33 protein-coding genes and 1 pseudogene (2 of these 34 running past the window's edge) are annotated in these 57,671 nt (G+C 56.1%); 17 read left to right on the top strand and 17 right to left on the bottom strand.

Annotated elements, in window-relative coordinates; all coding sequences use genetic code 11:
- Positions 1-1,020, bottom strand: partial view of an amidohydrolase gene (locus AC2FIS_RS14345; protein WP_496774028.1) — the 5' portion only. Its footprint begins 567 nt before the window's first position; 1,020 of the gene's 1,587 nt are visible here — the first part of the coding sequence; it begins with the start codon at positions 1,018-1,020; its stop codon lies off the left edge, out of view.
- Between the two features lie 1,361 nt (positions 1,021-2,381).
- On the opposite strand from AC2FIS_RS14345, the gene AC2FIS_RS14340 reads away from it, so the two are divergent.
- Positions 2,382-15,584, top strand: a complete 13,203-nt coding sequence (locus AC2FIS_RS14340) for a hypothetical protein (RefSeq protein ID WP_496774021.1) — start codon at positions 2,382-2,384, stop codon at positions 15,582-15,584.
- 18 nt (positions 15,585-15,602) lie between these two features.
- Positions 15,603-16,082 carry an invasion associated locus B family protein gene (locus AC2FIS_RS14335; RefSeq protein ID WP_496774020.1) on the top strand — a complete coding sequence of 160 codons (480 nt, stop codon included), beginning with the start codon at positions 15,603-15,605 and terminating at the stop codon, positions 16,080-16,082.
- A 79-nt stretch (positions 16,083-16,161) separates the two neighbouring features.
- Here AC2FIS_RS14335 and AC2FIS_RS14330 read toward each other — a convergent pair whose 3' ends face one another.
- The 8 genes and pseudogenes from AC2FIS_RS14330 to AC2FIS_RS14295 form a co-directional block, all read right to left on the bottom strand.
- Positions 16,162-16,797: an IS6 family transposase gene (locus tag AC2FIS_RS14330; protein ID WP_496774027.1), complete on the bottom strand. Its 636-nt coding sequence runs from the start codon at positions 16,795-16,797 to the stop codon at positions 16,162-16,164.
- Between the two features lie 125 nt (positions 16,798-16,922).
- A complete protein-coding gene (locus AC2FIS_RS14325) occupies positions 16,923-17,129 on the bottom strand; it encodes a hypothetical protein (RefSeq protein ID WP_496774019.1) in 207 nt (68 codons plus the stop codon).
- A gap of 69 nt (positions 17,130-17,198) precedes the next feature.
- Positions 17,199-17,474 (bottom strand): hypothetical protein, encoded by a 276-nt coding sequence (locus tag AC2FIS_RS14320; RefSeq protein ID WP_496774018.1) that lies wholly within the window; start codon positions 17,472-17,474, stop codon positions 17,199-17,201.
- A gap of 10 nt (positions 17,475-17,484) precedes the next feature.
- Positions 17,485-17,688: pseudogene (locus AC2FIS_RS14315) on the bottom strand (transposase); the annotation flags it as partial.
- Positions 17,689-17,774: 86 nt separating this feature from the next.
- Entirely contained in the window at positions 17,775-19,295 is a 1,521-nt protein-coding gene (locus AC2FIS_RS14310) for an adenylate/guanylate cyclase domain-containing protein (RefSeq protein ID WP_496774017.1), read from the bottom strand.
- Between the two features lie 33 nt (positions 19,296-19,328).
- Positions 19,329-19,694: a response regulator gene (locus AC2FIS_RS14305; protein WP_496774016.1), complete on the bottom strand. Its 366-nt coding sequence runs from the start codon at positions 19,692-19,694 to the stop codon at positions 19,329-19,331.
- Between the two features lie 18 nt (positions 19,695-19,712).
- Positions 19,713-22,313 carry a response regulator gene (locus tag AC2FIS_RS14300; protein ID WP_496774015.1) on the bottom strand — a complete coding sequence of 867 codons (2,601 nt, stop codon included), beginning with the start codon at positions 22,311-22,313 and terminating at the stop codon, positions 19,713-19,715.
- A gap of 101 nt (positions 22,314-22,414) precedes the next feature.
- A complete protein-coding gene (locus tag AC2FIS_RS14295) occupies positions 22,415-23,164 on the bottom strand; it encodes a Tll0287-like domain-containing protein (protein WP_496774014.1) in 750 nt (249 codons plus the stop codon).
- 409 nt (positions 23,165-23,573) lie between these two features.
- Here AC2FIS_RS14295 and AC2FIS_RS14290 point away from each other — a divergent pair, with 409 nt between their 5' ends.
- Positions 23,574-24,134 (top strand): CHAP domain-containing protein, encoded by a 561-nt coding sequence (locus tag AC2FIS_RS14290; RefSeq protein ID WP_496774013.1) that lies wholly within the window; start codon positions 23,574-23,576, stop codon positions 24,132-24,134.
- Between the two features lie 795 nt (positions 24,135-24,929).
- Here AC2FIS_RS14290 and AC2FIS_RS14285 read toward each other — a convergent pair.
- The 4 genes from AC2FIS_RS14285 to AC2FIS_RS14270 form a co-directional block, all read right to left on the bottom strand.
- A complete protein-coding gene (locus tag AC2FIS_RS14285) occupies positions 24,930-27,602 on the bottom strand; it encodes a DUF6493 family protein (protein WP_496774012.1) in 2,673 nt (890 codons plus the stop codon).
- Positions 27,599-28,942 (bottom strand): SWIM zinc finger family protein, encoded by a 1,344-nt coding sequence (locus AC2FIS_RS14280; protein ID WP_496774010.1) that lies wholly within the window; start codon positions 28,940-28,942, stop codon positions 27,599-27,601. The genes AC2FIS_RS14285 and AC2FIS_RS14280 overlap by 4 nt, the downstream gene beginning before the upstream one ends.
- A 743-nt stretch (positions 28,943-29,685) precedes the next feature.
- Positions 29,686-37,140 carry a hypothetical protein gene (locus tag AC2FIS_RS14275; RefSeq protein WP_496774009.1) on the bottom strand — a complete coding sequence of 2,485 codons (7,455 nt, stop codon included), beginning with the start codon at positions 37,138-37,140 and terminating at the stop codon, positions 29,686-29,688.
- Positions 37,141-37,202: 62 nt separating this feature from the next.
- Positions 37,203-37,709, bottom strand: coding sequence for a hypothetical protein (locus tag AC2FIS_RS14270; protein WP_496774007.1), 507 nt, complete (start codon positions 37,707-37,709; stop codon positions 37,203-37,205).
- A 328-nt stretch (positions 37,710-38,037) separates the two neighbouring features.
- Here AC2FIS_RS14270 and AC2FIS_RS14265 point away from each other — a divergent pair, with 328 nt between their 5' ends.
- Together AC2FIS_RS14265 and AC2FIS_RS14260 are read left to right on the top strand one after the other, a co-directional pair.
- Positions 38,038-39,006, top strand: a complete 969-nt coding sequence (locus tag AC2FIS_RS14265; protein ID WP_496774006.1) for a winged helix-turn-helix domain-containing protein — start codon at positions 38,038-38,040, stop codon at positions 39,004-39,006.
- A 216-nt stretch (positions 39,007-39,222) separates the two neighbouring features.
- Complete coding sequence (locus AC2FIS_RS14260; protein WP_496774005.1) at positions 39,223-39,507, top strand: 3-keto-5-aminohexanoate cleavage protein; 285 nt, start codon at positions 39,223-39,225, stop codon at positions 39,505-39,507.
- Here the strand turns inward: AC2FIS_RS14260 and AC2FIS_RS14255 are convergent.
- The gene (locus AC2FIS_RS14255; RefSeq protein ID WP_496774025.1) at positions 39,504-39,641 is read right to left on the bottom strand and encodes a hypothetical protein; all 138 of its coding nucleotides are present in this window, start codon (positions 39,639-39,641) and stop codon (positions 39,504-39,506) included. The genes AC2FIS_RS14260 and AC2FIS_RS14255 overlap by 4 nt on opposite strands.
- A 647-nt stretch (positions 39,642-40,288) precedes the next feature.
- On the opposite strand from AC2FIS_RS14255, the gene AC2FIS_RS14250 reads away from it, so the two are divergent.
- The gene (locus AC2FIS_RS14250) at positions 40,289-40,591 is read left to right on the top strand and encodes an SH3 domain-containing protein (protein WP_496774003.1); all 303 of its coding nucleotides are present in this window, start codon (positions 40,289-40,291) and stop codon (positions 40,589-40,591) included.
- Between the two features lie 303 nt (positions 40,592-40,894).
- On the opposite strand, the gene AC2FIS_RS14245 is transcribed toward AC2FIS_RS14250, so the two are convergent.
- Entirely contained in the window at positions 40,895-41,443 is a 549-nt protein-coding gene (locus AC2FIS_RS14245) for a Crp/Fnr family transcriptional regulator (RefSeq protein ID WP_496774001.1), read from the bottom strand.
- Between the two features lie 203 nt (positions 41,444-41,646).
- On the opposite strand from AC2FIS_RS14245, the gene AC2FIS_RS14240 reads away from it, so the two are divergent.
- The 4 genes from AC2FIS_RS14240 to AC2FIS_RS14225 are packed head-to-tail and all read left to right on the top strand — an operon-like array spanning position 41,647 to position 47,131.
- Positions 41,647-42,624, top strand: coding sequence for a SphA family protein (locus tag AC2FIS_RS14240; RefSeq protein ID WP_496774000.1), 978 nt, complete (start codon positions 41,647-41,649; stop codon positions 42,622-42,624).
- A complete protein-coding gene (locus AC2FIS_RS14235) occupies positions 42,624-43,388 on the top strand; it encodes a hypothetical protein (protein WP_496773999.1) in 765 nt (254 codons plus the stop codon). The genes AC2FIS_RS14240 and AC2FIS_RS14235 overlap by 1 nt, the downstream gene beginning before the upstream one ends.
- Positions 43,389-43,421: 33 nt before the next feature.
- Positions 43,422-45,338 carry a DUF3604 domain-containing protein gene (locus AC2FIS_RS14230; protein WP_496773998.1) on the top strand — a complete coding sequence of 639 codons (1,917 nt, stop codon included), beginning with the start codon at positions 43,422-43,424 and terminating at the stop codon, positions 45,336-45,338.
- Between the two features lie 5 nt (positions 45,339-45,343).
- Complete coding sequence (locus AC2FIS_RS14225; protein WP_496773997.1) at positions 45,344-47,131, top strand: DUF3604 domain-containing protein; 1,788 nt, start codon at positions 45,344-45,346, stop codon at positions 47,129-47,131.
- A gap of 222 nt (positions 47,132-47,353) precedes the next feature.
- On the opposite strand, the gene xylB is transcribed toward AC2FIS_RS14225, so the two are convergent.
- Positions 47,354-48,790, bottom strand: coding sequence for a xylulokinase (gene xylB / locus AC2FIS_RS14220; RefSeq protein ID WP_496773996.1), 1,437 nt, complete (start codon positions 48,788-48,790; stop codon positions 47,354-47,356).
- A 120-nt stretch (positions 48,791-48,910) separates the two neighbouring features.
- Here xylB and AC2FIS_RS14215 point away from each other — a divergent pair, with 120 nt between their 5' ends.
- The 7 genes from AC2FIS_RS14215 (at position 48,911) to AC2FIS_RS14185 (ending at position 56,446) form a co-directional block, all read left to right on the top strand.
- Positions 48,911-49,936 (top strand): LacI family DNA-binding transcriptional regulator, encoded by a 1,026-nt coding sequence (locus AC2FIS_RS14215; protein ID WP_496773995.1) that lies wholly within the window; start codon positions 48,911-48,913, stop codon positions 49,934-49,936.
- A 94-nt stretch (positions 49,937-50,030) separates the two neighbouring features.
- On the top strand, positions 50,031-51,332 hold the full coding sequence (locus tag AC2FIS_RS14210) for an ABC transporter substrate-binding protein (RefSeq protein ID WP_058284088.1): 1,302 nt from the start codon (positions 50,031-50,033) through the stop codon (positions 51,330-51,332).
- A 106-nt stretch (positions 51,333-51,438) separates the two neighbouring features.
- A complete protein-coding gene (locus AC2FIS_RS14205; protein WP_108859810.1) occupies positions 51,439-52,305 on the top strand; it encodes a carbohydrate ABC transporter permease in 867 nt (288 codons plus the stop codon).
- A gap of 12 nt (positions 52,306-52,317) precedes the next feature.
- On the top strand, positions 52,318-53,148 hold the full coding sequence (locus tag AC2FIS_RS14200; RefSeq protein ID WP_113791433.1) for a carbohydrate ABC transporter permease: 831 nt from the start codon (positions 52,318-52,320) through the stop codon (positions 53,146-53,148).
- A gap of 12 nt (positions 53,149-53,160) precedes the next feature.
- Positions 53,161-54,165: an ABC transporter ATP-binding protein gene (locus AC2FIS_RS14195; RefSeq protein ID WP_496723060.1), complete on the top strand. Its 1,005-nt coding sequence runs from the start codon at positions 53,161-53,163 to the stop codon at positions 54,163-54,165.
- Positions 54,162-54,935, top strand: a complete 774-nt coding sequence (locus tag AC2FIS_RS14190; protein WP_496773993.1) for an L-iditol 2-dehydrogenase — start codon at positions 54,162-54,164, stop codon at positions 54,933-54,935. The genes AC2FIS_RS14195 and AC2FIS_RS14190 overlap by 4 nt, the downstream gene beginning before the upstream one ends.
- The gene (locus tag AC2FIS_RS14185; protein WP_496773992.1) at positions 54,935-56,446 is read left to right on the top strand and encodes a mannitol dehydrogenase family protein; all 1,512 of its coding nucleotides are present in this window, start codon (positions 54,935-54,937) and stop codon (positions 56,444-56,446) included. Before AC2FIS_RS14190 ends, AC2FIS_RS14185 begins: the two co-directional genes overlap by 1 nt.
- Positions 56,447-56,675: 229 nt before the next feature.
- Here the strand turns inward: AC2FIS_RS14185 and AC2FIS_RS14180 are convergent, their stop codons facing one another.
- On the bottom strand, positions 56,676-57,671 hold the 3' portion of the coding sequence (locus tag AC2FIS_RS14180) for a GMC family oxidoreductase (protein WP_496773990.1). The gene runs 600 nt beyond the window's last position; the window shows 996 of its 1,596 coding nt (coding positions 601-1,596); the start codon falls outside the window, past its right edge; the stop codon is at positions 56,676-56,678.

Genomic DNA, 57,671 nt, shown 5'->3' with positions numbered 1-57,671 from the left:
CGAAATCCTTTGAACCTGTTCTTCTGCGCTGACTGCAAAATGAACCAGAACGGTCCGATGGTCATAGCGCGGATTGCGTCTCAGATTCATTTCAAGCGCGTCCAGAACGCGATCAAGTCCAGCGTCTCCGTTCACGTGCACATGAATTTGGTAACCTGCATCCCAGTAGATGCGGAATGCGCGATCAAATAGGCTCTTGTCCATCATCCATTCGCCAGTGTGGCCATCCAGATATGGATCACGCACTTGCATGAGCAACGAATAGATTGCGCCGTCTGCAAACAGCTTGGCTTGCTTGGGCGCAAGGCTGGTCATCCCCCCATACCAGCCCTCCAGTTTTTCGGTCTCGGCGATCACCTGAGCATCATCGGGATGGGTGCTAACCAAGGTTTTTGCATCTGGCATGAAGGACCAGCGGAAGGGCATGTCGGGGCTGGACATAACAGCATTGATGCTGTCCTGAACGGGTTTGGCGAGAATGCCACCGGGTTCGTTGCCAATCGTGATACCCTTGGCGTGCATGTAATCGCGGGTCAGTTCCAAACCTGACTGCAATCGTTCTGGTGTCGCGGCGAGCGACGCAATGAAAGGCAGCACCGCAAACAGGCCCTGCTCCCAAAAACGGCCTTCCAAAATTCTGGATTGGGCCTGCTCCGTCGGGGTAAACGCGTCGATGATGTCCTGCGTGACACCTCCCATCTCCAATGCGGCACTGTTCAGGATCATCTCATGACAAGACCGTGCCCAGACAAGGATTGGTTGGGTTGAACTTATAGCGTCAAGTTCCTCCCGCGTAAGCGGACCAAAAAAGGCAGGGTGATACCCCCATGAAACGACTGGTTCAGACGGATCGGTACGTTGCTCAACCGCATTGGTTAGCCGGTTGATAAAGTCGTTTTTGTCCCTTACGGCAGGAACTGTGCCAGAGGGCAAAACCCAGTCCTCGATCGAAAGGATTTCCGAAGACATCGTGAGCGCCGCCAGAAGTGGGTGGTCATGCTGGGCAATAAATCCCGGCATAATGACGTGGTCGGCAAACGTTGTGTCAACTGTGTGGCGCTGCCCTTTCAGGATGCCATGAACGTCCTCAAGGCTTCCGACCAAGAGGATACGACCGTTCACGACGGCGACGGCTTCTGCCGAAGGCTTTTCCGGATCAAGCGTCACTATTTCTCTGGCTGTGTAAACCGTCACCGTAGGAAGTGGTACGATTGCCGTCCCCAAATCTGATAGCGAATTGGATTGGCCGAACGCACCGCTGAGCGGCGTTAAGGCGGTTGCGCCTGCAATCCCTGTTCTCAAGAATCTACGTCGGCTAATTTGGGGCATTTCTGAACTCCGGCAATCAGGTTAATCCGACTATGCAGCAGGGAACCGGCACCGGACAACAATTTCTGCCGATTTGTTTTGCAATCTGAGATTGCGTTCTTGTAAACGGCTGTTTTCCTCACGATCCCGTAAACGAGGGCGCAAAATGAAGGTCCGCTGTGGGCTGCGACCTGCCGAATGCGTTCGCAGCATCTCAGGCGAATGGTAACGGCAGGTCAGGGCTCTAAAGTGATGATGCCGCTTAGCAGAAAGAGTGGTGAAGAATGGCATTTGACGTACGAAAGTGTTGGCATCTACACGCCGCCGGGATGTAGTTGCGCTAACGTATCAACCGAAAATACCAGAGGTAAGTGATACAGATGGATGCAACAGAGTTTGTTCGAATTGTCGGTACGAACCAAACAAATCAGAAGATTTTAGAGGCATTGCCGTTGACGGGGCTCAAGGATGCTTGGCTTGTTTCGGGATGCTTGTTTCAGACAGTCTGGAATTCGCAGAACTGGCCGATTAGCTCTACTGTAATCAATAAAACTGGTCGCCGTTCTCAAAAGAGTGCAACAGAACCCGCCCTGTCCGTAAAAACGTACGTGGTCAAAATTTCGCAAGACATTAATTTTCTATCGATCCTTCGCTTTTAGTAGCAGTGTTTTCGATCACTGAAACCTTGATGCCACTTACGGTTTTTGGTGACGAAGAACGTGTCCAACCAACAGTTTGCGTAAATTTGTGAAGTTTCTTGTTGCTTTATTGCTTTGTTGAAATGCGCGACCGGTATCGCCCATGTGGCGAATTTGAGTCGAATTTTTGCCTTAATCTTGTGTTCGTTCTCCTTCGAGGTGTGATGGGGAAATCCGAATAGAGGGTTGTTGTTGTGCGCGATAGCAGCTTGCCCCCATGCGTTGTCACTAAGTAATGTGTGGGGTGTATGGGTGTCCAAGAAATCAAGTTTGCTGCTGGCTGTTTCTTTTTATGTATTAATTTCAACGTCTCTATTCGCAGCACCCACGGCAGACTCAAAAGTTGGCGACACGGTGGCCAACCCGGTGACAGGTATGGACACCACTGTCAGCGCACTGATTGTCGACCCGGCCTCGACGCCCACAGCCGGAACAACAGCATTTGTTGAGACAGCAGATGGCTACGTTTTCCTAGTCAAAGATGTCGGCGACACAATCTACAATTCCGACAATCCTCCGCTAGCATTCGAAATTGTTTCCATTTCTGGAACAACAGCTCAGATCAGCAATTCAGAGGCATCCGAAACGGCCAGCTTGTCTACTCAGTTGACCCTTTCGCAATATAATAACAACTTCAATAGTTCCGGCACCCCTGGCGCAGTAACGCCGCCCGAAGATGTGTCCGGACCAAACGGCGTGAACCAAGTTGTCTATGGTCAGGGTGGCAGCAATGGTAGGGACGGCGCACTGTTCGTGCCACCGAGCTCGGGTGGCAATGGTGATACCGGCCCGACGCAGACAAAAAACCTCAGCAGCGATGTCAACGCAACCAGCAATATCGGGTGGCAGGTCGGTAGTGTCGGCGGCGACGGAGGAAACGGTGGGGATTCGTATCTGAGCTTTTGGGACGGGCGTGATGGCGGTGACGGAGGCAAGGGTGGTACGGTTAACGCAACGCAGGAAAGCAGCAGCACTATTCAGACATCGGGCAGCAACAACGACGGAATTTTCGCATTCAGTCGAAGTGGCAAGGCAGGGAATGGCGGCGGCGCATTCGCGGCTCCAGTTGGCGGTACCGGGGGACATTCTTCAGACGGAGGTAACGTAGCCGTCACACAGAAAGGTGCGATTTCGACGTCCGGAGACTCAGCCGATGGTATCTACGCGCTGAGCGTTTCGAACAATGGCGGTAATGGAGGGTCTCAATGGGGATTGGTGGGCTCTTCGGGCGACGGCGGCTTTGGCGGCAGCGGCGGAGCCGTAACCGTCAACACCACATCGACCGCCAGCATCCTGACAACCGGCGATTATGCTAACGGGATTTACGCCCAGTCGATTGGCGGGTCCGGCGGGTCTGCGGGCACCAGCGGCAACCTTTTGGTGTCCTTGATTGGTGGTGCCGACAACGGTGGTGACGGTGGCACGGTCACGGTTTCTCATGCTGGCGCGATTGAGACACAGGGCGATTTCTCGCGCGGGATCGTGGCGCAGTCGATTGGCGGTGGCGGCGGTTCCGGCGGCGCAGGGGGCGGGTTGGTTGCGTTGTCTCTGGGCGGTGTCGGATCGAATGGCGGCAGCGGCAGCGCTGTCAGCGTAACGGTTCAGGGCAGCGGCAGCATTTTGACCTCGGGCAAAGGTGCTGATGGTGTCATGGCGCAGTCCATTGGCGGCAGCGGCGGGACTGGTGCGAACTCGTACGGTCTGGTCGCAATTGGTGGTACCGGGTCGCGGGGCGGCACAGGTGATGCGGTTAGCGTAAGCAACTACGGACAAATCCAGACCGGAGGCGACGGTGCGCGGGGCATCATTGCCCAATCCATTGGTGGTGGCGGCGGCGATGGTGGCTCGTCCGCCGGCATGGTTTCCGTTGGCGGCAACGGCAGCGGCGGTGGCGCTGGATCAACTGTGACCATCGTCAATGACGGGATCATTACAACGACCGGAGACGATGCGATGGGCATCCTGGCCCAGTCCATCGGCGGTGGCGGCGGCAATGGCGGTTCTTCCGGATCGGTCGGCGCATTCGTGGGTGTGGCCATCGGTGGCGACGGCGGCTCCGGAGGTGAAAGCGGTGACGTGGATGTCACATTGTCAAACACTGACAGCAGTCAGCCATCGGCAATTCAAACTTCGGGCGACCGCTCGACCGGTGTGTTCGCGCAATCCGTCGGCGGCGGCGGCGGCAATGGCGGCGGTGCAGTGTCTGTGGCGGTTGGGGCCTTCGGCGCTGCATCGGTGTCGGTTGGTGGTTCCGCTGGAGATGGCGGCGACGGCGGCGATGTATCGATTAGCGGCAGCGGGTCGGCCTCAGTGCAGACCGGAGGCGACGATGCAATCGGCGTGATGCTGCAATCCGTTGGCGGCGGTGGTGGTAATGGTGGATACGCGGTTTCGGTTGCTGTTTCGGGCGGTCCGGTTTCGGGTTCGCTGGCAGTTGGTGTCGGTGGCGACGGCGGCACGGGCGGTGAAGGCGGCACGGTCACTGTTGGTCAGTTCAACAGCAGCGGCGTTGCTACGGCTGCGGGTTTTGAGGGAACTATAGTTACAACTGGGAACCGTTCGACAGGTATGCTGTTCCAATCCGTTGGTGGCGGTGGCGGCAATGGCGGTTTGGCCGTGGCTGCAACCGGAGGCGCCTCTGCGCTGTTTTCTGGCAATGTCTCGATTGGAATTGGCGGTCAGGCCGGCAGTGCCGGCAACGGCGGTGATGTGCAGGTTTACACCAAGGCAGACATCACAACGACCGGAACCAATTCAAGCGCGCTGATCGCGCAGTCGGTTGGCGGCGGTGGCGGCAACGGCGGTGGCAGCGTCGCGGCGGGCATCAGTGCAAGCGCCGGGGCTGCAGTTGGGATCAACGTGGGTGTTGGCGGCGATGGCGGTGGTGCCGGGATCGGTGGCGACGTCACTCTGATCGCCGGCGGGACAACAATTGAAACCAGCGGAGCGTTTTCCAGCGGCGTAGTCGCGCAGTCGGTTGGCGGCGGCGGCGGCAATGGCGGCTACAGCGTCGGAGCCAGCGCCGATATTGGCGGTGCCGCAGCTGGGTCCGTCAGCGTTGGCCTTGGCGGTAAAGCTGGCGGTGGCGGTGACGGCGGCGCAGTTACCGCTCAGGTTGACGCAGACGTCACAACGCGGGGTGATGACTCTGGAGCTGTTGTGGTTCAGTCCATCGGCGGCGGTGGCGGCAATGGCGGGTTTAGTGTTGCAGCCGGGCTGGCCGCAGGCGGTGCCGGTGCAGGAACTGTTGATGTCGGGCTTGGCGGCGATGGCGGCAGTGGCGGTATCGGCGGCAGCGTCACCGGTGTTCGTGTCAATGGTGACGTGCGCACCGAAGGTATGCGCTCGACCGGCGTTGTGATCCAGTCGATTGGCGGCGGCGGTGGTAACGGCGGCTTCAACGTGACGGCCGGTGTGGCTGCCGGGGGGGCAGGTGCTGGAACAATTGGCGTTGGTCTTGGCGGTGACGGTGCAACGGGCGGCAATGGTGGCGTGGTTGAAGGCCAGGTGGCGGGCAACGTTACTACGCTCTCCGATAATTCTAGCGGCGTTGTGTTCCAATCCATAGGCGGTGGCGGCGGCAATGGCGGCTTCAACGTGACGGCGGGGATCGCGGGTGCAGGTGCAGGCGGCGGAGCTGTGACGGTTGGTCTTGGCGGAGACGCGTCTGGCGGTGGCATCGGACAATCGGTGACCGCCCAGGTCAGCGGAACCGTTAGCACCGGCGGCGCAGATGCGACAGCTGTGCTGGCCCAATCCGTCGGCGGCGGCGGTGGCAATGGTGGTTTTAATGTCAGCGCCTCACTGGCAGGAGCGGGTGTGGCCAGCGGTGCCGTTTCAGTCGGGCTGGGCGGCAGCGGCGGCACAGGTGCAACTGGTGGCACGGTAAATCTGACGACCACGGATGCAATCGTAACGGCCGGAGACAGGTCGTCCGGCGTGGTCGCTCAGTCGATTGGCGGCGGCGGTGGCAATGGTGGCTTCAACGTCTCAGGCACCGGCACGGGCGCCGGTGTCGGGTCCGGCGCAGTTAGCGTGGGGCTTGGCGGCGACGGCGACGGCGGTGGTGATGGTGGCGCGGTCACTCTGACCTCGGGCGGGACAATCCTGACGCAGGGCGACTCGGCAACGGCGTTTCTGGCACAATCCATCGGTGGTGGCGGCGGCAATGGCGGGTTCAACGTCAGTGCTTCGGTCCAGGGATCTGGCGTTGGCGGGGGCGGAGTCTCGGTTGGCCTTGGCGGCGATGGCGCAGGCGGAGGCGATGGCAACACTGTTATCGCGACGTCAAACAATGCGGTTGAAACCCGTGGTAACCAGTCCTCGGGCGTAGTGGCGCAATCCATCGGCGGCGGCGGCGGCAATGGCGGGTTCAACGTCTCGCCGGTTCTGTCGGGTGCTGGTACCGGTAGTGGCGCGGTCAGCGTCGGGTTGGGCGGGTCTGGTGATACGGGCGGCGATGGCGGCGACGTGACGCTGACCTCAAATGGCACTATTCTGACCGATGGCTTCGCTTCCAGCGGTTTTGTTGCGCAATCCCTTGGCGGCGGCGGTGGTAACGGCGGCTTTAACGTCTCGCCGACCTTGTCAGGCGCAGGCGTCGGAGCGGGTTCAGTCTCGGTTGGGCTGGGGGGCTCAGGCGGGGACGGAGGCGACGGCAGCCTGGTGACCGCGAGCACAACGGCCAACGTTGTAACCAAAGGCGATGCTTCAGTTGGTATTCTGGCACAGTCCGTTGGCGGCGGCGGCGGCAATGGTGGCTTCAACATTTCACCTGCATTGGCTGGTGCGGGCACCGGTTCAGGCGCGATCAGCGTCGGTCTGGGCGGATCTGGCGGTGGCGGTGGCACCGGCGGTGTCGTTGGTCTGACGGTTGCGAATAATGTGCAAACCGAAGGCGCGCAATCAAGCGCGGTTGTTGCCCAGTCCATCGGTGGTGGCGGCGGCAACGGCGGCTTTAATGTCTCTGCATCCGTCGGCGGTGCCGGAACTGGTTCTGGCGCAGCTGCAGTGGGTCTAGGTGGTCGGGGAACTGGCGGAGGCGATGCCTCAGCGGTAACAGCAAGCGTGACGGGGAACCTTGTGACGTTGGGCGAAACCTCGACCGGTCTGCTGGCGCAATCCGTCGGCGGCGGTGGTGGTAATGGCGGAATGAACATCTCAGTCGCGGTTGCAGCGGCAGGTACGGGATCGGGTGGCGCATCCGTTGGTCTGGGTGGCGCATCTGGAACGGGTGGCGACGGAGGAACGGCTGAGGCCACTCTGAACGGCAACGTTTCGACCCAAGGAGACGAGTCCGGCGGGTTCATAGTTCAAAGTCTTGGCGGCGGTGGCGGCAACGGCGGCATGAACGTCTCTGCCACAGTCACGGTTGCCGGAACCGGCAGCGGGGGCGCATCTGTTGGACTTGGCGGCAGCGGTGGCAGCGGCGGTGATGCCAATACGGCCAACGGCACGGTTGTGGGTGATGTCACAACGGCCGGCGATAATTCGGGCGGTGTTTTGGTTCAGTCTGCCGCGGGCGGCGGCGGTAACGGAGGGCTGAATGTCTCTGCGGCCGTGAATATTTCGGGCTCCGGCGGCGGCGCTATTGGCATTGGCATCGGTGGGTCTGGCGGTGACGGCGGTAATGCAAGCATGGCTACAGGCTCGGTGACCGGAGACGTAACCACAAGCGGCGATAACGCAACTGGGGTTCTGGTTCAGTCCGTCGGAGGCGGCGGTGGTAATGGCGGCGTCAACATTTCAGGCGCCCTCAGCATTGCGCGCACAGGGTCCGGTGCTGCAGGCATCGGAGTGGGCGGCTTTGGCGGCAGCGGCGGTACCAGCGGGGCCGTCGACAATACGTTCTCGGGCAATGTCAGCACTTCGGGCTCACGTTCGGCCGGAATTATTGCCCAAAGCCTCGGCGGCGGCGGCGGTAACGGTGCCACGAATATTTCCGGCGCGATTTCGGTGGCCAGCAACTATTCAGGCGGTCTCGGGATCGGCGTTGGTGGCTTTGGTGGCGACGGTGGCGCGGCGGGGAACGTCACGCAGCAAGTCACGGGCGATGTAACAACGACGGGAGATGATTCAGTCGGCATTTTGACGCAAAGCCTGGGCGGTGGTGGCGGTAATGGTGGTACCAATATCTCGTCCGCTTTGTCCCTGTCCCGGTCGGCTAATGCGGCCGTGGGAATCGGTGTCGGTGGATTCGGTGGCGGTGGCGCGGACGCTGGCGCACTGGCGCAATCGACCATCACCGGTGGGGTTTCCACCAGTGGAGATCGTAGCACAGGTATTCTGACACAGAGTCTCGGTGGCGGTGGTGGCAATGGTGGCACGAATATCTCGGCCTCATTGGGCATCAGTCAGGAAAATGGTGGATCGGTCAGCCTTGGCGTTGGAGGCTTTGGTGGCGGCGCCGGCAACGCTGGCGAAGTGATCAGCACGTTGCGGTCCCGCACGGATGGAACCGCGACGACCTCGGTTGTCACAACCGGTGCTGACAGCATCGGTGTCATGGCGCAATCCGTTGGCGGCGGCGGCGGCAATGGCGGCCTCAACGTCTCGGGTGCCGTTAACCTGACTGGTAAATCCGGCGCGGCGGTGACTTTGGGCCTTGGCGGCTTTGGCGGCGGCGGCGGCGATGCCGGGGCGGTAACTCTGGATGTGGAAAGTAATGTAGTCACAGCTGGCGACGGATCACATGGCGTATTTGCGCAGAGCCTCGGTGGTGGTGGCGGCACAGGCGGCGTGAATATCTCTGGCTCTCTGGCGCTGACAAAGCCCTCGGGGTCGGACACAATCTTTTCGGTCGCGGCTGGTGTTGGCGGCTTTGGCGGATCGGGTGGCGATGCCAGCAATGTTGATCTGGACTACACCGGAAATGTTCAGGCTGTTCCGATGGTCAGGCAACCCGACGGCACATTTGCCGTCGACCAAAGCAAAGGCGCCAGTGGTATCATCGCGCAGTCGCTGGGCGGTGGCGGTGGCAATGGCGGTACCAATGTCTCCGGCGGCATCGCGATCAGCGGCAAGCCGGGTGCGGGCCAAACGGACAGCAGTAAATCTTATGCAGTGGTCGTGGGCGTCGGTGGGTTCGGCGGTGGCGGCGGTGATGCTGGGAATGTCGATGTGAATATCGGTGCAGGCAGCACGATCAGGGCGCACGGAACCGGGCAATCCGGTCTGTTGGCTCAATCCCTTGGCGGCGGTGGCGGCAATGGCGGCCTGAATGTGTCGGGTGGTATTGTATCCGACAGCTCGTTGATTGTTGGTGTTGGGGGCTTCGCCGGTGACGGCGGCAAGGCAGGAGACGTCACGGTCACGTCGCAGGCTGACATCACAGTCGCTACCAACCCGGACGATATCTCTATCCCCGATACGACCACATTTGAAGACAAGCTGCGCGATTTCCTCGGCGACACGATTGTTGACGACACCGAAGAGCTGGCATCTACCTTTGGCCTCGAACGTCTGTTCATTGATATGGGTGTATTCAACGAAGAAAAACCGGATACCGATGGCTCAGCTGGTTTGATGGCACAGTCCATTGGCGGTGGCGGTGGTAACGGAGGTCTGAACGTTTCGGGCGGCATCGCCCTGAGCAAAGATGGCAAGATCCCTTCGGTTACTTTTGGCGTCGGCGGCTTTGGCGGCGACGGCAATGTTTCGGGTGATGTGACCGTGGACCACACCGGCACCGTTTCGGTGGCGGGTAACTGGAAGCACGGTGTTTTGGCCCAGTCCATCGCCGGCGGCGGGGGCAACGGCGCGTTGAACGTGACCGGACAGCTGAACTATGGCGACTCTAACAACTCCGACGGCAAGACCGATCTGAGCATTGTGGGCGGTCTGGGTGGCCACGGCGGTACCGGCGCGGATGCTGGTGGTGTTTCAGTTACGCAATCCGGCAATATTTCTACAAATGGTTATCACGCGCGCGGTATCTTTGCCCAAAGCATCGGCGGCGGCGGTGGCACCGGTGGGATTAATGCGACCTTCGTCGGCACGAAAGACAGCTCGCCAATTGCAATGGGTATCGGCGGCTTTGGCGGCGGCGGCGGAGATGCAGGCGATGTCACGGTCGCGCGTGGAACCGCGGCGGCGGCGGCGGGTACCATCACGACTGACGGTGCCGGTTCGCACGGGATCGAAGCCTCAAGCATTGGCGGCGGCGGCGGTGATGCCGGTATCAACGCAGTTGTGGGCATCAGTAAAACCACCGGAAGCAAAAGCAACGGCGGAACCGGCGATTCAACTGACCGAAAAACGCCCACCAACACGGGCGTCGATGACTCGGTGATTGCCAACTACAACGCCGTTCTCGATGAGTTGGAAGGCAAGGTGAACCCGGCCGACTCCTCCGGCAATAAAACCGGCGTGTCGGCTGTTATCGCCATCGGCGGTGATGCTGGAACGGCCGGGGACGGCGGCACTGTGGATATCGATCACTATGGCGATATCGTGACGCTGCAGGACGGTAGTCACGGGGTCTTTGGCCAGTCCATTGGTGGCGGCGGCGGCAACGCGGCTTTGAACCTTGGTATGACGTACGAACTGGCTTCAGACGCGACCAACAAGGGCTTTGGCTTAGCAATCGGTGGCGGTACGGGTGAGGGTGGTATCGGCGGTTCGGTTGATGTTCGCAATACCGGGGACATCACGACCAGCGGCGCAGACTCTCATGGTCTGTTCGCTCAATCTGTTGGAGGCGGCGGCGGCAACGCGGGCTACAACTCTGCCTCGACATCCGTAGATGGCGGCAACGTGAACATTCAAATCGGTCGGACCGGTGGCACCGGCGGTAGCGGTGGCGATGTCTATGCAAGCTCGAATGGCATCGTTCGCACCGCTGGTAACCGCTCATATGGTTTCTTCGCTCAGTCCATCGGCAACGGCGGCGGCAATTCGTCCTCGACATCAGTCAGCATAGGTACGCCCAAGACCGGCGACAGCAAGGGCAACAAAGCCAGCTTGTCAGTCGGGCTTGAAGGAGGCACTGGTGGCGAAGCGGGCGATGTGACGACGGTTGTCGCAGGAACAGTCGTCACAGAGGGGACGGATGCTCACGCCGTGTTTGCCCAGTCCGTCGGTGGTGGCGGTGGCAATGGTGGCAAGGCCAGCAATTCAGCCGGTAAGGGTACGTCTGTTGCGCTTTCCATTGGTGGCACGGGCGGCACAGGTGGCGTAGGCGGCAAAGTCGACGTGTCCAACACTGCACGAATTGCGACCTTCGGCGATCGTTCAGTTGGTTTGATGGCGCAATCCATCGGTGGTGCGGGTGGCACCGGCGGCATGGTTCAGGCGGGTCAATCGAACCTCGACACCATCAAAGCCGTGGTCAATCCGTCGACGGTCGGCACGACTATTTCGGTTAACATCGGCGGCACAGGCGGCGACGGCATGACTTCGGACACCGTGACTGTCGTCAGCGATGGGATCATCACGACCGAGGGCACGATGGCTCATGGCATCTTCGCTCAATCCGTTGGCGGCGGTGGCGGTATGGGTGGTCTGGTTGAAAATCGGATCATCAGCCTGCGCAAAGATATCGGGAACACAGCGACTCTGTCCATTGGTGGCAATGGCGGAACCGGAGCAATGTCTGCAGCGGTTTCCCTCACAAATCGGGACCTAATCCAGACGACGGGTGACAAGTCTATTGGCATCTACGCGCAGTCTGTCGGCGGCGGGGGTGGCGATGCGCAACAGGTGCGCAACATCATTCTGGGCCGGTCTTCAGACGGGGCAACGACAAATGCAATTCTGATTGGTGGCACGGGTGGCACTGGCGGGTCTGGCAGCACGGTAACTGTCGTCAATGAAGCTGATGCCACTATCCGCTCCACCGGGAAGGAGAGCCATGGCATCCTTGCGCAGTCCATCGGCGGCGGCGGCGGCAATGGTGGCTCTACGATCTCGGTCGACGGCCGCTATGGCGGGGCGGAGGCCAGCACGCGGCGGGCACTACAATTCGGTCTTGGCGGATCGGGAGGTACTGGGGGCACGGGCGGCAACGTCTTGGTGACCAATGCAGGGACGATCGTGACAACTGGTGAAGGTGCGCATGGTATCTTCGCCCAATCCATCGGTGGTGGTGGTGGCAATGGTGGCAGTTCGATCACTGGGACGCTGCGACTGAAGACAGGCGACAGCAGTTCTCCGACCGCGCAGTTGAATATTGGCGGTTCCGGAGGCAGCGGCAACATCGCCGGCAACGTGGTCGTAACAAACAGCGGTGACATCCGTGTTGATGGTACGGGTGCATACGGCATTATGGCGCAATCCGTTGGCGGCGGTGGCGGCAATGGCGGGCTGGCCGTTGCGATGGATGTAAATGACCTCAAGAACACCATGACCGGCAAGTCCTACTCGAAGATCGCCATTGGCGGTTCGGGCGGGGATGGCGCAGATGGTGGAGACGTCACGGTCAGCCATACAGGCGCGATTGTCGTGAATGCAGAAAACGGGTTTGGCATCTTTGCGCAATCTGTTAGTGGCGGCGGCGGAAACGCCGGATATTCAGTGTCATCCCCGCTGGTTTCGGCATTGGATTACACGGTGTCGCAACTGCTTGGTGCGCGCGAGGGTGCCACTGGGTCGGTTGGAACCGTTACCGTCAATACCACCGGGGACATTCTTGTGAACGGTTCAGGCAGCGAGGCTATTTTCGCTCAGTCCGTGAATGGTGGCGGCGGCAATGTAGAAACTTCGGTTAATTTCACGACCGAGACCGCCAGTGCTGGTGGAACAGACAGTGTCTACATAAGCGACATCTCGTTGGGTGGCGATGAAGTTTCAGACATGGCTGGCAGTCAGGTTGCGCAATCACATACCGGCAATATCGCGACGACAAGCGACAGCTCGACCGGCTTGATGCTGCAGAGCATTGGCGGCGGTGGCGGTACCTCCGCTAACAATATCAATGTTCAGGACGGGGACGGTATCGACATCACCGCACGCTTGGGGGCGATCAACACGGATGACGCTGGCGGCGGCGAGGTCACCGGCAGTCGGACCGGAGATGTGGGCACCGATGGCGCGTTTTCGTCTGCAGGTGCAGCTCAGTCTATCGGAGGCGGGGGTGGTAAACTTGTGCTGAACAGCGCTGGCACCGCGAATACAAACAAAGCGGCTTCGGTGATCCTGGGGTCTGACCCAAGTTTCCGCAATGACGGCGGTGATATCGACCTCTCTCTGGACGGAGACGTTACCACTACGGGTGATCGGTCATTTGGTCAGAGTGTCCAAAGCATTGGCGCGGGTGGCGGCGAGGTCGTTGTCGCTGGACTAGGACGTTTGGATGTAACTTTGGGTGCGCAAGACGATTCAACCGGTGACGGCGGAACCGTTGATCTTACCAATATCGGGGGCATCACCACCAACGGTTCTGGGTCTCATGGTTTCGTAATCCAAAGCATAGGCGGCGGCGGCGGCCTCGTCTCTACAGATTTGGATGCAAGCCAAATCACCGTGAATCTCTCGCCTGCTAATGGCGGTGACGGTGGTGACATTACGTTCACCCAAAACGGTAATATCGTTACCACCGGCGAAAACGCGATTGGTGTTGTGGCGCAGTCGCTCGGCGGTGGCGGTGGCATGGTGGATTCGGTCTTCCGTGGATCCGCGGGCGGTGCCGGGGCCGGTGGCACCATCGACATGGCGCTGAACGGCAATATCCTGTCCGTGGGCGAAGGCAGCATCGGCGTTCTGGCCCAATCCGAGGGGCGCGACGGAGCGGGTGCAATCACACTTGGCTTCGATGGCGTCGTCATGGGCGGGACCGGGCAAGCAGACGCAGTTGCATCAATCGTCGTGGACGGCGGCGCGAACAACGCGCTGACTTTGTCCAAAGACACAGTGCTTCTCTCCGGGAACGACCAATTGGTGAATGGCGGAGACGGCAATGAACAGATCTCACTTTCAGGTGCAGCCCTTGGCAATCTGGACCTTGGAGCGGGCACCAACGGTCTGACTGTCGAGGAAGGGGGCGCCTTTTATGCGCTGGACACGGTCAATCTGGGCGCTGCTGGGTTGATGCAAGTGAATGGCGACTTTGTTTTGGGAGCGGACTGGGGTCTGAATACGGACATGACACCGACCGTTAAGTCGGGTGACTTTGTCTTTACCGGAAACGTCAGCCAGACCACGAACCTGACTGGAAGCCTGGCCTTTGGTGCGACGGCTTCCTCGACCTTCGACGCATATTTCCTGACCACGGGTGTATCGGGTGGCAATAGCGATCTGGTCAATGTCAGCGGTGACGCCACTATGGGCGGCACCTTGACACCACAGCTCAATACGCTTCAACGGGCGTTGCCTCTAGTCATCGTCAACCCGAATGGGACAGCAGCGGATGCGGGCACGACGATTCAGGACACTGTGGTGCTGGATTACTCGATTGGCCTGAACGGTTCGACGTCGGACGGCAGTTCGATTGATCTGGTGATAACTCCGGACTATTCGACCGCGAATATGAACGCGAACGAGGCGGCCGTTGGTGACTACATCAATCAGGTGCTGAACGGGCAGGGTTCGGCGGCACAGGGCGAGTTGTTCGCTCTGATCGGGAATATGACCTCCGAAGCTGACGTTATCGCGGCAATTGGTGCATTCACTGTGGCCGATTATGCCGCGGATGCGGTAGATGCCTACTACGGTACTCGGGTATTCGCAGACGCACTGCATAATTGCGAGCGGTTTACCGATTACCAAGCCGGAGACGATCCACGCAATTGCGTCTGGTTCTCCGGAGGAAGGTCCTTCTACGACCGTGACCAGACCGGTATCTACGATGAGTTGGACATCAACAATACCAACCTGTCTGCTGGTGTCCGTTTGCCGGTTGGGGATGAACTCTATGCCGGTTTCGCGCTGGGTCACGACCAAATAAGCCTTCGGAATGGATCGCAGTACAATGCGACCGGTGACCGGTTCAATCTGGGTGCTTCGCTGACCAAATACACCGGCCCGTGGGAGTTCGCGGCCATGCTGTCAGCCGGTTGGTCAAGCTATGACACAGACCGGTCGGGTGGGATCAGTGGTGTGCTGCCCAACGGAAACGTGGTTAACACCGTTGGCGTCAGTTCGATCAAGCACAAGATGAACCAGCAGAACCTGCGGTTGAGTTTTGCCTATGATCACAGATTTGCCGGGGGCAGTTCCTATCTGCGACCCGAGATCGCCGTTGACGCCACCCGTCTGGCGACGGAAAGCAACGGTGATGCAACCCTTTCGGGGATCGCCCTGCAGGATGATAGCGAGATGATCTATTCCGTGACCCCATCGCTTGAGATAGGGACGGAACAGGTTCTCAGCGCCTCTCAAAAACTACGCGTAAGTTTCCGCGCCGGCGCTATCATCTCATCGAACGACACAGTATCAGTAAGCGCCGGTTTTGCAGGCGCAAGCGCAGCCGATGGCGGGTTTGCGAATACCAGCTTTATCGGAGACGCCCATGGGCTGGTTTCGGCGCGATTGGGGCTGTTTGCGTTGGATGATAGCAGCTTTATCAATCTGAGCCTCGACCATATGTTCGGGGACTCAACCAAGGCTCTCCAAGTTGGTCTGGGCCTTGGGCTACAATTTTAAGCAATGAGGGACAGCAGTATGAAAATTTGGCTTGGCGCATTAGGGGTCTCATTGGGTTTGGCACAACCTCTTGCCGCGCAAGAGAACGGCACACTCCCGTGGTCGGTAAATTGTGGAAATCCGGGCAACGGAACCGAGCTGGTCTGTGAAATGACCCAGAGCATTGTTTTGACCGAAAACAATCAGAGGCTTACCTCCATTGCGTTCGTGAAGCCTGCGGGGAAAGATGAGACCGAAGCCGTGCTGACCTTGCCGTTTGGTCTTCTGTTTTCTGAGGGGCTGATAGCGAAAGTCGATGACGTCGAAATTGCTCGCCTGGAGTTTCTGACCTGCGAGGCTCAAGGCTGCTTTGCCCGTTCCCCTGTCTCGTCCGAATGGATGTCTGCGATGCGGACTGGTAACCAATTGACGATCGAAAGTAAAAATACCGCAGGAGACCCGATCTCCTTTGGATTTGATCTGACGGGGTTCAGCAAGGTATCCGATCTTTTGCCATGACGGGGGCGGGCATTGCCCAGTTGTTTGAGGATGCATGAAAAGTGATATTGTTCCGCGCTCAGGCTTTCATTTCTGCTGCCTATTCATCCCAGAGTGCGAACGCATCAGTCCGTGAGTGGCGGTATGAGATGGCGGTGAGTTGGTATCGACGCGGACGAAAGATTATGTTGATCTGGTCATGCGCAGACAGAAACCTCTGGGCTTGCCGGTGTGATTTGAACCGCCCAAACATTTTTTCTCGCTTCCGTGTCGGCCTGTGCGACGCTTCGATTGTATTGTTTAGCCCTTTGTGGGCCCGGTGGTCGGCCTGCGGAGCTAAGTCGCTGACGGGATTGATGTAGCTGCGCAGCTTGTCAGTGATTACGCCCCTCGGTTCACCGAATTGGGCCACCAGCCTTTGAAAGAACCGCTTTGCAGCTCTTAAGTTCTGAAGTGTTTGCACGAGAACGTCGAGCACGTCACCATTTTCGTCGATAGCGCGCAATAGCCGGTGTTTTCTGCCGCGGATCGAAATCACGGCTTCGTCGATGTGCCGCTTGTCGTTCGGTCGCAGACAATCTCGCCGAATGTGGACTGCGAAATGCCGCCCAAACCGATTGACCCATAGCCGGATCGCTTCCCGGCTTACAATCCCGCCCCGCGCTGCCAAAAGGTCCTCAACATCTGCCGTGCTCAGTGCAAAGCGGTGGTACGCCCAGACAGCATACGCAATGATCTCACGAGGCTAACGGAACCCTTTCAGGCGCGGCAGATTGGTCGGAATGTTCATGACCCGCGGACAACCCGGTCAAGACAGACGAACAACTTGGCAATACCCAAACAGCGCCTTTCTGCGCACGCCTACCGGTGTTCTTCGAGAACCCAGTCTTCGGCATCGCTGTTCCAGAATCTGTTGGGATTGTCTTCGTCGACTCCGCTAATGTGGAGCGTCCGGAGACACTGGCTCAAAAACACAACCGGTTCTTCGTAGGGGTGAGATGCATAAATGGCCTTCAGAACCTGCACGGCTTGGGCTTCGTCACAGCCCAAGAAAAATGATAGTTCCACGCAAGGTACTTCGACCGCTTTCTCTGTCGCAGCATTGCGTCCGCTCCCTAGTGACCTAAATTTCTGGGTTCACGACTTTGTCTTATATGTCACGGAATCATAGCTGCCGTACTTCAGCCCATCCTCGATCAGAACCGCATCCACGATCTTTTGTGCATGTGCATCGGGTACCTGAACAATAATTCGCAGGCCCTCTTCGGATACGAACCTATCATTATCGAACGTGGGTTGTTCCATTATTGCCTCCAACTGATGTGCAGTCGGAATAACCGGGATCGGTGTCACTGGCAGAAAAGACAGTTCGTTGCCGGCCGAAGTATCAGACTGGATTGAAGAGATAGACATTCAGTTGGGTCATGCCAAACTGGCGCTCAAGTGCGCTCCAGGCCTGTATCGCCGCGTCACTGAATTGGCGTTGCCGACCACGTTTGCCCACCGGTGGTGGCACCCAGACCATCTCTGGATCAAACCAAATCGAAAGTGAGCCGCGTTGCTTCAGCGCGGTGTTGTACGAAGGCCAGTTCCTGGTCTTGTACTTCGTAGGGGACCAACTGCTCATGCCCCTCAGCTATCACGATGGATTCACACAGTGATTCCCATCAGCCGATTTGTGCAACAAAGCCCCTCAAAGCCGTATCACAAGCCTTATGATACGAAGTAGGACGTTATTTCTCCCACTCCTTTAACGAAATGAGTTTGCGCTTCCGCGTTGGGCAAATGGTCACCCAGCGCATCCTTGGTTTCGGCAGAGATGTGGATGTGCCCCGACCTGCCTGTGGCCTCGAGACGGCTGGCAAGGTTCACGGTTTCCCCCCAAACATCATAAATTGACCGTTTTCGCCCAATCAGACCAGCAATGACCGGTCCGGAGTGGATGCCAATGCGGATTTGCAAACCCGCGCTACTTACTGTGCTATCAGACATCGTTCTAAGGATGTCACGTGCAAAGTTTACTGCCGCGTGGGCGTGGTCCTCGCGATGCAACGGGATACCCGATGCCGCCATGTAGGCGTCTCCAATCGTCTTGATTTTTTCGATGCCGTGCAGGGTGGCCAGGTCATCAAAAGCAGTAAACAAGTTTGACAGTTCAAGGATCAGGTCACCGGCGTCCATGCGGGCTACCAGTGGTGTAAATTCTACGATATCCGCGAATATTATGGTGGCGCCGACAAAGCGATCAGCGATGTTTGTCTCGCCATCGTTTAGTCGTTTGATAACCGGCGCGGGCAGCATCGAGTGCAGCAATTTGTCTGCCCTGTCACGTTCGTATTTGATCTCATTTGTGAACGCCAATTCCTTGGCGCGCCAGCGACTGCGTTCCATGCAAGCATCCACACGCGCGTGCAGTAACACCGGGTCGATAGGTTTTGGCAAATAGTCCTCAGCGCCGACACTGATGCATTTGGCAATAGCGTTCGTCTCGTTCAGACCTGAAACCATAACTACGGGTATTTCGCGCCAAGACGGATCTTTTTTCATTCTTTCGAGGACGTCGATGCCATTTACCTCTGGCATTAGGATATCCAACAGAACAAGGTCGAACCCCTCGCGATCTAGTGCTTCAAAAGTTTCGCTAGCCGAGCCAACCGATCGCACACTGTGCCCTCGGCGCTCTAGCAAACGAGTTAGGATTTCCCGATTGGCCGCCTCGTCATCAATCACCAAGATACGTCCGGTCAGGGCTTCGCGACTGGCATCAGAGTTCGCAAGGCTGCGTTCAAGGCTGGCCGCAATTTCCTGATCCCGGTCAATGTCCTCAGCGTTATTCTGAATGTCTGCATCACTGATGGTGCTGTCGATCTGTAGCGCCAGCTTACGCGCTTCGCTCAGGATCGCGTTTATGTCCCTGCAAGCGGACGGCTTCAGATCTGTCTCGAAGTCATCCAGCACCATTTCCGAATAACCAATGATGGCGTTGATCGGTGAGCGTAAGTCATGCCGTAATTTTGCCTGAGCGTCTTTGTCGGCGGTGATTTGGTGCGCACCTTTCCCCAACAATTCGATCATCTGAACAAGGTTGCTGGCGGCAACGCCAATCTTTTGCAAATCCTCCAGCGCAGCCTCTGGCCCTGTTCTGCGTACTTCCTCGATCAGCAGGTTATGAAACCCAACAATCGCTTCTGACGGCCCATTAAGGTTCTGGGAAATGCGGGTGGCTAAAGCCAATTTGTCTTTTCGGTTTGTTGAAACCATGCAGCGCTACCCGTCCAGCAGTTTTTTAATAATCTCCAGCAACCCAGGCAGTTCGATCGGCTTGGTATAGAATTCGTCGCAACCTGCCTCCATGGCCTTGTCACGATCACTCTGCATCGCATGGGCGGTCAAAGCGACAACGGGGATAGCTTTCGTGTCTGGGTTTGCTTTTATCTGTCTTGTCGCCTCCCAACCGTCGATTCCAGGCAGGCTCATGTCCATCAAAATCAGATCTGGTTTATCCGATAGGGCTTGTTCAACGCCGGCCTGACCATCGCGGGCCGATACGGTTTCGTAGCCTTTTCTCTGCAGTCGGCGCGACAGCATGTCGAGGTTCATATCGTTGTCTTCCACAATAAGTATCTTTGCCATCGCCTTAGACTTTCCGATTTATGAGTAATCCTGTAACTGACGTTTCAGTGCCGCAATCAGATCACCTCGACCCGTATCGCCTTTGCGAATGACTTCATCTGAATGGGCTTTTAACCAATCCAGCTCGTCCCGCGTGAGGTCCTTGGATGTGGCTACGATCACCGGCAAATCTGCAAGCCCATCGGTTGTGCGAACCGTTTTGAGAACATCGAAACCGTCAACATTCGGCATCATGATATCCAATACCATCAGAGTCGGCCTTTTGGATTTCAATTGGCTGAGCGCGCCGTGACCGTCCGCCGCCTCGCGCACTGTCCAACCGTTGCGCGTCAAAATACGGCGAAACAGGTTCCGCGTTGACATATCGTCGTCAACGATCAGCACATCCTTGTCACGCCCCGTGGCGATTGAATCTAGTGTTGAAATCAGCCGTGCTGGATCAATGGGTTTAATCAGGTGTTCGATCGCTCCGAAGGCAAGACCCATGTCGCGATCCGCGACAATCGTGGCCAAGACAACGGGTGTCTCGCACAACTTCGGGTCTGCCTTGAGCTCTTTCAACATAGACCAGCCGTCGCGTTCGGGCATAATAACGTCCAGAAGAATGACGTCGGGCTTTTGCGCGCGTGCCATTTCCATGCCCGCCGCTGCGTTCGATGCCAGCAAGACATCATACCCTTCTTCGCGCACGATTTGTGCAACCGCGTTCCGTGCGTCTTCTTCATCATCCACGATCAGAACGCGGCCCAAAGCAGTGTCCGGTGACGCTTCACTGTGATCGTCAACCAAGGTGGACACAGCAGCATAGCGCGCCGGAATTTCAAAAGAGAAGGTTGATCCAACACCCTCTTTGCTATCGACAGTTATGTTTCCGCCCATCATACGCGTAAATTCCTGCGCAATGGCGAGCCCTAACCCGGTACCCCCGAAATTTCGCGTAGTAGACTGATCAGCTTGGACGAACGCCTGGAACAGCTTGTCGCGTTGCTCCGGCGTCATGCCGATACCTTCGTCTGTCACTGAAAATCGAAAGTAGTCCTGGCCGTTTTTTTCCAGTTTGGAGACAAGAAGCTCAATCTTACCACCTTCGGTGAACTTCGCCGCGTTAGACAACAGGTTGAAAAGGTTCTGCCGGAGCTTGGTTTTATCGGTTTCGATCTCGTCAGTGTCTGCGAGATCACAAGAGAGAACCAGTTCATTTCCATTCTTGCTCACCAAGGGCACCACCGTTGAAGCGACTTCGTCCAACAAGGGTCGGAGGGCGAAGCGTTCCGGGTACATTTCCATTTTGCCCGCTTCGATCTTGGATAGATCAAGAACGTCATTGATAAGCGAGAGAAGATGCCGCCCGGATGCCATGATCTTCTCCAGATCATCCGTCGCAGTCTCGAACCCCATATCCTGCGCATCTTCGGACAGCATTTCGCTATAACCGATGATCGCGTTCAGCGGTGTACGCAACTCGTGGCTCATGGAAGCCAGGAACTGGCTTTTTGCAGAACTGGCGGCGATCGCCTGCGCGTTGGCTTCTTCAAGTTGTTCCTGTTTGGATTTAAGGTCAGAAATATCGCTATAAACGGCGACCGTGCCCCCGTCTGGAGTCCTGCGTTTCGATACCTGAATCCAGGCGCCACCCAGTAAGACTTCTTGGTGATCCCCATCAGGACTGAGATGTCGTTCAAGCCGGCTGCTAATCCACTCTTCGTCAGGTACACCATCGGTATCAACCGATTTTCGTTCCAGTTGCAGCCGCAAGATATCCTCGAACCGCGTGCCCGGCCCAAGTATGTCGTCTACATGTGCAAAAATGCTGCGGAACCGGTCGTTGAAGAGTATGAGTTGATCCTCGTTGTCGAACAGCGCAAATCCATCTGGGATTGTTTCAATCGCAGTGAGGATTGTATTGCGCTGGGCACGCGCTTCTTCTTCTAGTTCGCGCCGTTTGTCCTGGCTGTCGCGAAGGGCCCTTAGCGCTTGGGACATCCGGCCCAGCTCATCAGGGCCTTCGGGCGGCAGCGTGACATCCCGTTCACCCCGGATTAGGCCTGAAATCGCAATGTTGATTGCATGCAGTGGCACAACGATTGACCTCAGAGCACGCCACGTAAGAAGCGCTCCCAATATCACAATGACAACACATGCAATGATCGCTCGGTTCATCGCAGCCTTGGCGGCAACCGTTGCTTCATTTCTGGTTCGGTCGGCACTTTCCGATAGGTCATCGACCAATTGCGTCAGCGTCTTGTCGACGGCATCACTGGCCACTCGGGCCTGTGCAAGTAAAGTGTTTCCCAGCACCCTGTTACCATCTGTGTAAGCATCGGCCGCTCGCATAGAAGTTTCGTAATAGGAGTTTGCCTGCTCTTGTACACTGGCTGCGGACTCGGGTGCAAAAGCGGCGAGCTGTTCGAGGCTGCTATTGAGTTTCGTGCTTGCTTCGTTCGCGCGCCGTTCTGAAAGGGTCAGTAAGCTGACAGAAAGATCCGTCAGCCAGTACCTCATTTCTCCAAATTGACGATCTGCCTGGCCTGCCACTTCCAGCCGGTGAAACTCAGTATTTGCGTCTTGTATGCGGGCTTGGTTCCGCGCCAGATCGTAGACCATCACGATCGTGCTCACGACCAAAGCGGTTAACAATAGCGCTGACAGTGATCCAATGCGCACCGGAATAGTGTTTTCGGACACCCACTTCCAATTGTTACTCAAACCAGATTCTTGTTTCATCTAAAAAGGGTTATGCTGATTGCACCTGCCAGATCCCCAAGTTGCCCACCTTCCTTTGGGAAACCGGTCACATCCGTTTCACCTGCTGGCGATCCGTGGCATGAAAGACAGGAATCAGAGTAGTATTCGGGGATCAGCATACGGAAAGCGGGTGTTCCTGAAACGTCAGCTTCTTCAAAAAATGGCTGACCTTCCGCCCAAGAAGAGTCCTTGAACTTTTCCTCGATGACCGAGTTTTCCCAAGTATCGGGACGGGCCATGCGATTGCGGACAAGTTCCGAGGGCGCCGTTACCTTGACCACTGCAGATGTGCCAATTTCATCTGCGAACTGTTCATTTACCAACCGGGCAAAAATCGCTGGAATAAAACCTTTGAAAGCCACTCCTTCAGCATTTATTATCTCTTGGTTTGCGTCGATAACAGTGACCATAGCGTCCAGTTGCGTTTCAGTAAGCTTACGCTCCAATGGGTCCAGTCCATCATGCAGCGGTGGTTCGCCATTGGCCTCCAAGTAGGCCTGAATAACTTTCTCGTAAAAAACGTCACCGGATAGACCTTTGTCAGTGACGGTTGGATCGTTGATTAGTTCCTGGCTGTTTGACACCACACTTCGGCCGGCTCGCAATACCGCCGCTAGTCGGTTGCCCGTCTCAACCTCTTCTGCGGTTTGCGCCGCAACACCATCCGGACTAAGCGGACAGAATGTACTCAAAATGACCGCTGCTGCTAAAATTGAATTCTTCAAAAGACCAACGCCTCCACGCAAAGTCGAGTGCAGTGACAATAAGATAGACTAGCAAAAATTCTCCAAACTGTCTTATGAATTCGGCCCGACCAGAGTTGTACAACCAAAAATTGAGTGTAGTTAATGTCGGCTGAGCTAGTGATCACGCTGCTTGTGCGCCAAACAGATTTGTCCGCAATTCAGATAGCGAGCGAAGTTTCGTGAACGTCGGTTCTGAGCCTTTTGCTACTTCCTTATCCAAGCGCAGAATTTGTCACCAGAAGTGCATATGCGCCTTTCATCTAAGCCATTGGGCTAACGGTGGCACAGGGAACTGGCAATATCTTGCTGGGGAATTGGCAGGCCTCTTTTCATTCTTGATCAAATCAGCGTAGAAACCCGTTAATCTTCGAACCGGCAATGAAGCGTCTTGCAAAACAGCGCCCATAAAACAAATACGATTTGGCCACGCTTTTTTGGTACCGCCCGAACCGCGATCGCGATTGGGGTTCTTAGTCTTTTCTCTGCCTGCGCTAAGAGTCCAACCGATGCGGACCTTAATCCGGAACGTCAGTCAATGGCTCTGCGCGAGGTCGCGCAAAAGCAAGCCCGTGGGCAAAGAGTGTGGTGCGTGCCCTATGCACGGAACCTCAGCGGTATCCAAATTCGCGGCAACGCCAAGGATTGGTGGGGTAGGGCGCGTAGTATTTTTGAACGGGGTAATGAACCAGCCGTCGGTGCAGTGATGTCGTTTCGAGCAACCAGCGGGATGCCTTTGGGTCATGTGGCTGTCGTGTCCAGTATTGTCACGGACCGGGAAGTCATCGTGAATCACGCCAACTGGCACCGCAATAAAGTATCGTTGAAAATGGGCGTCAGGGACGTATCCAAAAACAATGATTGGACCTTGGTCCGGGTCGAAACCAAGCCGGGCCAGTATGGCAATTTCTACCCGGTAAACGGGTTTATCTATCCGAAAGATGGCGGGTAACTCAATTTCTGTTCGCGTCTGCTGCGAGGTATCCGAATGTGTCCAGGCGAATTCCGCTTCGGTCGTGATGCACGGACACTAACCTTTTGCGCAGGGAAGCCGAACGTGGGTATCGTCCGCACCGCAACTGTCCAGGGTTGAAAAACACAGCATCTTTAATTTATTGCTCGCTTCCTGTGCATTGCCGCCGTCGCTGAGGCCAAGTACTTCTCCCGCCGCGAAGATCTGGTTGGTGGCCATTGAGTTTTTGGATGAGTTTTGGTCGAGGCCGGTATTTTACCCAATTTACGTCAATGAGCTTTGGGTTTTGTGCCCCAAGAAGTTGTTATCCAAGTAGATAGCACGAATTCAAACGCGTTCAGCAAAAATCCAAAAGTAAGCGGTCATGATAGATTTGGTGCGTTTGCCATCCACCGATTGAGTGTTGAAACAGTTCAACTACAAGTACATCTGCTGCGGCCAAGTACGCAATGTTAACCGTGTTCTCAACGACCCGTTGTGTTGGTGTAAGCTCGGTCCTCACACTCCAAGAGGATAGAAGAAACCAACCAATCCCACGTCGAAGAGCAAATCTCGACCGAAGTTGGGATGTATCAGTAGAGCAAAGAAATTGGGACGCGGCAACCAACGCCTCCCGATCCTGGCAGACGCACGCATGAAAGCACTTACAAATAGATTTCTCCCTTGAATGCCGTCTCCCCCAAGAGCATTCCGCTGCTACGATAAGCAGTCAATTTGAACCGTCTAAATTGGTCCGGAACGCCGATAGCGCGTCTCTTGATCTTGCTGTGGTCGTCAGTTTTGGTCTTTTAGCCCCAAGAGCTTAATAGCGAACTTAGCTGCCTTCCCGCCCCGGGGTATCCCCTTGAGCCAGGCCAATGTTTCTGGGCAAGTAGGGACGGTGCTGCTGGAGATATGAAGCTCATAGAGCAGTTCCAGCATCCCACCGATGTTTCGCGGTGTCTTATCCGGTGCGAATTTCAAAACCAATGTCATCACGTCACGGCTAAAGTCGCCCGCCCCTGATTGCGCTATGGCAGCGAGCCCTTTGGTCCAACGACCCGTCGGAAGTGCGTCAATCGCCAAGAATTTTTTGAGTGCGTCTGCGAACAGTTTCACATCTAATTTGTTCGACAAGGCCAACTCTGCAATAACATCTGACGTGAGAGTAGTGACTGAATTGTCCGCGGATGCCAAATAATAAACCAGCATGGCATGCCCGATGGGACCGACGGTGATACCCGGCCTCAGCAAGGGCTCCATAAACCCCAGGCAGTAGTGATCCGACAGCTTTTGGTCGGTCTCGAGTGACAAGATGCCCTGACGGAAAAAGGATTCTTGCCAGCCTGGCCGCAGCAGCGATACCCAAGCCACATCCTCAATCACGTTGCCGCAGTTTCCGGCGTTCCAATCGTACTCCGGGTTTGGCGGATAGAACATCGCTGGTATAGCGGCAGTTGGGTTCGAACGGTTGAGATTCTCAACAGGGATCGCGATGCGGGGCCAATAGTACGGACCATCGATTGCGTCTTCGCGCCAGGTTTTTAGCGACGTCTGGGCCGGAATACCGCAATCGGGCAGATTTGGTTTGAACAGATCAGCGACACGCCGGTCCACGTCAGTCGGTTGACGCGCTGCCCAGGCGGCCGCCCAAAGCGGCGCGGTCTTGCCCGGTACTACATCAGCCCCCAATGCATACATCACGGCACTTTCATACTCGGTCTCTCCCACTAGTTTCGACAGCGCATCTGCGCCATCAACTCGTGCAAGTCGCAACAGAGCAACCTGCAAATCAACACTGCCCGGTTCTATCCCCCTTTCACGATACGCGATCAGACGTGTGACCAAATCATCCGCTGTGATACGGCCGGACGTGTCTGACGGCATAGAGAGCATCGGCAAAGCATGCCCCTTGATAACCATCGCAACGATCTCGGCATTGCGATCCATCAAAAGGCGGCCAAATGTCCCATTGGACAAACCCATCTGGGGGGCGGACTTGTCCAGGTCCTGCCAAAGCGTGTGTCGCTCCGTTCCCTCTGCCAGATCGCAACCCGTTATGGACAGTGCTAGTCGCACGGTGCTGTCATTGGATCGATCAAATAGTTGCCGCGCCCGTTTCCTCAACGGGGACAGGACATCGTTGCAACGACGCAGTGACGCGCCGAACCGCGAAATACCGTCCATCGCGCGTTCAATCGCGAACGGGTCGCGATGGTTCTCCAGAACCGACAGGAATAGCGCCAGTGCCTCATCCGGTTCTGCAACTGGAGCGATGGCAGTGGCTTTGGCCGGTTGTCTGGTAAGTGTGGCCTCCTGTGGGTCATCACCTTCCACGCCAGACAGCTGGGCCATACGCACGCGTACTGATGGGGCAGCCAATGGCACATAGTCGGCCACCGTCGCACGCACCGCAGAATCCTGCGCCCCACCCAACTTTTCTATCAAATCCAGTGCCTTGTTCTGGATGCCCGCGTCTTCCGCGGCCAAGGCAAGCGTAGCGACCTGAGCTGCCTTTGCCGACAAGGATGGGTCGCGCTTCGCCGCTCTCGCCACAAGTCGCAGACCTGCGGACACGGTACCTTTGGCGCGCGCGAGCAAGGTAGGTTCGAGTGCGTCGAGTAGCGCATTTGACGAAATGGCTTGCACCTTATCGGCTGTCTGTACAGCCTGGATCGCAAACGAGACAGTCGGTGGCACTGCCGATGACAACAGCCTCAGATATCTCGGTGCTCTGTCTGTTATTTCCTGTTGTGTAGGTTTGAGGGCTTTGTGAAAGCGCGAATACCAACCGGCAACAAACTGGCCAAAGTCGCGATCCAGTGCGTCAAGCGAGGCATCCAGCAGCCGACCGCGATCCAGCTTGCCAGCCTCAGCGTAACGCAGCAACTTGTATTCCCATGTAGACCTGGGCGTGGTGTATTTATCGCAGGCTGCAAGACTGAACTCGCCGCCTCCCTCAACCTCAAAAAACCGCCAGACGTCTTGTGACAAAAAGACCTCTTCGTTGATCTCGCCGCTGCTCTGCACGCTTCCCTGCGCGTAATATCCCAAGATAAACGCGTCGCTGGTTGGGTGGGGGCATAGACCATTTTCCCAGATCGATGCGATACGCGGGATTATGTGCGGGTTGTCTTCGATCACAGAGGCGACCCACGCCTCGATCCAGTCTGGTTGAAGGGCTCGCAACACATCGTCGATGCGGGGATTTTTGGGCAGTTGCCACAGCTTGATGGATTTCAGTTCGGACAGGGTTGCGGTTGCCAACACAGCCACGATGACAGCATCTGCATCTTTGATCTTCGGTCGGTCCGGATCTTTGTGATAAACCCAGATCGTCGCCTTGAAGAGATGCATGATGGCTTTGGAATGATTGCGCCGGTCGGTCCATGGCATGTCGACCATGTGCTGGAGAACGGTCCCAGCCTTGTTTTTACAGATGAACCGGATGAGGTCCTCTTCGGTCATTCTTGCTGCTCTAGAAACATCTCAACTGCAAGCACATGTTTGCATGGGCCACGTTGCTGGCCGTTCTTGGCATACCAGGGGCAGGTACAGCGCCGGTTCTCAGCATCGTGCTGCACACGGTAGATGACGCCATCGCTGACAACGTCGGCCGTCAGGTCATCCAAAATCTTTACAGCCCCGTTGGCCAACAGTTTTCCCGCCGCCTTCAGTCTTGGGTTCAGCGATGTGACGCGATCCAGATCGAATGGCAGGACCCTGTGAAAATATGACCCAGTGCTCAGATCGAAACCGACCAAACCGATTGCTGCAAGTTCTGCCAGCGCCGCACCTATGGCATTGTGCGACAGGCCTGTTGCTTCGGACATCACGTCGACGTCTATCCGACTTTGCCAATTTAATTGGGCGCGTACGGCTGCGGTGGCCACACCATCAGATGTAGCAAGCTGGGTCAGTAGGCCACCGTCGCCGGAAAAGCCGCGCCATGGATTGGCATTCAACACCAAGTGCAAGCGCTGTGCACCCAGATTCATCACCCAGGCCGTGGCACCCGTCTCGTTGTTTACAAAGACATCAATGCCATCGACCTTGGGAACCAATTTGTCGAGCGCGCGCAGACGGTGTCCGCCCCGCAAGGGCACAGCGCCCTGCGTTTCACGTGCCGACAACCGGGCAAGGCCGCCGGAAAGCGACACCCAATGCATGGTATCATCCTTGCTGCGCGGCAAGCTTTGAAAGAATCGCTGTGCTGCGACACAAGAGAGGCGGAACGCAGGTTTCATCCCTGACATGATGATCTGAACCTCGGCAAACCCCTTGATCCAACGTGGTGGCAGCTGCACCTTCTTTTCGACCAGCGCCTTGCCGTCATGGACGAATTCGACGGACTGAGAACCAATTCCAATATCCAGAATCGCGTCCCTTTCGATCGTGGCGAGGGCGCTCCGCAACTCGGATCCGAAGTCCACATTTGTTGTACCATTCTGGCGGTGGCTCACCTCCAATGCTGCATCTCCAAGGTCAAGGCGAATGTAGGCGCTGCAACATGCCGAAAACCCTTCAAATCGGACTGCGCCCGGACTGACCGTCGCGACCGGGTCAGCTTCGCGCAAAATGCGCGCCAGCATAGATGGCGGCACGTAAAACCGGGACCCGACGATTTCCGAGACGGCCCGCAACGATCGCGCCGTGACGTCAGGAAAAAGTGCCCGCGCGGTGAGAAAGTTGCGGTCTGGTTCGTCAGAGCCCACGGCTTCACAAGCCAACGCAAGACGGCGATGGTCAGTTGTGCCACTCAGCGAGGATGAGACGGCATAGGTGTAGCGTTGCTCAATGACGGACAAATTTGCAGATCCTCTACATCGACAATAGAAAAGGTTCGCAATTCCCGCTTACTGTCCATCCCTATGATGAGCACACCAGCCTTTTTGATAATTATGTGACCAGAACACCTAATGTAGGAAATCAAGCTCTTGAGAGAATTAACATGAGAGAGCGGTCCAATTCTGGCATTGAACACAGTCTGCATAACCTTTCGCTGCAGTGTGCATGAAAGTCCGAAATCAATTGACTAAAAAGTTCAGTGTGAAATCAATGACGATTTCCAGAACTATCAACGAATGGGCGTCCTTGAGCCGGGGCAGAGACTTCGGATTAGGGGCCGACCACATGGGTATCTGAGAACCGTGTACACGGAGTGAGTAGGGGGCAGCCTTGCTGAGTTCGGGTTGGAGCGTGTTTCACTTTCGAGCGCGCTGTCATTGAAAGGGCCACTTTCGTCAAGTGTTTCCGTAGCCTGAACATCAGATAAGACACAGCTCTGACAAGCCATGAAAACCAGCATTGTTCCTCTGCTTAGGGCTGCAGCGAACGTTCTGCTGTCTCGTCGCATCATTCTAAGGTGGTTCGCGATGGGCCCAGAAAAGGACTACCATCTCCAGCCACTCTTGCTTCCTTTTTTGTTGAAGCCCTGAAGTTAGGACAGCTGGTCATGGTGCAAGAGCCGAACGCAAAGAGTGATTTAGCCCGTTTTGCGTTCGACCCCACCTGACCAACGACCTGTCTTCGAGGCAAATCCTATTCATCCTCAGAACATCCAACGTGCAGTAACCGACAAGTCACCTGTACGGGAGTTTTCTGAGAAGGTTCCGCCGCCTCGGACGGTGATCCGCGTATTTTCCTCTATCTGATAGTCCAGGCCAAGGCGAACTTCAGCGGCGTAGCGATCATAGTTGAACACATGCGCCATCTGCTCATCACCACTTAAGCCAATCAAACTGCCGTTAACCTGATTGCTTGGATCAGTCAGATTTACCGATAGCCCGGCAGAGGCGTATACTCGTCCGAGGTTACCGCCCTCTCCAAATAGACGGCCAAATTCCAGGGTTGGTCTCAGCACCACGTCAGTATCATCCGAGCTTTGAATGGCCCAATTCAGGGCGCCATCCCCAGATTCACTAAAGCCATCCTGGCGAGTGTGATACAGCCCCAATCCCATCCCCCAACGCAAATAGTTCGCTTTGAATTCCTGAAGATAAGTTACACGCGCATCAGCTGAGAAGCTGTGACTTGTCACATCTGAATTCGCTTCGTGACCCACCCCGCCGACGGTGTATTGACGCTGTTGATCAAGGTTCTGATGACCATATGCCGTTGAGAGGGAAAAAGTTAGCGGGCCGTTTTCATATTTAAGAATAGCTGCCGCAATGAACCTGTGACCATCTTGATCGAATCCAGATCCAGACAGCGTCACGTCTTCACCTTGAAGCAGCCCACCCAGGATCAACCCAGAGTCGACGATACGCTGTCCACCGGCAGTGAAGCCATACGTACTTTCGTCGACGGAAGCGCCTCCTCCTGCGTTTTCATAGTTGCTCACACTTCCAATAAAACCAACCCAGCCACAGTCCATTTCACGAAGGAAACCACCGGGGTTTTCTCGATTTAGGGAAGGGCAAGAGCGCAAGTTATTGTGCACGGTGTGGCTTGCTTGACGTGACGCGAACAGCGCGGCGCCTGTTTCGTCGACAATGTGGCCTGCAGAAATCGTTTCGAGTTCTTCCACACTTTCGGCGTTCAACAGTTCATTGAAGACTGTAGCAACTGCAGCCTGTACGTTTGATCCGCCGGCAGATCCGTCCGTCTCGGAATCAGTTGAACTGCCTGACCCTGTTGCGGCCGTATTGCCTTGCCCGAAGTAGTTGACAATGTTGGTTGTATTCTCATTTGTGCCAGAAGGCGCTGCGTTGATTGCATAGGTCAATTCGACGGCGTTTGTGTCCGAATAGGTCGTCCCGTCGATTGTGAAATCTTCGCCCGTAACGAGCGCGACATCATAGTCAACGAGCGCTGTGTCCGATACGGTCAGATCCTCTTCACTAAGGTCATCAGAAACCAAAACGAAAACTGATCCGCTGGTCCCATGTGAAACATTGTTGATCCCGGTCGCGTTTACCTTCACAGCCCCTTCAAGAGAGGTCACCTTATTGGCAATGATCACGTCGACATTTTCATCGTCGGAGGCCGTGTTCATTTCCAGATCTATCAAAAGCGAACCAGTGCTACCCTGTGCCAGCGCACCGCCTGAAATTGTCGACGTAAAGATCTGATCCGACCCTCCGGGCGACAAGGTACCCAGATTGTTCAGGGTACCGCCACCACTACCCAGATCGACAATGGACCCCATGTTGAACACCCCACCGGACTCGTTTTGAAACGTGCTGCCCGTCGCATTTTCGAACAGTTTGATCGAGCCGGAAACCGTTCCGTAGTTGGAAATGGTGATCGCGCCCTGGCCGTCGGTGCCAGTGCTGTCGTAATCGTCGCTGGAGACATCCGTATAGATCACATACACGTCGTCTTCGCGGCTTGTGTCGGTGAAATCTTTGTCTGCAATCGTACCGTAGTTGTTGATCAGATTGCTGTTGCCGTCATAGAGCGAAATCACATGAGCATTGCCATCACTGCCGGAGATTGAGCTGCCTTCTCCGACATTGATGGAGATCGTACCAGCACTGTCATATCCAGTTGATGCGGCCAGGATGGCCCGGCTGTACTCTCCTGCCACGTCAATGCTTGATCCGTTTGACAGGCTGATGTTCACATCGCCGGATTCGTAGGAGGCGTCACCGTCATAGGTGAAATAGTCGTCCAGGTCACTGACATCAGATGTTTCATAAGACCCACTGCTGGATTGTGCGAAGACTCCAAACGAATAGTCACCGGTCGAGATGACGTTTGCGCCGTCCAGTGCCACATCTACGTCACCGCTGTCGCCTTCGGCACCGTTTGAACCTGCGAAATAGAAGGACAGTGCGATACTGCCCGCTGTACCGCCGCCGCCACCAACAGATTGCGCCCAGATGCCCACCGCGTTTTCGCCAGAGATATTGATGTCGGCATCGGTGGATTGCACCGACACGTCACCCCCGTCACCCCCATTGCCTGCGTCGCCGTCATAGTTAAAGCCGATATCAATCGAAAAATTGGAACCAAAAAGGTCGTCAACGCCTGCTCCAAACGCGCCTTCGACATCTCCGGCATCACCGCCGCCGCCGCCAACCGACTGCGCCCAGATACCGTTGGCGCGCGTCCCACTTGTGGTGATATCGCCGGAGTTTACGACGTTTACGGAACCGCCATGCCCACCTGCGCCTGCGGTCCCACCAATCTCTACTTTAGTCTTGATCGATGCCCCGGTGCCCGTACCGCCGGACCCGCCACCGCCGCCAACGGACTGGGCATAGATCGCTGTTGAATCGACACCGTAGGTGGTGATTGTGTGGCTGTTACTTACATCCACCTGGCCGCCGTCCCCGGCCGCGCCGCCGTCCCCGCCGATCGAGACAGTCCAGTTGGTGAAATAGCTGCTGTAGTTCTGGTAAAGGGAATAGACCGTGTAAAAGCTTACACCGGTGTCCCAAACATCGCTGGCAATTTCTTCGGCGATATCGACCCAGGATGTTGACCCATCCGAAGACGACGAGCTGGTCGATCCGGATTCCCCGCCGGTCCCGCCGCCGCCGCCTACAGATTGCGCGAAAATGCCGACCGAGACGTCATTTGTTGTGACAATTCTACCCTCGTTGACAACATCAACCAAGCCACCGTCGCCGCCGCTACCGCCCGAACCACCAAGTTCGACACCAACCTCAAAGCTAATGTTGGTATAATCTTCTGCACTTGAAACAAAGGCTATTGAGGTCGCCTCGGCCGAACCGCCATCACCACCACCACCACCTACGGACTGCGCAAAGATGCCATCGCCGCTGGAGCCATGCGTATGGATCGAGCCGGAATTAGTTACGCTGACTATATCACCGTCATTTCCTGTTCCTCCCTCGCCACCGACTGCAAGAGAGAGCGAAACACCACCACTGTTCCCAGTGCCGGCGGTGTAATCCAGAACGTATGTCGTGGCGGAACCGCCATCGCCACCATCCCCGCCGATGCTTTGCGCATAGACGCCGGCAGCCCCATTTTTCAGAACTCTGATAGCGCCGTTGTTTGTGATATCCACCTCGGCACCGGCAGAGCCATCGCCACCTTCTCCGCCAACCGCAACCGAAACACCCAAGTCATATTCCGTTGTCGTCGAAATCCCAACCGCAGTGACGCTACCGCCGGTCCCTCCGGAACCACCAACGCTTTGCCCAAAAATGCCGTGGGCATAAATACCATCTGTGATGATCCAGTCATTGTTGACCACCTGCACTGCATCCGATGCAGCCCCTTCGGCACCGGAGCCGCCAACCGTTACTTTAATCGTCGCCGAGGATGTCGACAGGAAGTTGAAGTCAAACGTATATGCGGATCCGCCTGATCCACCGTTGCCGCCAATACTCTGAGCCAGAATGCCGTAGGCTTTCTCACCTGAGGTCGAAATTGCGCCGTTGCTTTCCACATAAACCGTACCGGCGGTGCCTCCGTCGCCGCCATCGCCACCGACTGCGACTTCGACATCACCCGATACACCACCGGTATCAATCGACAAAATGCCGCTCAGAAGATCCGCGCTGATCACCGAGCTGCCGTTGCCTCCGGCACCGCCGATGCTTTGCGCCAAAATTCCGTAGCCCAAGTCCTGCGACGTCGTAATTGACCCATAGTTATAGACGCTTGTGTCATCCGCAGTACCGCCTGCGCCGCCGCCAGCACCGATACCGACGCTGATAGCGTCAGCTGTAAAAGCAGACGTCGCGATGACGGTACCGCTGTTTCCGCCCTCACCGCCTTGGGAATTGGCATAGATGCCTACACTGTTGTCGCCGCTTACAGTCAGATTGCCATAGTTTTCGACGTAAACGGTGCTTGCGGCTCCGCCATCGCCGCCTTCACCACCCACTGCGGCATCCACTGTCCCATAAGACGCCACATCAAAAGCCATGACCGACCCTGATTTACCACCACTACCACCGCGGCTTTCGGCATAGATGGCGCTTCCGTTTGAGCCTGAAACAGTGATGTCGCCTGTGTTCTTGACGCTGACCGCCCCGGATGTATCTCCGTCCCCGGCAAAACCACCAACCGCAACTGCAACATCGGCGCCCGAAATTCCCGAACCGGAATAGGTGCTGCCAGAATTGCCGCCGCCGCCCGCGAGACTTTGCGCAAAAATGCCGTCGGAGTTTTCGCCTTTTGCGGTGATCTTGCCTGAGTTGGTCACGGACACGGCGTCTGAACTGCCGCCATCTCCGCCGTCTCCGCCCACAGAGACCGTTACCGATGCCGTCGACACAGTATCAAACGAAAAGGTCGTGCCGGAATTACCGCCGCCGCCGCCAACAGATTGGGCATAGATCGCCGTAGAGTTATCTTCGTCCGTTGCCACATCGCCCGAGTTGTTCACCGTGACCGCAGCGGCATCTCCACCGCTGCCGCCGGAGGCACCGGTCGCGACAGCGATGGAATCGACCGATGGTGAATTGACAGTGTAGATGCTGCTGGATTTGCCGCCGCTGCCGCCCGCTGACTGCGCATAAATGCCAAAGGAATGCGCCGATGACGTCGAAATATCGCCGGCTGAAGTTAAGCTGACCGCCCCGCCATCGCCGCCAGCACCACCGGACCCACCGGTCGAGACGGAAACCTCCCCAAAATCATACCCGACATCAACACTCACCAGCTGGCCTGCGTTGCCGCCGCCGCCGCCATAGCTTTGCGCAAAGATACCATCAGAATGCTCACCCGAAGTCGTGATATCCGCATGCGTTTCCACGGATACCGCATCTCCGTTACCGCCGCTGGAGGCATCTTCGGTAGACCCAACCGTTACCCCAACGCCAACACTTGCTGTAATGTTCGTGACACTGCCGGAATTGCCGCCGCCGCCGCCGCCGGACTGCGCCGAAATGCCCGCTGAGTACTCCTCGGTCGTGGTGATTGAGTACGCGGTATCATCCATATCAGAATACGTGACCGTACCGCCGTCACCGCCATCGCCGCCGGTCGAGCCCACAACAACGCTGACCTCTACGCCGATATCCATGGACGAGGCGCCCTTACCGCCACCGCCGCCGATGGACTGCAAATCGACACCGTCGGAATCTATGCCTGAAGTAGAAATATTTCCAAGAACATGCTCGACCGATACTGCACCAGAACTGCCGCCGTCACCGCCGGACCCACCGACACTGCTAAATAGACCATCTGTCGAATGCCCCACGCCACCGCCGCCACCGAGCGACTGAGCGATCACGCCTTCGGAATAGTCGCCCGTCGTCGTGAGGTCAGCGGCCAACGACACGGTAACTTCGCCACCATCTCCTCCGGTTCCGCCTGTGCCGCCGATTGACGCCACCCCTGTTCCGCCGCCGCTTTTGCCACCGCCGCCGCCAACAGATTGCGCGCTGATGGCTGCCGAGTAATCATTTGTCGTTGTGATTGTCGTGTCGTTGTCGCCCTCGACCGAAACGTCAACTGTACCGCCGTTGCCGCCAGCACTGCCATCGCCTCCGACAGATGAGATGGCGTCAGCCGAGCCGCCTTTGCCGCCGCCGCCGCCAATTGACTGCGCTTCGATGCCAACGGAATATGTCCCGGCCGTTTCGATGGTACTGCCGGATAGCACTGTGACCGTAACACTACCTCCATCGCCTGCACTTTCCGATGACGCGCCCCAAGCAACAAAGGTCCCACTGGAATCTCCGGCATCGCCTGAAAACCCGGCTACCGATTGTGCAAGAATGCCGCTGGACGTGGTTGTGTCATCGTCACCATCGTCATCGGAATCATCCCCATCGCCGGTCGTTGTTAGGGTCCCTCCGAAAGTGACGTTGACATCACCTGCATTGCCAGAGCCACTGGCCGATCCACCGTCGCCATCAAAAACGTCGGCGTTGCCGCTACCGCCGTCCCCACCGGCACCACCGTAGGATCGCGCAAGAATACCAATTGAATCTTCGCCAAGCGTTGTCAGCGTTGCGTCTTCGATTACGACCGTGACAGTTCCGCCATCTCCGCCCGAAGCACCATCGCCGCCATAGGCATCACCGAGGATGTTGGTCGCATCTCCACCGTCGCCGCCATCGCCGCCCCGGCTGATCACCTCGACAGCGTGCGCCAGTTGGCCGTCTGTCTCAACGATCAGTGTAGACCCTTCAGCTTGAGAAACATTCGCATCTCCAGCTCGGCCGCCGTATCCTCCGTCACCGGCATAGGCCGCAGAACCATTTTCGGCTTTACCCCCATCATTCCCGTCACCGCCAGAGCTGAGGACATAGATACCGGCTTGGTCCTCACCATTGACGTTGATATTGAGGTTCGCATTCAAATCTATAGTCAGTTCCGCCGCCGCGCCATCACCCCCATTGCCGCCATTGCCGCCCGTACTATTGGTGATCGTCAAGTAATTCTTGCCGTGACCGCCGGAACCACCTTTGCCCCCAGATGCCGTGACTTCCACGGCCGTAAAGCCGTCGCCGCTGACAGTACCTTCTACAATGGTTAGGCTTTGCGCTCCTTCAAGCGTGCCGCCATCACCACCATTGCCACCATTGCCGCTACTGGTGGCACTGGTCCTGTCCTCGCCCGAGTGACCTTTCCCGCCCGCGCCAGTGAATGACATGACAGGCGTATCGTCGCCCCCGCTGACTTCGATGGTGGAGTCGCTTCCGTCGTAATAGACAAGGATACCGTTGACGTCGTCGCCATCATCGCCGTGGCTGTTGCCTTCATCGCCGGTATTATCCACCCAGAACACATAAGTGCCTTCGTATTCGGACGAGTCGATATCGTTAAAGATGATTTCGCTGATATCGTCATCAAGGTCGGTAGCGTCAATGTTAGTTTCCAAAACATCGCCGGTACAAAAATACTCAGCGGACGAAGTATCGCTTGTGTCACAGGACGCCGCAGTGGTTGATGAGGCTGTTAATATCCAAATGCCCATCAGACCGACCGAAGCCAAAGGCAAGTTCAGATAGCCCGACGTTTTGAAGTGCGCGCCAACTCGGATCAAACCAGTTGCACTTTGCAACGCAGTTGTTGCCTTGAGAAGACTGACACATTCAAAGCGCGTAAGGCGCGTATTAAGTCTATTCATCAGGTTTTCCCAACAGCTTGCTTGGTGATTTTCGGATTGCGTCAAGGATTTCAGAATGACCATCACTGCCCTGCCTGTGAAACTGATCGCTGAACATTCGTTCTGATCACATCAGCTTCGCCATTTGCATTGCTGCTCGTCGCATTGATCGTGAGAGAATTGATTAAGTCGCCATCCAGGCCTTCGTTGAGCAGGATGCCGATGGCCGATTGGTGTGCAGCGTCGTTAACCGCCTCGGTGATCGGACCAAAATTGACGGTACTGGTTGGGGACGAGCTGGAGAAATCGGGGAGAAATTGAACAGCCCCGAAAATCCCAGTGGCTGCAGTCGGATTGACCGAACCTGTTTCGGTGACAGCCCGGTCCTCATCGTCAACACACACAACCTCAGAGTTCTGGGATTCTGAGACCACCTCGGCTGCTACCATCCCAACGGGCAATGTAGCGCAATACACAGCGACCAGAAACAGCGAGGGGGCAATTCTTGCGATCGTGCTGTTCCATTTCTCGACCCGACGACCAAGGACCACGTGATTTTTCACACGCCAACTCGATTTGCTACTATTCACCGTTCGATCCCCTGGGAACTCTTTTTATTGTTCTTCATTGGCGATTGAGTTTTTGAACCCAGGCCAGTGCTACCCGCAAAACCGGCTTGCCCCCAAAAAGCCGACGGGATCGAAGCCATACGCTGACATGTCGTGTATTTCCGCGACCACCTCTGCCTGCGCATGCCGAACTTTTGTCTGTGTGCCGGTCACACGCGAAGTAGCCTCACCTGTCTAGACAACAGACGGCGCGGAAATCTGCATCTGCAAATCCCATTTTCTTAACTTGAAGTTGAGTTTTGACTTGAAATCACACTTAAATTACACCTAATCCGCAAGGGACGACGGCGTGAGGTTGCATTTTATGGGCTTTGATCCCTCTTCGGTCAGCTATGGAAACTGGAGGTTCGATGTTAAGCGGAAGCTGCTTTACGTCGATGGCGAGGTCATGCGTATGCAGCGCGGTGTCCTGGCGCTGCTTCAATACCTGGTGCGCCGAGAAGGTGACGTGGTGACGAAAGAGGAACTTATCGAAACCGTTTGGAACGGCCGAGAGGTTTCCGATGCAGCGATGTACAACCGGGTCAGCGCGCTGCGCAAAGCACTTGCCGATGACAAAAAACCGGAACCATGTGTTCAATGGGAATACGGGCGGGGCCTGCGCTTTATGCGCCCCAGAGGCAACCGTTCTGAAAACGCACCAGCCGCGCTGGAGGCTCAGTCACCGGTGACGCTCACAGGCTACGGGATCCCTGCAGAAGAGTCGGGCTCTCTCGACTACACCAAGCGTTTTTTTGGGACTAGCCCGCTCAAAGACTGGCAGCATATTCTGGGAGTTTACAATACATTTTACCGAACGCCGTCCTGGCCTAACGTGATCAAAGTCGGGGTCACCGTTTTGAAAGAAGTAGGCGGTCAGGTTGCCGTTTGGACATCCGAACGGGGCGAAGATCGCAAAGTCGGTACAAGGCAGAGGGCGCGTTATGTGGGCTCTGCCGTATTTATTAACGGGCGTGTCTATGTGACAGAACAAAACGCTCATCCGCCACATTCCGTGTGCCTTTCCACTCTGGATGCACCTCATGCGTATAGGCCGGATATTATGACGGGGTTGATGCACGGCAGTTCCTGGCGATTGGGCGGTGCCCCGTACGCGACAAGAGTGGTATGGCGACGTTCTCCCGCCGAAATGGGCTTGCGGGCTGCGCTTGAGATGTCAGGCCCATACCCCGAAGACACCGAGCGGATCGAACCCGCAATCCTCAGAAGTATTGGCTCTGACTGCCTCACATTCCATGAACAAACGGGAGCTCTTTAGATGACCCTTTTGCTGAATTTCAGATAGTCGCATTCGTCCTTCGATTCCCGACATTGAGTGGGACGTTTGTGTACCGCAGTTGCTGCCTCGGAATTCAGGTGGATTGGATGGTTCTTGCTCCTATCGGTGCCGCAATGCGCCGAAGTGCAGGTGCCCAAGTCTGTGTTCGGCATCTACCTTGAAGTTTTGTCGCCCACTTCAAGGAAAACTGTACCCATGCCCGACAGAAAAAGACCATCATCACCTGTGCCGAAACCGGGGCAATTCACAAGCCAGGCGATTGAAGCCGCCGGGGCCGGTGCGTCGATCCTGTACCTTTATGCGCTCAACCCCGAGAGCCGGTCACCACCGGTCGAGCCAGATGATTTCGCGCCTTTCTTACCGCGCATCAAACAAGCCACGGACGTGTTTGCAAACCTATCGACCGAAAGCTTGCTAACACTGTCGGTTCAGGATCGGATCAATCCGGCAAAGACCTTCAGCCCTGAGATGTGTTCTTAGGGTGTAAGGCCGAGTGTCTTTAACCTGCGGGCGAAACTGCGGACTACTATGCAGTCGGTGAGATGCATGCGCAGCCGATCAAGATTGATGCAGAGATGCCGTTTGACGGTGGCGTCCTTGATTGTGCGGCTCATCCGCTCGACCTGACCGTTGGTCCACACTTGGCTGGGCTTTGTCAGCCTGTGTTCAATCCGGTTTTCATTGCAAATCAGGTCATTGAACATGGGACGATAATAGACCGTGTTCCGGGCTCGTGGCTGTTTGGAATACTGGATGCCATTTTCGGTCAAGATATTTTTTGGATGCCATGATTTTGAGTTGATTTGGTACGCCTGACGCAGCGCCAATGAATGGTCGTCAATCGTGTTGGGTCAGAATTGAACGATGCGATTCACTGATTTTTTCAGGTTTTAACTGTCGATTGAACTAAGGTTTTATGACGTCTCAAATATCTTGTTTAACGTCACACGAACCTAACCCAGTTGTCATTGATGGACCAGATATGCGGTGGGCGTTCGACATCAGGATGCACTCAAATTCAAACCTTATTTTAGCAACGAAATTAGGCGCAGAGCAGTGGATCCGTTGCTTGCAGATGAATTTGGCACCACGTTTTTGAGTTATCAGCCAGTCGTCACCATCGGAGCAAACCAGATCTCCAGCTCAGATGAGAATTTTGCATCAATGGCGGGTCAAGAAGTGTGTTTTCTGTTGTCTGGTAGTTCCGCTTGATGATCTGAGTCGCTACGATTGGAGTTGAGGCAACAGGCAGGTTAACGTGATGCGTAGTGCAATCTTTTTACCCTTAGCGGCATTTTTCATAGGCGTCATTGTCCAAACTGAAACTGCAGCAGCGGCATCTCTTGGACGATACAAGGTTTTTGGAGTTGAAGATGGAGACATGCTGAAATTGCGTGCAGGACCTGGAGTGGGTTTTAACGTGATCGTGGGTCTTCCAAATGGAACTGCTGTTCGAGTTCACAGTTGCGAGCAGACCGGTGGCACCCGGTGGTGCCGTGTTTCCTTGCAACGCGCGCGTGGGTTAAAGGGGTATGTCTCCTGGGCATATTTGCAAAAAATCTGAACCAATAGTGGTTAGCTCTGTCGTTTTTGGCGACACCCTAAATACGCTGATGGGAAACTTCCTTTCAGTCCAATTGGCGCTATCGTTTCAGGGGTTAACCAAGCTTAATTGCTACGAAAAGCGCCCTTACCAGATCGCAAGGTCCCCGCTCAGGCGGTACGTCGAATACCGCGGTAACAAGACTTCCCGAATGCTGCTTGCAGAGGTAGGTCTAGGCAAAAATGCGTGAATATTCGGCCCGGATTCCAACTGCTGCAATCGGCACATCACAAAAGTGAAAGAGCGCTCCTGTGCCTGGGACCATCATTGCGGAACGACCACAAGTGAGCCGTATTTTCGCTGAACCAACCCGTCGGCCTCCAGCTCTGCAACGAGCTTGGCGAAGGCACTTCGGGACAAGCGACAAATCTCAGCCAAATGCTGTTGGGTCAGGGGAATGGCGCAGGTCGGCGCAAACGCGTCGGATATCCTGGTCAGGATTGTAAGGCTGCGCAGTTTGGAATCCGCCAGCATAAGATCACGGGCAACGCGAATGGCAAGTGCGCCATTTGTGACGGCCAGTGTCCCAAGTGCACGCCATATCGGTTGGTCGTCCTGCTCTAATTGGATCAAAGCCTCGTACGGGACCCGCAGCAGTTGGCAATCTGTCAGAGCAATCGCGCCAATCTGTCGGGGCGAGCCGGTGATTGCCGCCGCCTCTCCAAACCAGGCACCGGGCCCGAACACATGGCCCAACACGATCCCGGATTGGCCATCGTCCAACTGAATTCCAACAGCGCCTGACACAACGGCAAATACGGATTGATCGTGATCTGAGAGTGCATAAATGCCCGCGCCACTTTCGACACTCACACTGCGACCTGAATTTACCAGGCTGTTAGCCAGACGTGTATCTATCGCACGTAGCCAGGGAGATGCCGCCATTAAGGCCGGAATCTCTTTTGTTCTGGATGGTTTCTGCATCAAATATCCAATTTAAGACAATCTCCGCACGCGTTTTGGATTATCATATATGAAAGCGTGCGAACAAGCGCTCTGTATCTGGGAGAGTGAATTTGAAGGCAACAGTAGTGGTATTTGCGTTGTCTGCTTCGGTGTTCTTGTCTGCGCAAAAGGTGCAAGCCGCAGAGGGAGGCATCGAGACCTATCTTCTTGGCAGCCGCGACAGCATGTCGGGCATCCTACCGCCTCCCGGAACATACCTAAATAATGATTTCGTGTATTTCAATGGCACCGCTCCCAGCATGGCTTCGGGCGGTGTGGTCGTGACGGACCCTGATGTCGAAGTGTTTACCTACAAGTTCAATTTCACTCATGTTTTTGACGCGCAGTGGGGCAATGCGCGATTGGGCCTCAATTTCAATTTGCCCTACGTTTCGGCAAACGGGCAGTATTCTGGCGACCTCAGCTCGGGCTTTTCCGGAACCCTCAACGATGACGGCGAACATGCCTTTGGTGATATCGTTCTTTCGCCTCTCTTCAACTGGAGCAAAGGCAAGCTACACACAACATTGGCCCTACAGTTCTTTCTGCCTACTGGCCACTATCAGACGACGCAAATCAACGTCGCAAACCGGTCGATTGACGCCCTGAATGCCGGGAAAAACCGATTTGCATTTGACCCAACCCTGTCGATGACCTGGTTCGACCCGACCACAGGATGGGAGTTTTCAGGATCGTTCGGCGTCACCTTCAGCGCCGAGAACGACGCTACCGACTATCAGACCGCGCCCGAGGCGCATTTTGAAGGCACGGTCATGCGGCATTTGCCCAACAAACTTGCCCTTGGGGTAACGGGATATGCCTACCATCAGATTGGCGATGACAGCGGCAGCGGGGCGGATGGGATCAAGCAATTGCTCGGGGCCGACAGCTTGCAGGCCAGCGTGTATGGGCTCGGCCCTATTGTTAGTTGGTCAACGCAGATCGGTCAGACGCCAGTGTCTATCAAGGCGAAATATATCAAGGAATTCGAAGCCAAACGTCGATTTGAAAGCGACAAGGTCTGGATGACCGTTGGGCTGGTGTTCTGATGAGGCGTATTCTGACTATTGCCCTGATGGCGGTCATTCCGGCCTCTGCGATTGCACAGCAGGACAGTCAGACATTGGCCAGCCAAGCCAGCGACCCGACCGCGTCCTTGATGTCGTTTCAACTGCAGAATTTCTATTCACCTTCTTTGCATAATGCGAACGGAGCACAGAACGTTACCCAGTTTCGCGCCGCCATTCCGTTTCAGTTGGGGGGGATCAATAATATTGCCCGCCTGACACTTCCCTCGGTTACGTATAACACAAATGGCGACACCGGGATCGGCGATGCCACCCTATTCAATCTGGCAGCCTTTGACCGTTCGTGGGGCCGTTACGGGGTCGGCGTAGTGGCCCTGCTGCCAACGGGCGCCGATGGTGTCAGCGCCGAAAAATGGGGGTTGGGGCCAGCGCTTGGTTTCGTGGCGCGGCCCGGGTGGGGGCTTGCAAGGCTATTCAATCAGAACATTCTGACTGTTGCCGGCGACAACACGCGACCGGACGTTAACATTTCGACTTTGCAACCCATCGCCAGCTACTCGCTTGGTCAGGGCTGGTCGGTCGGCACATCTGACATGACTGTCGTATACGATTGGGACCGATCAGAATTCACCAGCGTGCCGCTTGGGCTGAAAGTCTCGAAGCTGACCAAACTCGGCGGTGTCCCGGTTCTGTGGCAGCTGAGTTATGGGCGTAATTTCTATGATACCGGCACCGGGCCACAAGACACGATTGACCTGACAGCAAAGCCGTTGGTGCCGAAATGACGATGGGCGGATATTTGAACGAAAGGGATTGAGATGACCATACATTTGACTCTGGCAACTGCACTTGCGGTGTCGCTGACGTTACCTGCGCTGGCGCAGGATACGGCCTCGGCCGACAACGCGGCTGGTGAACTCAAGGGGCAGCCTTATTCTCCTAATGCCAACCGGGGGTTTCCAACCAGGGTCCTGTTTGGTGATACGCATGTCCATTCGGCATTGTCGGCGGACGCAGGTGGCGGCGGCACGACTTTGATGCCGCGAGAAATGTACCGGTTCGCCCGGGGCGAGCAGGTGACGTCGAACACCGGGCAACCCGTCAAGCTTGAGCGTCCTTTCGACTTTTACATGCTGACTGAGCACACCGATGGCATGGGGGTGATTACCGACATCAAAAAAGGTGCGCCAAATATCATGGCGGACGCACAGGGCAAGAAGTTTCACGAGGCGTTCGCGAAGGGCGGTGACGACGCCAAACAGGCCAGCATCGACCTGATCGCGCAATTCAGTCAGGGCACGCTGAGCCAAGCGTTGCTGTATCAACCCGGGATGCCAGGCTATGACAATACCTGGCGCGATCTGGTACAGGCCGCAGAAGAATTCAACGACCCGCATGTCTTTACTGCGATGATTGCTTATGAATGGACTTCGTTGACCGAAGGCAACAACCTGCATCGCAATGTCATCTTTCGCGATGGACCTGAGAGGGCGTTGCAAGTGGTTCCATTCCTGATGGCGCCTCCAATGGGCAGCCCGGATCCCCGCGATTTGTGGAAATGGATGCAAAGCTATGAGGACAAGACCGGAGGGGACGTGCTTGCTATTCCGCACAACCCGAACCTCAGCAACGGCATCATGTTTGCGCTGAATGACACGCTGAACAACAACGCGCCTTTTGATCGAGAGTATCTGCAAACCCGGCAGCAATGGGAAAAACTGGTTGAAATTGGCCAGACTAAAGGAGACAGCGAAACCCATCCGATGCTGTCCCCGACAGATGAGTTTGCAGAATACGAACGGTGGGATTGGGCCAATCTGGATGTCTCCGAAGCCAAAACGCCTGAGATGCTCGCCACGGAAATGGTGCGCAATACGCTAAAAAATGGCCTGGCTTTTGAGCAATCCGATGGGATCAACCCCTTCAAGCTGGGCTTTGTGGGTGGTTCGGATATCCACACCGGGCTGACCACGCAGCTGGACAACAACTTCTTTGGCGCCTTTACTTGGATGGAGCCGTCAAAAACCCGCGCCACCTCGGTGGCCAAGGGGAATGCAGATTTGGGAATTTCCTATAAGGGTTGGCAATATGCCACTCCGGGTCCGACGGCCGTCTGGGCCACTGAAAACACCCGGGCGGGGATCTTTGACGCGATGGAACGGCGCGAGGTCTATGCGACCACGGGCCCACGCATCACAGTGCGGTTCTTCGGCGGAGACTTCGTGGCCGACGACATCAAACACCGCGAGTTGGCACGGATCGGCTATTCAAAAGGTGTCCCGATGGGTGGTGATCTGGCGGGAAGCGATGCACCGTCTTTCCTTGTTTACGCCCTGCGTGATCCGATTGGTGCTAACCTGGACCGCATCCAGATTATCAAGGGCTGGGTTGATGCAAACGGCGAGACCCATGAAAAAATCTACGACGTGGTTTGGGCCGGTGATCGCACGCCCGGTGATGACGGTAAATTACCACCCGTCGGAAATACCGTCGATCTGAGCATCCCAAGCTGGACCAATGATATTGGCCGGGCCGAACTGGGTACCGTGTGGACTGATCCGGAGTTCGACCCCTCGCAACACGCATTCTACTATGCCCGTGTTGTCGAAATCCCAACGCCGCGTTGGACCGCCTATGACGCAGTTCGCTTTAATGTCGATATGCCCGATGAGGTCAAGATGATCACGCAAGAGCGCGCCTACACCTCGCCAATTTGGTACACACCTGAAGGATGAAGCCGATGAGAACACTTGTTATTGCGACATCCACCTTGGCGTTTTCGACTATGGCATTGGCGGAACCCAACCCCATGCGCAACGCATACTTTGGCGAGACCCATATGCATACGGCACTGTCGCTGGATGCATATATCGGTGGTGCACGATTGATGCCGTCTGACAGCCTGCGCTTTGCCAAGGGCGAACCGGTCTTGGTAAATGGACGTCACAAACAATTGTCGCGCCCGCTCGACTTTGCAGCGGTCAGCGATCACGTGGAATATCTGGGCGAGATGTATTCGACGATATTTCCCGAGGCACCGGGATACGAGCAGGAAGATCTGCAACAACTACGCAGCTTGGAAACGCTGAAAGACAAACAGGATTGGTTCTACAAGTACGTCATCGCCAACAATCGCGGTGAAAGTCCTACCCACCCACCTTTCTATCAAGGGCCTGAGACCACCAAATCCGGTTGGCAGATCATCATCGATGCCGCCGAGGAACATAATGATCCGGGCAGTTTTACCGCCTTGATTGCCTTTGAATGGTCGGCAGCGCCGAACGGTGGCAACATGCATCGCAACGTGATTTTCCGCGATAACGTGGTCCCGGACCTTCCGATGTCCAGCTATGATTCCAACAAGGTCGAAGACCTCTGGGACTGGCTGCAAAACGCGCAAGACAATGGATCAACCCTTTTGGCGATCCCGCATAATTCGAACGCGTCAAAGCAGCAGATGTTTCCCGAACTCAACAGTTTTGGCGAAGCTCCAGACAAGGACTGGGCCAGCACTCGGCAGGCTTGGGAGCCGCTGATCGAAATGATGCAGATAAAGGGCAATTCTGAGGTTCACGAAGCATTCTGGCAAGCGGATGAGTTCGCCGGTTTCGAAAACGCAAATTCCATCCAGAAAAACTCAAACCGGTATTTCCACAAGCGCGACTTTGTGCGCGAAGGGTTAAAACTGGGATTGGCGGCCCAACAGGAGTTGGGCGTAAACCCCTACAAATACGGGTTCATCGGCGGCACTGACAACCATAACGGTTTGATGTCTGATCTGGCCGAAGATGACTTTATCGGCGGTCACGGTCCCGAAGATGGCAGTGTCGTTCGACGTCGCAAGGGTGGGGTTGGCGGTTGGATCGACGGGATCGACCTTTCGATTGGTTCACTTGCTGGTGTCTGGGCCGAGGAAAACACCCGAGCCTCGATCTGGGACGCGATGAAACGGCGTGAAACTTTCGCTACATCCGGGCCTCGGGTCAAAGTGCGGATGTTCGGTGGCTCGGACCTTGCGGACAATCCGACCGATCCCGTTGCAATGGTGGAAGATGGCTATGAAAACGGCGTACCGATGGGTGGTGATTTGATCGGAGACAATGCGCCCACTTTCACCGTATATGCGCAAAAAGACCCGGACGGCGCCAATCTGGATCGCATCCAGATCATCAAGGGCTGGGTCGATGCAACGGGCGAGATCCACGAAGAGATCATTGACGTGGCCTGGTCCGGCGATCGCGAGATCGCCGCAGATGGCAAACTTCCTTCGGTGGGCAATACTGTCGATCTGACAACTGCGCTGTATACGAACGAAATTGGCGCCCCAACATTGATGGGCAGTTGGACTGACCCTGGTTTCGACCCAGTGCAAGGCGCGTTCTATTATGCACGTGCTATCGAGATTCCAACACCTAGGTGGTCGACGTATGATGCCGTTCGTTCTGGCCTTCCTTTGTTGGAAGAAGTCCCCGCTACAATTCAGGAACGCGCCTGGGGCTCGCCGATCTGGTACACGCCCGCCGGATAAAGTCGTTTCTTGAACCTCAGAAATACCGCGCCTGCAAGTCGCTCAGCGAGTGTCAGGTATTGCCGAAGCTAAAACCTAAAGGACCGTATCAGCACCAAGGCCAGCGGTGTTTGTGGATTGCAGCCAATGGTTGCATTGTCCACACGGTGGGAATTCAACAGACGCCTTTCTGAAATGACGAAAAACTGGCTCACACGGTCAAAGCAAACGACTGTACCGAGGTCAGTCGACCGCCCTCACTGCAGTGTATAGTCGGCGAAACAAAGTCAGCCTTTCGTGCAGTGCGCCGGGGTCAACGGGTTCAAAACGGTCTTTAGTCTTGGGCTGAACCGCCAGATCGGCAAGATCAAAAGTACCAACTCCACAGGCGGCCAACAGGGCCGCGCCATAGGCGGGGCCGGAATCCGATCCCTCAGAGCGTATCACCGGCTTTCCTGTCACCGATGCAATCAGGCCCAGCAAGAGGTCTGATTGACTGCCACCTCCGATGGCGGCCAGTTCCGGTAGACTTTCTATCGTGTCTCCGAAGCTCTGCGCGGCATCGGCAAAGCAAAAAGCAATTGCCTCGACCACGGAACGGCAGAGATCCGCGCGCGTTGTCGAATCCTCAAGACCAAAGAAACAGGCGCGAATATGTGGATCCCCAAGTGGGCTGCGTTCACCTGTTAAATACGGCAGGAAAATCGGCCCGCGATCACCGCTGACGGTTTCAGCAAGCGCAACAACTTCGGCAGCGGACAGCCCCAGTTGACCACCAATCCACGAAATCGGCCTTGCGCCGTTCAGCATAGCGGCCATTTGATACCAACGGTCGGGCAATGTGTGCGCAAACGCATGCACATAGCGTTCAGGATTGGGCTTGTACTTGCGGTCCGCCACGAACAGCTGGCCGGACGTCCCCAGGGAAATGAACCCACGTCCCGGTTCGGTGGCGCCCAGAGATACCGCTCCGGTTGCCGCATCTCCGCCTCCGGCAACGACGGGCACGCCGGGTTTCAGCCCGGTTTCAGCCGCGGCTTGCGCCGTCACGGTTCCGACGACGACGTGACCGTCGAAAACCTGCGGCAGCCAGTCGGGCGCTACATCAGTGGCTTCGGCAACTCCGACATGCCATTTTCGCGATGCCTGATCGAGCCACATTGTACCGGCCGCATCGGACGTGTCGGTTGCCAACTCTCCATGCAGGCATAACCCGATGTAGTCCTTGGGCAGCAGGATATGAGCAAGGCGCGCATATTGTGCCGGCTCATGTTGTTTCAACCAGGCGATCTTGGGTGCCGTGAAACCCGGCAAAGGGAGGACGCCAGCGATATGACCGATCTGCGGCTGGGCTGCGCGCAGCTCATCGCATTCAAGTACCGCTCTGCTGTCATTCCACAGGATCGCCGGACGGATCGGGCGCAGATCGCGATCCAGCAAAACGGCGCCATGCATCTGACCGGACAACCCGATGGCCTGCACGTCAGACAGCGTGACTTTTTTTGCAAGTTGGCTCAATGCATCGCGTGTCGCCTGCCACCAAATATCCGGGTGCTGCTCTGACCAACCAGGCTGCGGCGAGGAAGTTTTTATGTCTACTGAAGACGTTGCAAGAATTCGATGGGTATCCGCACAGACAAGTTTGACCGCTGACGTTCCGATATCAATCCCGAGAAACATTCAATCCCCTTGCCCGCAAAAACGCCCGGACCTTGCATGGCTATTGATTTTTTAGCGCGCGCAAAGAATATGTAAAAATAGGATAAGATCAAGGCGGCTCAGATCCGCAGGCAGACTGACATGACCAAAATAAAAAACATGGAAGAGTTCGCAGCCCTCAGTGGCATCTCGCGGCCTACGGTATCCAAGTACTTTCACGATCCTGACAGCGTTCGACCGACAACGCGGGCCCGTATCGAAGAGGCGCTGGAGCGGTTCGACTATCGCCCCAATATTTATGCGGTGAACCAGAACCGGAAACTGACCAAGAATATCGGCATCGTCGTGCCCTATCTGGCGGATCCGTTCTTTGCCGAAATCGCGCGTTATTTGGAACAAAGCTGTATTGCGGCGGGGTATCGTCCGTCCCTCTTTAGCTCTCATGGTGAACAAAAACTGGAAAACGACATTCTGGACGGGCTGCAATCCATGAAGCCTGCCGGGGTTTTGTTAGCGCCATTGGGACGGACCTCGGACCAATCAGTGATCGAGAGGTTCTGCGCGAATGTGCCGACTGTTTTGTTCGACAGTAACCTAGAAGGTCTGGGTGCCGCGTTTATCGGGTCGGACAATTTCAGCTTTGTGTCGCAGACCGTTGAATACATGATCCGGACGGGCGAGCCCCCGTCATTCTTCGAAATGCGAACGCCTGCGAACCCAAACGCCAATAAACGCCGAAAAGCCTATATTGAAGTCATGGAGCGTCTCGGGTTCGAGCCGCATATCATCAGAGTCGACGGTAAGGGCTGGGCGTTTGAAGAGATCGGTCACAAGGGTGCGCTGAAAGTTCTGGCGGAAAATGAGCTGCGAACTAATTCGGTCCTGTGCAGCAATGACCGGCTGGCAATCGGCTTTCTAGCGGCCTGCTACGAACAAGGGATTCGGGTCGGTCGACAGGATGATTGCGCGCTGCGTCTGGCTTCAAATGACGATCATCCCTTCGCAAAGTTCACTTGCCCCTCTCTGACCACGGCTGCGCATGATTATGACAACGTTGCCGGGCGTAGCGTCGAAACTCTGTTCGAACTCATTGAAAGTGGAGGGAAATTTGAATCGCGGTCGGAAACGTTGTTCCCTGCAAGGCTGGTTTTAAGGGATTCCGCGTAATCTTAAAATTTAACGCGCGTAAAGTTTTCATTGACGCCGCGACAATTTTTGCATTACGTTCTCTGTACGACATCCAAGCTCAGGGAGGACAGGGATGTATTTGAGAAACGCACTTCGTGCGGCGACTGCAATGACACTCGTCGCGACGGCAGCAGCTCATGCGGACACCTTAACAATAGCGACCGTGAACAACGGCGACATGATCCGGATGCAGGGCTATACCGATAAATTCACCGAGGCGACCGGCATTGACGTCGAATGGGTGACGTTGGAAGAAAACGTGCTGCGTCAGCGCGTAACGACCGACATCACGACCAAAGGCGGTACATTCGATATCATGACAATCGGCATGTATGAGACGCCGATCTGGGGCGCGAATGGCTGGCTGGTGCCTCTGGATGGCCTGTCCGAAGAATACGACGTTGGTGACATTCTGCCCGCGATGGCAGGTGGGTTGAGCCATGACGGAACGCTTTTCGCGGCACCGTTCTATGGTGAAAGCTCGATGATCATGTACCGCACTGACCTTATGGAAAAGGCGGGCATGGAAATGCCTGAGGCGCCGTCCTGGCAGTTCATCAAAGAGGCCGCCGCCGCGATGACCGACCGCGACGCTGAGATCAACGGTATCTGCCTTCGCGGCAAAGCCGGTTGGGGTGAAGGCGGAGCCTTTATCACTGCGATGTCCAATTCATTCGGCGCCCGCTGGTTCGACGAAGAATGGAAGCCCCAGTTCGATCAGCCCGAGTGGGCAGACACACTGAATTTCTACGTTGAAATGATGAACGAATCCGGTCCTGCCGGCTATGCCACCAATGGGTTTAACGAAAACCTGTCGCTGTTCCAGCAGGGCAAATGCGGCATGTGGATCGACGCGACAGTTGCGGCGTCTTTCGTGACCAACCCTGACGACTCTACGGTCGCGGATCACGTAGGATTTGCGCTGGCACCTGACACAGGATTGGGCAAGCGGTCCAACTGGCTTTGGGCGTGGGCACTGGCTATTCCTGCTGGCACACAGCAAGAAGATGCTGCCAAGCAATTCATCGAATGGGCGACCTCAAAGGACTACATTGAGCTAGTGGCCGAAAGCGAAGGATGGGCAAACGTTCCCCCGGGTGCACGTACGTCTCTGTACGAGAATCCGGAATACCAAAAGGTTCCGTTCGCCAAGATGACGCTGGATTCGATCCTGTCAGCTGATCCGAACAGCCCGACGGTGAAACCCGTCCCGTACGTTGGCATCCAGTTTGCCGCGATCCCGGAATTCGCAGGCATCGCCACACAGGTGAGCCAGGAGTTCTCGGCAGTATATGCCGGACAGCAAACGGTTGAGGAAGCACTTGCCAAAGCGCAGGCTTTCACAGCCGAAGAAATGGAAGCCGCCGGTTACTGAGGCATCCTCCCAACGGGTGGGCAGAGGTCTGCCCCCCGTTCATCCCTTCCACAATTCGCGTTTTTCTCGCAGGCTGAGTTACGCCTGAACAGAGAGGGTTTGCGTTATGGCTACTCAACATTCTCGATCAGTTGCCCGCCTGATGATGGCACCCGCAGTGGTCCTGCTGCTTGGCTGGATGCTCGTGCCTCTGACGATGACGCTGTATTTTTCTTTCAAGAAGTACCTTCCGCTGCGTGGAGGTGATCTGGGTTGGGTCGGGTTCGACAACTACGTTCGTTTCGTATCCTCCAGTTCCTTCTGGCCCGCGGTCCAAGCAACATTGGTGATCGTTGGCGGCGTGCTGGTGATTACGGTCATTCTGGGCATTCTGCTGGCCATGCTGCTGGATCAGCCCATGTGGGGGCAGGGCGTTGTCCGCATCCTTGTGATCGCGCCATTCTTTGTCATGCCGACCGTATCAGCGCTGGTCTGGAAGAACATGTTCATGGACCCGGTGAACGGTTTGCTGGCCCATCTGTGGCGCTTTTTCGGGGCTGAGCCGATTTCGTGGCTGTCCGAAGCTTCGATGACTTCGATTGTTATGATCGTTTCCTGGCAGTGGCTTCCCTTTGCGACGCTGATCCTGCTGACCGCTATCCAGTCCTTGGACAGTGAACAGCTGGAAGCAGCCGAGATGGACGGTGCGCCGGTGCTTAAACGCTTTTATCACATCATCCTGCCGCATCTTGGTCGCGCCATCACGATTGTGATCCTGATCCAGACGATCTTTTTACTGTCGATCTTCGCCGAGATTTTCGTGACCACCGGCGGCGCCTTCGGCACCCGTACACTGACCTACATGATCTTCCAGCGCGTGTTGGAAAGCCAGAACGTTGGCCTCGGATCAGCCGGTGGTGTCTATGCAATCATCCTGGCCAATATAGTTGCCATCTTCCTGATGCGCATCGTTGGCAAAAACCTGGACGCGTGAGGAGACAAAACCATGGCCCGCACCGTCACGACACAACGCAAAACACTAAACACCGCCCTTGCCTGGGCCGTAGGTCTGCTGATCTTTTTTCCGATCCTCTGGACGATCCTGACCAGCTTCAAGACCGAGGCACAGGCGATTGCAAGCCCACCGATCTTCCTCAACTTCGACTGGACGCTCGAAAATTACGCCATCGTGCAGGAACGTTCTGACTATATGCGGTTCCTGTGGAATTCGGTCATCATCGCAGGCGGATCGACCGTTCTGGGTGTGATCGTTGCGATACCCGCAGCCTGGGCGATGGCGTTTGTTCCGTCCAAACGCACCAAGGACATTCTGTTGTGGATGCTGTCCACAAAGATGTTGCCTGCAGTTGGTGTTCTGTACCCGATTTACTTGCTGTTCATTCAGCTGGGTTTGCTGGACAGCCGCGGTGGGCTGGTCGTGGTGCTGATGCTGATCAACCTGCCGATCATCGTCTGGATGCTCTACACCTATTTCCGCGAAATTCCGGGGGAAATCCTTGAAGCGGCACGGATGGATGGTGCGACGCTGAAAGAGGAAATCCTTTATATCCTGACGCCTATGGCCATCCCCGGCATCGCCTCGACCGTTCTGTTGAACTTCATCCTGGCCTGGAACGAGGCGTTCTGGACCCTAAACCTGACGGCCGTCGATGCGGCCCCGCTCACCGCATTTATCGCCAGCTATTCCAGCCCTGAAGGCTTGTTCTTTGCCAAGCTCAGCGCGGCCTCGACCATGGCGATTGCACCCATCCTGATCCTTGGCTGGTTCAGCCAGAAACAACTTGTCCGCGGCCTGACTTTCGGCGCTGTGAAATAAGGAAGACTTCGTATGGGACGTATTCAACTCAAGTCCGTGACCAAAAGCTTCGGCGACGTAGAGGTCATTCCCCCGCTGGATCTGACCATCGAAGATGGCGAGTTCACCGTATTTGTCGGCCCCTCGGGTTGCGGCAAGTCCACTTTGCTGCGCCTGATTGCGGGGCTGGAAGACATGACCTCTGGCTCCATCGACATTGACGGCGCCGACGCAACAGACGTGCCGCCTGCCAAACGCGGGCTGGCGATGGTGTTCCAATCCTACGCCTTGTACCCGCACATGACCGTTCGCAAAAACATCGCATTTCCGCTGCGCATGGCGAAACTGGATCAGGCTGAGATCGACAAGCGGGTTGAAGGTGCGGCGAGCGTTCTGAACCTGACCGACTACCTGGATCGTCGTCCCGGCCAACTGTCTGGCGGGCAACGTCAAAGGGTGGCCATCGGTCGGGCCATTGTACGCGAACCGGCTGCGTTCCTGTTTGATGAACCGCTGTCGAACCTGGACGCCGCCTTGCGCGTTGGCATGCGGCTGGAAATCAGCGAACTGCACGAACGTCTTGCGACCACGATGATCTACGTCACCCACGATCAGGTCGAGGCCATGACTATGGCCGACAAGATCGTTGTGCTTCAGGCAGGTGTGATCGAACAGGTTGGCAGCCCGTTGGAGCTGTACCGTACGCCGCGCAACCTGTTTGTTGCAGGCTTTATCGGTTCACCCAAGATGAACTTCATCGAAGGCCCCGAGGCAGAAAAGCTCGGTGCCCAGACCATCGGAATTCGCCCTGAACACATTGCGGTGTCTGAATCTGAGGGAGACTGGTCCGGTGTCGTAAGCGTTTCTGAGCACCTTGGCTCGGACACTTTCTTCCACGTCCACGAAACAGGGTTGGCCGAGACAATCACCGTCCGTGCAGATGGCGAGGTCAGCTTTCGCCACGGCGACCGTATCTATCTGACACCACGCTCAGATGTCATCCACCGGTTTGACGCGAAAGGTCTGCGGTTCGAATGACGCGTCTGACCGGCAAAACTGCCCTGATCACCGGGGCCGCGCGGGGCATCGGACTGGCGTTTGCCAAGGCATATGTGGCTGAGGGCGCGCGCGTCGCCATCGCGGACATAGACGGGCAGCGTGCGCAGGACGCAGCAACTGAGATCGGCGCGGCCGCGTTGGCCGTCGAGATGGATGTGACCAGCCAACAAAGCATAGAAGACGCCGTTGCGCAAACGGCTGCACATTTTGGCCCAATCGACATTCTGATCAACAACGCAGCGATCTTCTCCGCCGCTCCAATCGTTGAAATTGAGCGTGCTGACTACAATCGCGTTTTTGATATCAACGTTGCTGGCGCGCTGTTTACGATGCAGGCCGTTGCGCGCCACATGATTGATCACGGAACCAAAGGTCGGATCATCAACATGGCATCGCAGGCAGGGCGTAGGGGCGAGCCCTTGGTCGCCGTATACTGTGCCAGCAAAGCCGCGATCATATCCTTGACCCAATCTGCTGGGCTGAGCCTGATCTCTTACGGAATCAACGTAAATGCCATTGCCCCCGGTGTTGTTGATGGCGAGCACTGGGATGGCGTTGATGCGTTTTTTGCAAAACACGAAGGCAAACCACTGGGCCAGAAGAAACGCGAAGTGGCTGCAGCCGTTCCTTATGGCCGAATGGGTCGAGCCGAAGATCTGACCGGGATGGCGGTATTTCTGGCTTCTGATGATGCAAAGTACATCGTCGCACAAACCTACAATGTCGATGGCGGAAACTGGATGAGCTGATGGACCCTGTGGCGAATGCAAAACCTACGGTACGGCTACGGCGTGACAGTCTTTCAGGCCTGCCAGAGATCGTCAGGGCTCCGGCCTATGCGCGCTCGGACCTGACGCCGGGCATTGTCCATATCGGACTTGGCAACTTTCATCGCGCGCATCAGGCCTGGTATATTCACCAGTTGATGCAGCTGGGCCAGGCCCATGACTGGGCAATCATCGGGGCAGGTGTCCGAAGCTATGACGCAAACATGCGAGAGCGACTGTTGGCCCAAGACTGCCTGACAACGCTGATCGAACTGGACCCAAAAGGAATGTCCGCCGAAGTGATTGGTCCCATGATTGATTACCTGCCGATCGAAGACAACAATGCCGCGCTTATCCGGACGATGGCGGACCCTGCCATACGAATTGTGTCGCTGACTGTAACTGAAGGTGGGTATTTCCCGGACGCCAACACTGATGCGTTCGATACAGATCACGCAGACATTCGGCACGATGCCGAGAACCCGGATCAGCCGCGCACGGCTTTCGGCGCTATTGTCGCGGCGCTCAGGCAACGGCGTACAAATGGCTTGAAACCCTTTACCGCGCTCAGCTGCGATAATCTTCAGGGCAACGGTGGAATTCTGCGAACCTGCGTTGTTGGTTTGGCGCGTCTATCCGACCCGGATCTGGCCGATTGGATCGATCAGAATGGAGCATTTCCGAACTCGATGGTGGACTGCATTGTTCCCGCAACGACCGAGGAGGTCCTAGCGCAATGCCGCGCACTGGGCGTCGACGACCGCGCACCGGTCACGCATGAGAACTTTCGCCAATGGGTGATTGAGGACAATTTCTGCGCAGAACGACCGCCCCTTGAGCAAGTTGGAGTAACCCTGACGCAGAACGTCCACAGCTATGAAGCGATGAAACTGCGCATATTGAACGGCGGCCACCAACTGCTCGCAAATGTCGGAGAGATTCTGAATGTGCCAACGATTTCAGACTGCATGCAGGACCCGGACATTGTGGCGTTTTTCAGGAAAGTTCAGACGGAAGAAATTCTGCCTCAGGTCGAAGCCGTCCCCGGAACCACTGCCGCCGAATATCTTGGGTTGGTTGAGAGGCGATTTTCCAACACCACCATCCACGACACAACACGACGCGTGGCGTTTGATGGATCTTCACGACACCCGGGTTTTTTACTGCCGTCGCTGCGCGATGCCCTTGCAATTGGGTCGTCCGTAAATGGGCTTGCGCTGGCCGAAGCATTCTGGTGCCGGATGTGCGCAGGTCTTCGTGAAGATGGTTCAGAAATCGCCCCAAATGACCCTCATTGGGAGCAATTGCAAAAAACCGCGCTGGCTTCTAAAGCCAATCCGATTTTGTGGATCGAACAAAGCCAGTATTTTGGTGACTTAGGCCGCGACACGCAGTTCGCAGACGCTTTTTCCACCCGGCTGGCTGCGATTTGGCAACGTGGTTGCCGCGAGGCGATAGCTGACTTAGTCGCTCGTGAGACAAAGTCCCGCTAATCCTACGGCAGACATGTTTCAATCTAGTCTCTGTGGTAGAGGCCAGCTTGGCACGAGGTCTAATGATGGGCAAAGAATAGGGGTTCTTTGAGCGCATTAGTCTAGCTGTCCATGGTGCGTAAGCACCGTAGGCCATTGCCTTCGACATGCCCGTGAAACTTATGGAATCTGACCATCTTGTACAGGTCAGATCCAGGCACGGATAAGGAAGGTCACAAAAAGTCCAAAATCACTTGTTTGCGCATAGCAACTCACTGGCTTTTTCACCGATCATGATTGCTGGAGCATTAGTGTTGCCGCTGACGATTTCCGGCATGATGGAACAATCGGCGACGCGCAGGTTTTCGATCCCTTTGACCTTCAGGCTTGGATCCACAACAGAGCTTTCCGAAGTGCCCATCGCACAAGTTCCCGTCGGGTGATAAATCGAGACTGAATTCGAGCGCGCCCAATCCAAAGTGCCTTCATAGTCATCGCGGGATAGGTCCGAGGTTGGTCGAAACTCTTCTGAAATCTTAGACGCCAGTGGATTGTGCCGGGCGATGTCCCGCGCGATGTTCACGCCGTCGACGATGGTTCTGCAATCAGTTTCCGTCGACAAATAGTTTGGAATGATCTTGACGTAACTGGCCGGATCCGGCCCATCCAGACGCAATTCCCCGCGGCTTTCCGGCCTCAGCTGACAGACGGACATTGTGAAGGCAGAAAACGGGTGTACGCCTTCTCCGGGGCTGTCGGCAGACCAGGGTTGAACGTGGAATTGAATGTCGGGTGTCTGAACTTCGGGGCGGGTTTTCAGAAATCCGGTGGCCAGGCTGGCCGCCATTGTCATAGGTCCGGCCCGGAATAGCGCGTATTTCAGCGCGATACGTGCCTGATTGAACAGGCTGCGCACTTCATCATTCAGCGTTGGCTCGTTGCACTTGAAGACCAGGCGTGCCTGCAAGTGATCCTGCAGCCCTTTGCCGACGCCGGGCAGCGAATGAACGGGTTCAATGCCGTTGGCCTTCAACTGATCCGGGTCTCCGATGCCTGACAACATCAAAATCTGAGGTGAGTTGATGGCACCACCGGACAAGATGATTTCGCGGCGCACTTTGATCGACTTCACTTCACCCGACCGGTCGCGATAAAGCAGTCCGGTTGCTTTTTTGCCGTCCAGTTCGACCTTGGTCACCAATGCTCGGGTAATGATGTTCAGGTTCGGCCTGTTCCTGATCGGTTT

Source organism: Ruegeria sp. CDSB113, from assembly GCF_059611045.1.
Note: the sequence above shows the minus strand (reverse complement) of the source record. Positions and strands in the feature narration are given on the sequence as shown.

Coding starts and splice junctions, on each gene's coding strand:
- AC2FIS_RS14340 (WP_496774021.1), top strand. CDS start 2,382: ATGGACACCACTGTCAGCGCACTGATTGTCGACCCGGCCTCGACGCCC.
- AC2FIS_RS14335 (WP_496774020.1), top strand. CDS start 15,603: ATGAAAATTTGGCTTGGCGCATTAGGGGTCTCATTGGGTTTGGCACAA.
- AC2FIS_RS14320 (WP_496774018.1), bottom strand. CDS start 17,474: ATGTCTATCTCTTCAATCCAGTCTGATACTTCGGCCGGCAACGAACTG.
- AC2FIS_RS14305 (WP_496774016.1), bottom strand. CDS start 19,694: ATGGCAAAGATACTTATTGTGGAAGACAACGATATGAACCTCGACATG.
- AC2FIS_RS14285 (WP_496774012.1), bottom strand. CDS start 27,602: ATGACCGAAGAGGACCTCATCCGGTTCATCTGTAAAAACAAGGCTGGG.
- AC2FIS_RS14275 (WP_496774009.1), bottom strand. CDS start 37,140: ATGAATAGACTTAATACGCGCCTTACGCGCTTTGAATGTGTCAGTCTT.
- AC2FIS_RS14260 (WP_496774005.1), top strand. CDS start 39,223: ATGCCCGACAGAAAAAGACCATCATCACCTGTGCCGAAACCGGGGCAA.
- AC2FIS_RS14255 (WP_496774025.1), bottom strand. CDS start 39,641: ATGAGCCGCACAATCAAGGACGCCACCGTCAAACGGCATCTCTGCATC.
- AC2FIS_RS14250 (WP_496774003.1), top strand. CDS start 40,289: ATGCGTAGTGCAATCTTTTTACCCTTAGCGGCATTTTTCATAGGCGTC.
- AC2FIS_RS14235 (WP_496773999.1), top strand. CDS start 42,624: ATGAGGCGTATTCTGACTATTGCCCTGATGGCGGTCATTCCGGCCTCT.
- AC2FIS_RS14230 (WP_496773998.1), top strand. CDS start 43,422: ATGACCATACATTTGACTCTGGCAACTGCACTTGCGGTGTCGCTGACG.
- AC2FIS_RS14225 (WP_496773997.1), top strand. CDS start 45,344: ATGAGAACACTTGTTATTGCGACATCCACCTTGGCGTTTTCGACTATG.
- xylB (WP_496773996.1), bottom strand. CDS start 48,790: ATGTTTCTCGGGATTGATATCGGAACGTCAGCGGTCAAACTTGTCTGT.
- AC2FIS_RS14215 (WP_496773995.1), top strand. CDS start 48,911: ATGACCAAAATAAAAAACATGGAAGAGTTCGCAGCCCTCAGTGGCATC.
- AC2FIS_RS14210 (WP_058284088.1), top strand. CDS start 50,031: ATGTATTTGAGAAACGCACTTCGTGCGGCGACTGCAATGACACTCGTC.
- AC2FIS_RS14205 (WP_108859810.1), top strand. CDS start 51,439: ATGGCTACTCAACATTCTCGATCAGTTGCCCGCCTGATGATGGCACCC.
- AC2FIS_RS14200 (WP_113791433.1), top strand. CDS start 52,318: ATGGCCCGCACCGTCACGACACAACGCAAAACACTAAACACCGCCCTT.
- AC2FIS_RS14195 (WP_496723060.1), top strand. CDS start 53,161: ATGGGACGTATTCAACTCAAGTCCGTGACCAAAAGCTTCGGCGACGTA.
- AC2FIS_RS14190 (WP_496773993.1), top strand. CDS start 54,162: ATGACGCGTCTGACCGGCAAAACTGCCCTGATCACCGGGGCCGCGCGG.
- AC2FIS_RS14185 (WP_496773992.1), top strand. CDS start 54,935: ATGGACCCTGTGGCGAATGCAAAACCTACGGTACGGCTACGGCGTGAC.